Source organism: Thiomonas sp. FB-Cd (genome assembly GCF_000733775.1).
GTDB lineage: Bacteria > Pseudomonadota > Gammaproteobacteria > Burkholderiales > Burkholderiaceae_C > Thiomonas_A.
On the sequence record NZ_JPOE01000005.1, the window covers coordinates 914,248 to 971,918 of the forward strand.

The 57,671-nt window shown below is 64.1% G+C and carries 43 protein-coding genes (2 of these 43 only partly in view); 10 read left to right on the top strand and 33 right to left on the bottom strand.

The features are described 5' to 3' along the window. A protein-coding gene (locus CD04_RS0118045) for a non-ribosomal peptide synthetase (RefSeq protein ID WP_197033159.1) crosses the window boundary here: on the top strand, positions 1 to 6,349 show its 3' portion. Its footprint begins 185 nt before the window's first position; only the last 6,349 of its 6,534 coding nucleotides appear in the window; the start codon falls outside the window, past its left edge; it ends in the stop codon at positions 6,347 to 6,349. A 323-nt stretch (positions 6,350 to 6,672) separates the two neighbouring features. Continuing rightward, positions 6,673 to 8,847, top strand: a complete 2,175-nt coding sequence (katG, locus tag CD04_RS0118055) for a catalase/peroxidase HPI (protein ID WP_031409317.1) — start codon at positions 6,673 to 6,675, stop codon at positions 8,845 to 8,847. A gap of 143 nt (positions 8,848 to 8,990) precedes the next feature. On the opposite strand, the gene CD04_RS0118060 is transcribed toward katG, so the two are convergent. The 13 genes from CD04_RS0118060 to CD04_RS0118120 all read right to left on the bottom strand — a co-directional run bounded on the left by CD04_RS0118060 (position 8,991) and on the right by CD04_RS0118120 (position 25,298). Further along, complete coding sequence (locus CD04_RS0118060; RefSeq protein WP_031409319.1) at positions 8,991 to 10,562, bottom strand: sensor domain-containing diguanylate cyclase; 1,572 nt, start codon at positions 10,560 to 10,562, stop codon at positions 8,991 to 8,993. A 61-nt stretch (positions 10,563 to 10,623) separates the two neighbouring features. Further along, complete coding sequence (locus tag CD04_RS0118065; protein ID WP_051849402.1) at positions 10,624 to 12,186, bottom strand: sensor domain-containing diguanylate cyclase; 1,563 nt, start codon at positions 12,184 to 12,186, stop codon at positions 10,624 to 10,626. 202 nt (positions 12,187 to 12,388) lie between these two features. After that, a complete protein-coding gene (gabT, locus tag CD04_RS0118070) occupies positions 12,389 to 13,672 on the bottom strand; it encodes a 4-aminobutyrate--2-oxoglutarate transaminase (protein ID WP_031409323.1) in 1,284 nt (427 codons plus the stop codon). Positions 13,673 to 13,768: 96 nt separating this feature from the next. Next, on the bottom strand, positions 13,769 to 15,283 hold the full coding sequence (locus CD04_RS0118075) for an aldehyde dehydrogenase (RefSeq protein ID WP_031409326.1): 1,515 nt from the start codon (positions 15,281 to 15,283) through the stop codon (positions 13,769 to 13,771). Between the two features lie 79 nt (positions 15,284 to 15,362). Continuing rightward, positions 15,363 to 15,734, bottom strand: coding sequence for a cupin domain-containing protein (locus tag CD04_RS0118080; RefSeq protein ID WP_031409328.1), 372 nt, complete (start codon positions 15,732 to 15,734; stop codon positions 15,363 to 15,365). 65 nt (positions 15,735 to 15,799) lie between these two features. Continuing rightward, a complete protein-coding gene (locus CD04_RS0118085) occupies positions 15,800 to 17,185 on the bottom strand; it encodes a DUF3138 family protein (RefSeq protein WP_031409329.1) in 1,386 nt (461 codons plus the stop codon). 32 nt (positions 17,186 to 17,217) lie between these two features. After that, positions 17,218 to 18,102, bottom strand: coding sequence for an ABC transporter permease (locus CD04_RS0118090; RefSeq protein ID WP_051849403.1), 885 nt, complete (start codon positions 18,100 to 18,102; stop codon positions 17,218 to 17,220). Continuing rightward, positions 18,099 to 19,025, bottom strand: a complete 927-nt coding sequence (locus CD04_RS0118095) for an ABC transporter permease subunit (protein WP_031409334.1) — start codon at positions 19,023 to 19,025, stop codon at positions 18,099 to 18,101. Before CD04_RS0118095 ends, CD04_RS0118090 begins: the two co-directional genes overlap by 4 nt. Positions 19,026 to 19,038: 13 nt before the next feature. Further along, positions 19,039 to 20,160 carry an ABC transporter ATP-binding protein gene (locus CD04_RS0118100; protein WP_031409336.1) on the bottom strand — a complete coding sequence of 374 codons (1,122 nt, stop codon included), beginning with the start codon at positions 20,158 to 20,160 and terminating at the stop codon, positions 19,039 to 19,041. Positions 20,161 to 20,227: 67 nt separating this feature from the next. Continuing rightward, entirely contained in the window at positions 20,228 to 21,397 is a 1,170-nt protein-coding gene (locus tag CD04_RS0118105) for a polyamine ABC transporter substrate-binding protein (protein ID WP_038168550.1), read from the bottom strand. A 128-nt stretch (positions 21,398 to 21,525) separates the two neighbouring features. After that, positions 21,526 to 22,926 carry an aspartate aminotransferase family protein gene (locus CD04_RS0118110; RefSeq protein ID WP_031409340.1) on the bottom strand — a complete coding sequence of 467 codons (1,401 nt, stop codon included), beginning with the start codon at positions 22,924 to 22,926 and terminating at the stop codon, positions 21,526 to 21,528. A gap of 109 nt (positions 22,927 to 23,035) precedes the next feature. Beyond that, positions 23,036 to 24,409: a glutamine synthetase family protein gene (locus CD04_RS0118115; RefSeq protein WP_369792867.1), complete on the bottom strand. Its 1,374-nt coding sequence runs from the start codon at positions 24,407 to 24,409 to the stop codon at positions 23,036 to 23,038. A gap of 97 nt (positions 24,410 to 24,506) precedes the next feature. Continuing rightward, on the bottom strand, positions 24,507 to 25,298 hold the full coding sequence (locus CD04_RS0118120; protein WP_031409344.1) for a gamma-glutamyl-gamma-aminobutyrate hydrolase family protein: 792 nt from the start codon (positions 25,296 to 25,298) through the stop codon (positions 24,507 to 24,509). Positions 25,299 to 25,620: 322 nt separating this feature from the next. Here CD04_RS0118120 and CD04_RS0118125 point away from each other — a divergent pair, with 322 nt between their 5' ends. Further along, positions 25,621 to 27,129, top strand: a complete 1,509-nt coding sequence (locus tag CD04_RS0118125) for a PLP-dependent aminotransferase family protein (protein ID WP_031409346.1) — start codon at positions 25,621 to 25,623, stop codon at positions 27,127 to 27,129. 94 nt (positions 27,130 to 27,223) lie between these two features. Here the strand turns inward: CD04_RS0118125 and CD04_RS0118130 are convergent, their stop codons facing one another. From CD04_RS0118130 to speB, 7 genes are all read right to left on the bottom strand, one after another. Next, positions 27,224 to 27,934 (bottom strand): ABC transporter ATP-binding protein, encoded by a 711-nt coding sequence (locus tag CD04_RS0118130; RefSeq protein WP_031409348.1) that lies wholly within the window; start codon positions 27,932 to 27,934, stop codon positions 27,224 to 27,226. 76 nt (positions 27,935 to 28,010) lie between these two features. Next, positions 28,011 to 28,760 carry an ABC transporter ATP-binding protein gene (locus tag CD04_RS0118135; RefSeq protein ID WP_031409350.1) on the bottom strand — a complete coding sequence of 250 codons (750 nt, stop codon included), beginning with the start codon at positions 28,758 to 28,760 and terminating at the stop codon, positions 28,011 to 28,013. Beyond that, the gene (locus CD04_RS0118140) at positions 28,757 to 29,734 is read right to left on the bottom strand and encodes a branched-chain amino acid ABC transporter permease (protein WP_051849518.1); all 978 of its coding nucleotides are present in this window, start codon (positions 29,732 to 29,734) and stop codon (positions 28,757 to 28,759) included. Before CD04_RS0118140 ends, CD04_RS0118135 begins: the two co-directional genes overlap by 4 nt. Positions 29,735 to 29,754: 20 nt before the next feature. Beyond that, positions 29,755 to 30,624 (bottom strand): branched-chain amino acid ABC transporter permease, encoded by an 870-nt coding sequence (locus CD04_RS0118145; RefSeq protein WP_031409355.1) that lies wholly within the window; start codon positions 30,622 to 30,624, stop codon positions 29,755 to 29,757. Positions 30,625 to 30,710: 86 nt separating this feature from the next. Further along, positions 30,711 to 31,970, bottom strand: coding sequence for an ABC transporter substrate-binding protein (locus tag CD04_RS0118150; protein ID WP_031409357.1), 1,260 nt, complete (start codon positions 31,968 to 31,970; stop codon positions 30,711 to 30,713). Between the two features lie 272 nt (positions 31,971 to 32,242). Further along, a complete protein-coding gene (locus CD04_RS0118155) occupies positions 32,243 to 33,553 on the bottom strand; it encodes an FAD-binding oxidoreductase (protein WP_031409359.1) in 1,311 nt (436 codons plus the stop codon). Further along, the gene (speB, locus tag CD04_RS0118160; protein WP_031409361.1) at positions 33,550 to 34,503 is read right to left on the bottom strand and encodes an agmatinase; all 954 of its coding nucleotides are present in this window, start codon (positions 34,501 to 34,503) and stop codon (positions 33,550 to 33,552) included. The genes CD04_RS0118155 and speB overlap by 4 nt, the downstream gene beginning before the upstream one ends. 202 nt (positions 34,504 to 34,705) lie before the next feature. On the opposite strand from speB, the gene CD04_RS0118165 reads away from it, so the two are divergent. Next, positions 34,706 to 36,073, top strand: coding sequence for an aspartate aminotransferase family protein (locus CD04_RS0118165; protein ID WP_038168853.1), 1,368 nt, complete (start codon positions 34,706 to 34,708; stop codon positions 36,071 to 36,073). Positions 36,074 to 36,138: 65 nt separating this feature from the next. On the opposite strand, the gene CD04_RS0118170 is transcribed toward CD04_RS0118165, so the two are convergent. The 8 genes from CD04_RS0118170 to CD04_RS0118205 form a co-directional block, all read right to left on the bottom strand. Continuing rightward, positions 36,139 to 36,645 carry a DsrE family protein gene (locus tag CD04_RS0118170; protein ID WP_197033160.1) on the bottom strand — a complete coding sequence of 169 codons (507 nt, stop codon included), beginning with the start codon at positions 36,643 to 36,645 and terminating at the stop codon, positions 36,139 to 36,141. Positions 36,646 to 36,789: 144 nt separating this feature from the next. Beyond that, on the bottom strand, positions 36,790 to 37,773 hold the full coding sequence (locus CD04_RS0118175) for a sulfurtransferase (RefSeq protein ID WP_031409367.1): 984 nt from the start codon (positions 37,771 to 37,773) through the stop codon (positions 36,790 to 36,792). Positions 37,774 to 37,986: 213 nt separating this feature from the next. Then, the gene (locus tag CD04_RS0118180) at positions 37,987 to 38,925 is read right to left on the bottom strand and encodes an oxygenase MpaB family protein (RefSeq protein WP_051849404.1); all 939 of its coding nucleotides are present in this window, start codon (positions 38,923 to 38,925) and stop codon (positions 37,987 to 37,989) included. Between the two features lie 13 nt (positions 38,926 to 38,938). Beyond that, positions 38,939 to 40,054 (bottom strand): rod shape-determining protein RodA, encoded by a 1,116-nt coding sequence (gene rodA / locus CD04_RS0118185; RefSeq protein WP_031409371.1) that lies wholly within the window; start codon positions 40,052 to 40,054, stop codon positions 38,939 to 38,941. A 79-nt stretch (positions 40,055 to 40,133) separates the two neighbouring features. Next, positions 40,134 to 42,416 (bottom strand): penicillin-binding protein 2, encoded by a 2,283-nt coding sequence (gene mrdA, locus CD04_RS0118190; protein ID WP_031409373.1) that lies wholly within the window; start codon positions 42,414 to 42,416, stop codon positions 40,134 to 40,136. 87 nt (positions 42,417 to 42,503) lie between these two features. Then, the gene (gene mreD, locus CD04_RS0118195) at positions 42,504 to 43,070 is read right to left on the bottom strand and encodes a rod shape-determining protein MreD (protein ID WP_051849405.1); all 567 of its coding nucleotides are present in this window, start codon (positions 43,068 to 43,070) and stop codon (positions 42,504 to 42,506) included. A gap of 13 nt (positions 43,071 to 43,083) precedes the next feature. Then, entirely contained in the window at positions 43,084 to 44,016 is a 933-nt protein-coding gene (gene mreC / locus CD04_RS0118200; RefSeq protein WP_038168551.1) for a rod shape-determining protein MreC, read from the bottom strand. 73 nt (positions 44,017 to 44,089) lie between these two features. After that, on the bottom strand, positions 44,090 to 45,133 hold the full coding sequence (locus CD04_RS0118205; RefSeq protein WP_031409379.1) for a rod shape-determining protein: 1,044 nt from the start codon (positions 45,131 to 45,133) through the stop codon (positions 44,090 to 44,092). 199 nt (positions 45,134 to 45,332) lie between these two features. Between CD04_RS0118205 and gatC the strand changes: the two genes are divergently transcribed. From gatC to gatB, 3 genes are read left to right on the top strand one after another with little or no spacing between them, the layout of a single operon-like run. Beyond that, positions 45,333 to 45,632 (top strand): Asp-tRNA(Asn)/Glu-tRNA(Gln) amidotransferase subunit GatC, encoded by a 300-nt coding sequence (gene gatC, locus CD04_RS0118210; RefSeq protein ID WP_031409382.1) that lies wholly within the window; start codon positions 45,333 to 45,335, stop codon positions 45,630 to 45,632. Then, the gene (gene gatA, locus CD04_RS0118215) at positions 45,629 to 47,140 is read left to right on the top strand and encodes an Asp-tRNA(Asn)/Glu-tRNA(Gln) amidotransferase subunit GatA (RefSeq protein WP_031409383.1); all 1,512 of its coding nucleotides are present in this window, start codon (positions 45,629 to 45,631) and stop codon (positions 47,138 to 47,140) included. The genes gatC and gatA overlap by 4 nt, the downstream gene beginning before the upstream one ends. Positions 47,141 to 47,156: 16 nt before the next feature. Beyond that, a complete protein-coding gene (gene gatB, locus CD04_RS0118220) occupies positions 47,157 to 48,599 on the top strand; it encodes an Asp-tRNA(Asn)/Glu-tRNA(Gln) amidotransferase subunit GatB (RefSeq protein ID WP_031409385.1) in 1,443 nt (480 codons plus the stop codon). Positions 48,600 to 48,605: 6 nt separating this feature from the next. Here the strand turns inward: gatB and CD04_RS0118225 are convergent, their stop codons facing one another. Beyond that, complete coding sequence (locus tag CD04_RS0118225) at positions 48,606 to 49,235, bottom strand: hypothetical protein (protein WP_156030331.1); 630 nt, start codon at positions 49,233 to 49,235, stop codon at positions 48,606 to 48,608. A gap of 154 nt (positions 49,236 to 49,389) precedes the next feature. On the opposite strand from CD04_RS0118225, the gene CD04_RS0118230 reads away from it, so the two are divergent. From CD04_RS0118230 to CD04_RS0118245, 3 genes are all read left to right on the top strand, one after another. Then, on the top strand, positions 49,390 to 50,199 hold the full coding sequence (locus CD04_RS0118230) for an exodeoxyribonuclease III (protein ID WP_031409389.1): 810 nt from the start codon (positions 49,390 to 49,392) through the stop codon (positions 50,197 to 50,199). A gap of 279 nt (positions 50,200 to 50,478) precedes the next feature. Then, the gene (locus CD04_RS0118240; protein ID WP_051849406.1) at positions 50,479 to 51,402 is read left to right on the top strand and encodes a tetratricopeptide repeat protein; all 924 of its coding nucleotides are present in this window, start codon (positions 50,479 to 50,481) and stop codon (positions 51,400 to 51,402) included. Beyond that, positions 51,399 to 53,297 carry a FimV family protein gene (locus CD04_RS0118245; RefSeq protein ID WP_031409395.1) on the top strand — a complete coding sequence of 633 codons (1,899 nt, stop codon included), beginning with the start codon at positions 51,399 to 51,401 and terminating at the stop codon, positions 53,295 to 53,297. Before CD04_RS0118240 ends, CD04_RS0118245 begins: the two co-directional genes overlap by 4 nt. Positions 53,298 to 53,351: 54 nt before the next feature. Here the strand turns inward: CD04_RS0118245 and CD04_RS0118250 are convergent, their stop codons facing one another. From CD04_RS0118250 to CD04_RS0118265, 4 genes are all read right to left on the bottom strand, one after another. Beyond that, positions 53,352 to 53,984, bottom strand: a complete 633-nt coding sequence (locus CD04_RS0118250; RefSeq protein WP_031409397.1) for a glutathione S-transferase family protein — start codon at positions 53,982 to 53,984, stop codon at positions 53,352 to 53,354. Positions 53,985 to 54,013: 29 nt separating this feature from the next. Beyond that, a complete protein-coding gene (gene yghU / locus CD04_RS0118255; RefSeq protein ID WP_031409399.1) occupies positions 54,014 to 54,889 on the bottom strand; it encodes a glutathione-dependent disulfide-bond oxidoreductase in 876 nt (291 codons plus the stop codon). Positions 54,890 to 55,130: 241 nt separating this feature from the next. Further along, positions 55,131 to 56,453: an MFS transporter gene (locus tag CD04_RS0118260; RefSeq protein ID WP_031409401.1), complete on the bottom strand. Its 1,323-nt coding sequence runs from the start codon at positions 56,451 to 56,453 to the stop codon at positions 55,131 to 55,133. A 37-nt stretch (positions 56,454 to 56,490) separates the two neighbouring features. Then, positions 56,491 to 57,671, bottom strand: partial view of an IS200/IS605 family accessory protein TnpB-related protein gene (locus CD04_RS0118265; protein ID WP_051849407.1) — the 3' portion only. The gene runs 283 nt beyond the window's last position; only the last 1,181 of its 1,464 coding nucleotides appear in the window; its start codon lies off the right edge, out of view — the gene reads right to left on this strand; its stop codon occupies positions 56,491 to 56,493.

Here is a 57,671-nt window from a genome sequence, read left to right on the forward strand (position 1 = left end):
GGTGCTTCGTCAATTTGACGGAGGCGAATCGCTCTACAACGTCGGCGCGGTCACGAGGCTTCTCGGACCCCTGAACGTCGAGCGACTGGAGCGCAGTTTTCGGGCGCTCATCAGCCGCCATGCGGCGCTGCGCACGTGCATCGAATCTTCCGCAACCGGGCCCATGCGACGGGTGATGCCAGCGCCGAGCGTTGTCCCGCTCTTTCAACTTCAACGCTGGGTCGTATCGCCAGACGACGCACAAGGCACGGCGCTGGATCAGCGCATCGACGAGCTTCTGGCGCAACCCTTTGACCTCGCGCACGCCCCGCTGCTGCGTGCAGCGCTGCTGCAGATCTCGCCAGACCATCACCTTTTGATTCTGGCCATCCACCACATCGTGTCCGATGGATGGTCGATGAGCATTATCAACCGTGAATTGGGTGCGCTGTACAGGCAAGACGGCGAACCAGCGGCACGCCCCGATATACCCCTGAGCTTCGCCGCCTACGCCGCGCACCAACGCCAGCGCTACGAAGGTGCAACGGGTCATCCCGACGCGGATTATTGGCGACTCCAGCTCCGTGATCTGCCCAACCTCGATCTGCCCACGGACAAGCCACGGAGGCCGCAGACGGGTTTTGCCGGTCGGACTTTGGCCTTTCACATTGACGGCTCCATCAGGGCTGGCATGCGTGCACTTGCCCAGCAGCACGGCACGACGATGTTTACGGCGCTGCTTGCTGCATTCCAGGTTCTGTTGATGCGTTACAGCGGACAAAGCGACATTCCCGTGGGGGTCCCGGTCGCCGGACGCGACGATGACCGCCTGGCCAATGTCATTGGCTATTTCGTCAACACTGTTGTCATGCGCGGCAGGCTGGATGGATCGCCGGACTTCATCGAACTGCTGCAACGCACACGCACGACGGTCATCGACGCACTGGCGCACGCCGGCCTGCCCTTTGATCGCCTCGTGGCGGATCTTCGCCCGCAGCGCGAAGGCAGTCGCAACCCGCTTTATCAGATCGCCTTTGCGCTGGAACGCTTTTCCGACCGCACGCTCGAGCTCGCGGGCGTGAAAACGGAGCGCTTGGCGCTGCATGCCAAAACGGCCAAATTCGACCTTTCGCTGGGCTTGACCGATGTGGAGGATGGACTCGGCGCCCGATTCGAGTTTCGCACCGACCTATTTGAGTGGGCAACGATCGAGCGTATGGCAAGGCACTTCCGCCAGCTGCTCTGCGCGATTCTCGCCGACCCTCACACACCCGTTGACCGTTTGTCGCTTCTTGACCACGCCGAGCGCGCGCAGTTACTGACGCAGTGGGGTGCCGGTGTGCCTGCCGCCCACGATGCTCAACCGGTACACACGCTGTTTCGCGCACAAGCTCGCAGCACACCGCATGCAGTCGCTCTGCGCCTGGCGCAGGCCCAGATGACGTACGGTCAACTTGATGCGTTGTCCGACTATTGGGCCCATCAACTCATCATGAGAGGCGTGGGTCCGGAGATCATCGTTGGTCTCTTCATGCACCGAAGCTTCGCGCTGGCTGTCGCGATGCTGGCCATACTCAAGGCAGGTGGCGCTTTCATGCCGCTGGATCCTGAGTACCCGCCCGAGCGCGTGAAGGTCATGGTGCGCGATGCGAAGCCGCGCGTAATCCTCACACAGCCACATCTCGTGGCCACACTGGGCTCGATCGCCAGCGATGTGGACCTGGTGGTCATGCCCGACGATGGGGGGCGCGTTCCGAGCGGCTTTGGTTTGGCAGTTGAGACGGACACAAGACCGGAGCATCTTGCCTATGTCATTTACACATCCGGCTCAACCGGGAAGCCCAAGGGCGCCCAGGTTCTGCACGGCGGCCTGGCCAATCACTTGTTGTGGCTCAACGATGCGTTGAACCTGACTGCAGCCGACCGGATTCTGCAGAAAACGACCATCAGCTTTGACGCTTCGATCTGGGAATTTCTGTCTCCGCTCATTTGCGGGGCACAAATCGTGTTTGCCGAACCCGGTGCACAACGCGATGTATCCCGCCTCCTGCTGATCGTGCAGCAGCAAAACGTCTCGATCATGCAATTCGTCCCATCCGCGTTGCGCACCATGCTTGCCGAGCCGCATGCCCGGCAGTGCAACAGCCTGCGCTATGTGCTCAGCGGCGGCGAAGCGCTTGATTGCGCGTTGGCTCAGCAATTTCTTGAGGTACTTCCCGGCGTGAGGTTCGGGAACTTCTACGGCCCAAGCGAAGCGACCGACATCAGCGCCTGGCTGGAAATCCACGCCCCCTTGCCGGACCGCTTGAGCATTCCCATCGGCCGTCCAGCGGCGAATGTGGCGCTCTTCGTGCTGGACGCGTACCAGGAGTTGCAGCCGATTGGCGTAGCCGGTGAGCTCTACATTGGAGGCGCTGGAGTCGGGCGTGGCTACTTGAACCAGCCAGACCGCACCGCCGAGCGCTTTCTCCCCAACCCCTTCCGTTCGGGCGAGCGCATGTACCGTACCGGGGACTTTGTGCGCTGGCTTGGCGATGGACTGATGGAATTCATCGGCCGCGCCGATCACCAGGTGAAACTGCGCGGATTTCGCATTGAACTTGGTGAAATCGAGGCTGTTCTCAACGCCCTTCCATGTGTGCGCATGAGTGCGGTGACCTTGCAGGGCGCTAGCCCAGAGAGCAAAAAACTCACGGCCTATATCGCGGCGGATCAGCCTGACATCCAGGCACTGCGCAAGGCGCTCAAGGAGCAGCTTCCCGAGCATATGGTTCCGCAGGCGTACGTGGTGCTCGAAGCGCTACCGGTCTTGCCCAATGGCAAGGTCGACCGCAACAATCTTCCGGCTGCGCACGACACTTTCACAGGGGACTTTGTTGCGCCACGTTCGGGTCTGGAATCGGGTCTGCTCGAAATCTGGCAGGCGGTGCTGCTTCGGCAGCGCATCGGCGTGCGGGAAAATTTTTTTGATTTAGGCGGCGATTCGCTGAGCGCCACGCGAGTCATGTCGCAGATCCGGGCCGTCTTTGGCGTGGACATGCCTTTGCGGGTCTTGTTCGACCAACCGACCTTGGCCGAGCTGGCGCAGACCCTGCAGTCCATGCTGAACAGCGCCGAGCAGGTCGGACCCCTCGACCCAATCATGCCGGTGCCTCGGTCGGGGCCTTTGCAGGTGTCGTTCTCTCAGCGCCGCATGTGGACGTTGCACCAAATGGATCCGGAAGGTGCGGCCTACAACATGCGCGTGGCATTGCGACTGCGCGGCACCCTGGATCGATCCGCACTGCACGCAGCGCTCAATGCACTGGTGGCGCGTCACGAAGCTTTCCGCACGGGCTTTGTCTTTGGAGAGAGCGAGCCGGTTGCCGTGGTCAACCCGTCTGCGTCCGTCCCATTGCTTGAACTGGACATGCAAACAATCGCAGCGCACGAGCGCAACACGGTGTTTGAACACGATGTCATCCAGCTCGCCGCAGCACCTTTTGACTTGAGCCACAGCCCACTTTGTCGGTTCATCCTGGCACGACTTGAACCCCAGCATCATGCCTTGATCATGGTGATGCACCACATCGTTGGCGACGACTGGTCTTGGGGTATCGTCCTCGACGAGTTGAGCGCCCTGTACCGTGCCCACCACCAAGGCCTCACGGCAGCATTGCCGCCCAAGCCCATTGACTTTTACGACTACGCAGCCTGGCAACGCCAGCGCATTGATCGCGCCCGCCTGGCCCGGCACGCGGGCTACTGGATGCAGCAGCTCGATGGGATGAGCCCCCTGAATCTGCCCACGGATACCCCAGTCGTCCAACGCCAAAGCAGTCGTGGCGCGCGACTGCGGCAGCACTTTGACGACCACTGGCTTCGCAGCGTCCAGCAATTCAGCGCCGCACAGGGTGTCACACCGTTCATGACACTCCTCGCCGCCTTTCAATGCCTGCTTTCGCGTTGGTGCGGGCAGAACGACATTACGATCGGCGTGCCAGTGGCCAATCGCACGCAGGTCGACGCAGAAACTGTCGTGGGCTCCTTGGTCAATACCCTGGCAATGCGCAGCGACGTTCGCCCTGACATGCGCTTTCGCGATCTGCTGCAACAGGTCCGCGGCATGACACTCGGCGCCTTCGCCAATCAGGATCTGCCTTATGACTACCTTGTCGAGCGGCTGCGTGAGCGAGGCGCGGGAGCCAACGCGGCTGAGCTGCGGGTTCTATTCAATGTGCTCAACACGCCCCGCAAGACCGTTCAGTTGGAAGGCCTGCAGGTTGACTATCTGCCGCTTTCGCTTGGAGCAGCGCAGTTCGATCTTTCCTTGCATGTCGCTCTTACGGGCGAACATGCGCTGATTCTCAGCTACTCGACCGAATTATTCGTTGAGAAGGCGATGCGAGGATTGCTCGAAAGCTTCCTCCTTCTTGTGGGCGAGGCCATGCAGGACCCTGACCGCGCGCTCAAGGATCTGCGCCTGACGACGCCGGTCGATCGCGCAAGCCTCGATACCTGGAATCGCACTGCACTGCCCTACCCCTCCGACTTGACCGTGACGGGCCTTCTGGCTGCACAGCGCAAGCGTGCGACACCCGCAATCCTGGCTGCAGATGGCGCGGGCTTGAGCCATGCGGAGTTATGGCGGGAGGTGGATTGGCTCACCGAAACCCTTCGCCAGCGTGGCATCCACCGCGGCCGTCTTGTCGGCCTGAGCGTTGATCGCGGCGCAGGCATGGTGGTGGCGCAATTGGCGGTGCTCCAGGCGGGTGCGGCCTACGTGCCACTCGATCCGACCTACCCTGCTCAGCGATTGCATGAGATGGCTGAAGACGCCCGCCTTTGCCTGCTGATCACAGAGCCGTCTCGGCTCGCGGTTTGGGAGGGCCTGGGGGTGCCGTGTCTCTTGCTCGATGCCGAGCACAGGGCAGTCGCGCAACCGGCTGCAATGCCAGCGCCTCCGGATCCAGAACGCGACGCGCATGCGGAAGATCCGGCCTATGTCATCTACACCTCCGGCTCCACAGGAAAACCCAAAGGCGTCGCTGTACCGCATCGCGCAGTGGTCAACTTCCTGTCTTCCATGCAGCGCGAGCCAGGACTGTCGGCCAATGACCGGCTTGTGGCTGTCACCACGATCAGCTTCGACATTTCAGTGCTTGAACTCCTCTTGCCCCTGGCCGTGGGAGGCACCATCATCCTGGCGACGCGGGAACAGGCGGCTGACGGTAATGCGTTGCGCGCATTGCTTGAGGGCTCGGGCGGCACGGTCATGCAGGCCACCCCATCGACTTGGAACCTGCTGATCGAGGCAGGATGGGAAGGCAGCCCCGACTTCAAGGCACTTGTCGGCGGCGAGACACTAAGCGCCGATTTGGCGCAGGCGCTGCTGGCGCGGACCGGTGAGCTGTGGAATATGTATGGGCCGACCGAGACCACGGTCTGGTCCACCTGCTCCAAGGTTCAACCGCAACCTTCGCCGATTTCGATCGGCAGACCCATTGCCAACACGCAAGTCCATGTCCTCGATGCACAGGGCCAACCCTGCCCGGTCGGGTTTGGCGGCGAAATTCACATTGGTGGCGATGGGCTGGCCATCGGCTATTTGCATCAGCCGGAACTCACAGCCGAGCGCTTCATCCCTGATCCCTTTTGCACCTCCGCTGGTGCTCGCCTGTACAAGACCGGCGATCGCGGTCGCTGGCGCCATGACGGCGTGCTTGAGCATCAGGGCCGACTGGACTTTCAGGTCAAGGTGCGAGGCTATCGAATTGAACTCGGCGAGATCGAGTCCCGGTTGAAGGCTCATCCGGAGGTCAAGCAGGCCGTGGTGCTTGTGCGGGAAGACACACCGGGGGATCGCCGTCTGGTGGCGTACACAGTGCCCAAAGGTACCGCGCTCGACCTGCATGCATTGCGGGAACATCTGCGGGCCGCGCTGCCGACGTATATGCTGCCTCAACACTTCGTGGTTTTGGAGCACCTGCCCCTGCTCCCCAATGGCAAGATCAACCGGCACGCTTTGCCGATGCCACGGGAGCAGGGCGCTGTTTTGGCGCGTGATGACCGGGCGGGGATGACACCTGCTGAACATGCGTTGGCGCACATCTGGCGTGAGCTGATTGGCTGCGACGTGGTCGGCCGAAGCGATAATTTTTTTGATCTTGGTGGCCACTCACTGCTGGCCAATCGAGCCGCAATCGCTTTTGAGAAGATCAGCGGCCACCGCCTCGAACTGCGACGCATGGTCTTGGAAACCCTGGGCCAACTTGTGGGCGGCGTCGACTTGCCGCAGGCGCCTCACGATCGCGTACCCCCACAAGCTGCATCAGGCCCAATCCGGCGCTGGATCGCCGATCTGAGCGCACGGCTCCGACACGCCCGTTAACGATCATGCTGGTCAGTGCGCGCCTCATCTGTATCGTGCGCACATGGTGAATGACGGCCCGCGTCAGCTTGTGGCGTTCACACGCGATCGATCGATGGCGACGCACGCATCTCCAAAAGGGACAGCATCGCAAGCCGCGGCGAGACCGCGCAAACAGCTGGAGGTGTTGAGCATCGGTGGGCCGCCCTGAAAGATTTGCTCAATCGGACGCATGAAAACATTCAATTTTCAATTTCCAGCGCCGGCGCCTAAAGTCCCTCTTGTCCCTTCCAGACGTCTTCCCATTCCTCCGTATCCCGCGTCGCAAGGAGCTCCACATGGACATGCCATCCCAATCCCAATGCCCGTTCGCCCACACGGCAGCCAGCGGCCCGTCGACGCGCGACTGGTGGCCCGAGCAGCTCAATCTCGACATCCTGCGCCAGAACTCGGCCAAGTCCGACCCGATGGGCGACGGCTTCGACTATGCCAAGGCATTCAAAACCCTCGATCTGGCCAGGGTCAAGGCCGATCTGCGCGCCCTGATGACCGATTCCCAGGACTGGTGGCCGGCCGACTTCGGCCATTACGGACCCTTGTTCATCCGTATGGCCTGGCATGGCGCCGGCACCTACCGCATCGGTGACGGCCGTGGCGGCGCGGGCAGCGGCCAGCAGCGCTTTGCCCCGCTCAACAGCTGGCCCGACAATGTCAATCTGGACAAGGCGCGGCGCCTGCTTTGGCCGGTCAAGCAGAAATACGGCGGCAAGATTTCATGGGCCGATCTCATGATTCTGGCCGGCAACGTCGCGCTGGAGTCGATGGGCTTCAAGACCTTCGGCTTCGGCGGCGGTCGCGCCGACGTGTGGGAGCCCGACCACGCCGTGTACTGGGGCGAGGAAAAGACCTGGCTGGGCGACGACAAGCGTTACACCGGCGAGCGCGATCTGGAGAACCCCCTGGCTGCGGTGCAGATGGGTCTGATCTACGTCAACCCCGAAGGCCCCGGCGGCAATCCCGACCCGCTGGCTGCCGCCCGCGACATCCGCGAAACCTTTGCCCGCATGGCGATGAACGACGAAGAGACCGTGGCACTGATCGCCGGCGGCCACACCTTCGGCAAGACACATGGAGCCGGCCCCGCCACGCACGTGGGCCCTGCTCCGGAAGCGGCACCGATCGAGCAGCAGGGCCTGGGATGGCTCAGCAGCTTCCGCAGTGGCAAAGGAGCCGACCAGATCGGCAGCGGGCTGGAAGTGACCTGGACGCCCAAGCCCACCCAGTGGAGCACGGGCTATTTCGACATGCTGTTCGGCTACGAGTGGGAGCTGACCAGGAGCCCGGCTGGCGCACACCAGTGGGTGGCCAAGGACGCGCCCGAGATCATCCCCGACGCAGCTGACCCGGGTAAAAAGCACAAGCCGACGATGCTGACCACGGATCTTTCATTGCGCTTCGATCCGATCTACGCCCCGATTTCCAAGCGCTTCCACGCGCACCCCGACGCGTTCGCCGATGCCTTCGCCCGCGCCTGGTTCAAGCTCACACACCGCGACATGGGTCCCAAGGCGCGCTACCTCGGCCCCGAAGTGCCCAAGGAAGACCTGATCTGGCAAGACCCCATCCCGGCGGTCAACCATCCGCTCATCGACGCCGGCGACATTGCCGCGCTCAAGATGGAGCTGGTGGCAAGTGGCCTGTCCACGCGCGAGCTGGTCTACACCGCCTGGTCGTCCGCGGCCAGCTTCCGGGGCAGTGACAAGCGAGGTGGAGCCAACGGCGCACGCATTCGCCTGAGTCCGCAGAAGGAGTGGGACGTCAACGAGCCCGAGCAACTGGCCGCCGTGCTGCCGGTCCTCGAAGGCATTCAACGCAGCTTCAATGCCCGGGCAGGCGGGGGCAAGAAGGTGTCGCTGGCCGACTTGATCGTGCTGGGAGGGTGCACTGCGGTTGAGTTGGCGGCCAAGCAGGCGGGCTTCGACGTTACCGTACCCTTCCATCCAGGCCGCATGGACGCCGCGCAGGAGCAGACCGACGTGGAGTCGTTCGCTGTGCTCGAGCCGCGCGCTGACGGCTTCCGCAACTACGCGCGCACGGGGCTTGAAGAGGCTGCGGCCGAGCTGTTGGTGGACAAGGCGCAGCTGCTCGACCTCACCCCGCCGGAGCTGACCGTGCTGGTGGGTGGCCTCCGTGTGCTCGCAGCCAACTTCGCCCAGAGCCAACACGGCGTGTTCACCCAGCGCCCGGGCGTCTTGAGCCAGGATTTTTTCGTCAACCTGCTCGACATGGGCACGCTGTGGCAGCGCAGCAGCACGGCCGGAGTGTTCGAAGGCCGCGACCGCAAGACAGGCGCGCTGAAATGGACCGCGACCCAGGCCGACCTGGTGTTTGGCTCCAACGCCGAGTTGCGCGCGTTGGCCGAGGTCTACGCCAGCAGCGATGCCGGTCTCAAATTCGCACAGGACTTCGCCTGCGCCTGGGGCAGGGTGATGCACCTGGACCGCTTTGACCTGGCGTGAGCCGGGAGTGTGGAGATGGACAGGGCCATTTGCGCACCTCGCGCCTGACCGCACTCCCCGTCGCCCGTGCCGGCGCGATGGGGGCGGCCAGCCCAAGCTCGACCGCGCCGTGAGGGACATCGGCGCCTCCTTTTGGCTGCCGCTTACGACGACAGCAGCTTGAGCTCCACGCGGTTGCGCCCCGCGTGCTTGGCACGATACAGCGCTTCGTCGGCGGCCTCCAGCAGCGCCGACAGCTCGCCGGCGCCCCCCGCGCTTTCGCGCAGCGCCAGGCCGATGCTCACGCTCAGCCGCAACACACCAGCGCTGGTGGCGAAGGGGTGGAGTTCGACGTAGCTGCGCAGGCGCTCGGCGGCTTCGAGCGCCGCCTCCGCGTTGTCGATGGCCAACAAGGCCACGAACTCCTCCCCGCCGAAGCGCGCGACCACGTCGGCCTGGCGCATGTGGGCTCCCAGCAGAGCGCCGATCTGTGCCAGCATTTCGTCGCCGACGCGGTGGCCGTAGGTGTCGTTGACGCGCTTGAAATGGTCCAGGTCCGCCATCAGCAGCGCCAGCGCCTGTCCCTCATTTTCGAGCAAGGCACGCGCACGCGCATTGAAACCACGACGATTGGGCAGCCGCGTGAGGACGTCCTGCTCGGATTGGTCCTGCAACTGCCGCTGCAGCGCCTTGAGATCGGATACATCGGTCAGCCCGACCAGCACGCATTCCTGACCCTCATATGCAATGGGCTGTGCCGAAACGAGCGTGTCGCGCAACGCTCCCTGGCTGGTGCGCAACTGCAGCTCGATCGGCGACAGCGCCTGACCGTCCACCACACGGGAGAAAAGCGCGTCGCGGCGCCGTGAAACGCCATTCCCATCCAGCCAAACGGGCGACAGTCGGGTCGGGTCTGCCGCGTCGAGAAACGCCTGCGCGGCCTGATTGGATCGCACAATCGCGCCGTCACGCAGTCGCAACACCAGCATGGGCACCGGCGCGTCCTCGAACAGGAGGCGGGCATGCAATTCGCTTTGCTCCAGTGCTCTTTCAACCGAGCGCCGCTCGGCCACTTCCTTCTGCAACGCGTCCCGGTCAACCCACGCCAGGCGCAGGTGCCGGGCATGGGCCACGGCAATCTGCCAGCCTATCCGATTCGCAAACCCCAGCAAAACCATGGCCGTTGCGATCAAGCGCAGATGGTTCGGATGTCCCGCAACGACCATCCCCATGAACGGCAGGCTCAGCAGCGGTCCCAACCATAGCGACGAACCGCTCAGCAGGGGAGCAAAGGCGTAAAGCGCAAACACGAGGAGCAGGACGCTCATCGTGTAAAACGCGGCCGAGCCCGGCACCGTCCAGACCTCCAGCAAGACGATGGGCAGCGCGAGGAGCTCGAACACGAACAACTGCCCGCGCACTCCGGGTATGCGCTCGACCGGGATGGATGTGCGCAGGCTGCTGCGCACCAGGAGCCACGCCACACCAGCAAGCGCCAGGCGGCTGGCCATGATGACCCACAGGATGGGTACGACTCCAATCGCTGCGATGTCCACCAACCCGGTGAGCACGAAGGCCGCACCCCCGCAAAGCCCGACAGCGCGCAAGCGAGCGCGGATGGCTTGCCAGTTGGCGCGCACGTAGCCATTCTCCACCTGCGCGTCGGCAAACACCCCAGCAGCCGTGAATGCCTCGGGGCGTGTCGACGAGCTGACGCTATTGGCTGAACTGGGCATTCGAATCGCTCTCCCAACACCCCTTGATGTCGCCTCGGCACGTTGCCGACGCGAGGCGCGCTTAAACCATGATATCCACGCGGTTACGGCCCGCGCGCTTGGCGACGTACATCGCACGGTCGGCGCGGTTGAGCGCCTCATCGATGCGCTGTTCGTGATCCGCCACCACGCTCACCCCAATGCTCAGGCTGACTTCCACGCGCACGTCCGCGCAGTGCATGCTTTGCATCCCGACCGCGGTGCGAATGCGCTCGGCAACCTCCATCGCCTGTTGCTGCGACGTGCCTGGAAGCAGACAGGCAAACTCCTCTCCGCCCACACGGGCAAGCGCATCGGCATCGCGCAACTGGGTCTGGATCACCGCGCCGATTTGCCTCAGAGCCTCGTCCCCGACGGCATGCCCGTGGGCATCATTGACCCGTTTGAAATGGTCCGCATCCATCAGCAACACGGCGATCGGCGCACCCGACGTCTGCAAGGCCTCGATCAATTTGCTGGCCTGGGCGAAAAAGCCGCGCCGGTTGAGCAACCCCGTCAGCGGGTCCGTTTGTGTCAGGCGACGCAATTCGTGCTCGTAGCGCTTGCGTGCGGTGATCTCCACGAGACTGGCGATTGTGGCTGGCTCCCCGTGGAACTGCATGACTGCCGATGACAACATCACATCCACCACCCGTCCGTCGGTGGTCTTGAGATGCACATCCAGCGGCCCGACACGACCCTCGCGCAAAAGCTGCTCCCGCTGCTGCGCAAACTCCGCGGGGTCGGCGAAGAAATCGGCGCTAAAGAGGACGGCCCCTGCGCGGACTTTGCCGGCGGGATCGAGCAGGTTCTCCGCCGCCTGGTTGTAGCGCAACACCTGCCCGCTCGGCTGCTGGCTGAGCACCATGGGCACGGGCGTGGTGTCGAACAGGCGGCGCAGGTTGTCCTCGCCCGCGAGGGCGCGCTTTTCCGCCGCAAGACGCTCGGCAACCTCGCGGCGCAATCGGTTGCGGTCCATCCAGTTCATGCGCTGGATCCGGTTGAGTTGGGTGGCCACCTGCCAGCCGGCAAAGTTGGCAAACACAAGCAGGATGCCCACGATGCTGGTGACCTGGGGTGCCGCGCGCAGCACGAACACCGCTTCCCAAAGGAAGATCACCGTGAAAATCGGCCCCACCAAGAGGGAGCCTGCGCTCAATGCCGGTGCGTAGGCATACAGCGCGATCGTCAGGAGCAACGCCGTAATCGCGTGGTAATCAACGGCGCCGCCGTAGGCAGGGACCAGAACGAGAAAAACGCCCAGGACAGAGATCTCGAACGCCAGCAATGCGCGAGCCATGCGCCCGTGCTCCGCGGCCTCAGCCCTGCGCCCCAGAAGGATGAGTCGGATGCCCAAGGCCAGCACGATCAGGCGCAAGCCCAAAATGCCGAACAGCACCGGCTTGGAGCCCAGGACGGTGAAGTCCGTGTAGGCCGCGAGCATGAATGCGACACTGCCCCACAAACCCAGGATGCGCAGGCGCGCGCCGATGTACTCCCATTCCCCGCGCAAGAACGCCTGTTCATCCTCGGCGTGCAGGAATAGCCCGTTTCGACCCAACGGGGTGCGGGCTTGCTCTTGGGCGATGAGCGAATCGGGACTCATGGGCAGGGGCCGCGATGCGAAAGCTGCATCCTAGCGCCGGATCGAGACCCGGCACCAGCCTTCCCTGCTCCGAACGCTGGAGATTCGTCAAGCCTCGGGCACGACCCCAACCCAAGCCCTAAGCAGCCCGTTCGCCCGGCGTCACCGCTCCCGGCGCCGACGCCGGGCGGATCGGGCACGCCCAGCGGCCGGCATGGCGTTTTCAGGCCGCGCGCAGCGCCGCCTCCAGCAGATCCAGGCCCTCGGCGAACACGGCGTCGGGGATGGTCAGCGGAAACAAAAAACGCAGCACGTTCGCGTCCACCCCACAACTCAGCAAGATGAGTCCTCGCTCCAGTGCCAGTGCCTGCACCCGCTTGGTGAAATCGGCATCGGGCTCACCGGTGGCCGGGTCCCTGAACTCCGCGGCGACCATCGCGCCCAGGCCGCGCACATCGTCGATCTGGGGCACGACGCTGCGCAACGCCTGCAGCCGGCTCTTGAGCCTGTCGCCAAGCATCTGGCCGCGCTCGGGCAGCTTCTCTTCGCGCATCACGTCAATCACGGCGTGCGCGGCGGCTACCGCCAGCGGGTTGCCAGCATACGTGCCGCCCAGCCCGCCGGGCGCCGGCCCATCCATGATCTCCGCACGGCCTGTCACCGCTGACAACGGCATGCCCGAGGCCAGCGATTTGGCAATCGTCATCAGGTCCGGCAGCACCCCGGTCTGCTCATGGAAGTGCTCCATAGCGAACATCCGCCCGGTGCGCCCAAAGCCGCTTTGCACCTCGTCGGCGATCAGCACGATGCCGTGCTCGTCGCACAACGCGCGCAGCCACTTCAAGGCCTCGGGCTGGATCACGTTGAAACCGCCCTCGCCCTGAATGGGCTCGACGATGATGGCCGCCACCCGCGAGGGCTCAATGTCGGCCTTGAAAAGCTGCTGCATCGCCTTCCTGGTCTCGTCGAGCGCGGCGCCATGGCAAGGGAAGGGGACGTGGTAGATCTCGGGCGGAAAGGGGCCGAATCCCGCCTTGTACGGCTGCACCTTGCCTGTCAGCGACACGGCAAAGAGGCTGCGACCGTGAAAGCCGCCGCCAAACGCGATGACTCCCGCGCGCTTCGTGTAGGCGCGAGCGATCTTGATGGCATTTTCCACGGCTTCGGCGCCGGTGGAGAACAGGGCGGTCTTCTTCGGGAAGTCGCCTGGCGTGAGCGCGTTGAGCTTTTCCGCGAGACTGACATAGCTCTCATATGGCACGACTTGATAACAGGTGTGCGTGAAGTGCTCCAGCTGCTCCTCAAGGGCGGCGACGATCTTCGGATGCCGGTGACCGACGTTGAGGACAGCAATACCGCCTGCGAAATCAATGAAGCGGCGACCTTCGACGTCCCACAGTTCGGCGCCCTCGGCGTGATCGGCAAAAAAGCTCGCCATGACGCCCACGCCACGCGGTGTGGCCGCCGCCTTGCGGGCCATGAGTTGTTCGTTACGAGAATGGTTCATGTTGAAAAATCCGTGAGTCCGATGGTGGCATCCCCGGCTCTGACCCAGGGGTCGCGCCGGAGACTGGCCCATGCAAAGGTGCGCTCGATCGGCGCATCAGGCCGATTCGATACGCATCCAGGTGGTCTTGAGTTCGGTGTACTTGTCGAAGGCATGCAGCGACTTGTCGCGCCCGTTCCCGGACTGCTTCACGCCGCCGAAAGGCACGGTGATGTCATCTTCGTCGTACTGATTCACATGCACGGTGCCCACATGCAGCGCACGCGACACGCGCATGGCGCGATCGATATTGCGCGTCCACAGCCCGGCGTGCAGGCCGTAGCTGCTGTCGTTGGCCATCGCAATGGCGTCAGCTTCCGTCTTGAAGCGAATGACGGCAAGCACCGGCCCGAAGATCTCCTCGCGGGCGATTTTCATCGTGTTGCTCACGTGGTCGAACACCGTGGGCGCCACGAACTGACCGCCGGTTTCTTCAAGGGCGCGGCAACCCCCGGTGACGCACCGCGCGCCTTCGGCCAAGCCGCTCTGGATGTAGCCCATCACTGTCTGCGTCTGCCCCTCGTCCACCAGGGCGCCAAGCACCGTTCCCGGGTCGAGCGGGTCGGCTGGGGCGTACTGCGGGGTCAAGGCTCGGAGTTTTTCGACGAAGGCGTCGGCAATGTCCTCCTGCACGAGCAGGCGTGAGGGCGCGTTGCACGACTCGCCCTGGTTGTAGAACATGCTGCCTGCGGCGGTGGCTGCGGCGCGGTCCAGATCATCGAAGTCGGCGAATACGATATTCGCCGACTTACCGCCGAGCTCGTTGTAGATGCGCTTGAGATTGCTGCGGCTGGCGTAGTCCAGCATCTTGCGCCCCACGCGGGTGGAGCCGGTGAAGCCCACGGCATCCACACCCATGTGCAGCGCCAGCGCCTCGCCGGCCTCATGGCCGTAGCCCGGCACCACATTGAACACGCCTTCGGGCATCCCCGCTTCCAGCGCAAGCTCTGCCAGGCGCAGTGCCGTGAGCGGCGACTTTTCGCTCGGTTTGAGCACGACGCTGTTGCCCGCGGCAAGCGCTGGCCCGAGCTTCCAAGATGCCATCAGCATGGGGTAGTTCCAGGGCACGATGGCGCCCACCACCCCCACCGGCTCGCGCGTGATGAGTGCCAGGGCATCGCGCCCCGTCGGGGCAATCTCGTCATAGATCTTGTCCACGGCCTCGCCGTACCACTGGATACAGCGCGCTGCAGCGGGCACATCGGCGGAAAGGCTGTTGCGAATGGGCTTGCCCATGTCCAGCGTCTCCAGCAGGGCGAGTTCCTCGCGGGCAGCACGCATCTGTTCGGCGAAAGCCAGCATCACTTTCTTGCGTGCGGCAGGCGATTTTCCCGCCCAACGGCGGTCGTCGAACGCCGCGCGAGCGGCAGCCACGGCGCGGTCGACATCGGCGGCCTGGCCGCGCGCCACACGCGTGATGACCTTGCCGTCCAGCGGCGAGATGCAGTCGAACCACTGTCCATCGGTGGCGTTGTAGCGCTGGCCATTGATGAGCATGCGCCCGTCGATGCCTGCGGCGATGCGGTCGGCGGCACGGGCGTGCCAAAGGTCACGCGGGGATGGTGCGTTCATGCGAATCTCCAGAGGTTTATGGTGTGATGTGTTGATGGCCTGGCGGCATCCAGTCCTCGCCTGCGACTGCAGGATGACGTCAAGACGCTTCGGATTTCAGCGCCATGATGGCGTAATGCTTGCGCACCCGGGTCCGGTTTTCCCAGATGCCTTCAAAGCCGCCGGGCACGACAAAAGCGTCCCCGGCGCGAAAACTCTGCACCTGGCCGTCGGCTGCGGTGAGCGTCATCTCGCCTTCGAGGAGGACGCAGAATTCTTCTTCGTGCGGGTCATAGCGTACGCGCCACGCGCCGGGCTCACCTTGCCAGGTGCCGGCATTGAACTGAGCCGTGGGGTCAGCGTAGTGGTTCCACACCTGCTGGCGAGGGTCCCCGCGCAGCACGCGGTCCGCAGCGGGGATCAATGGCTCCTGCACCACGTGGCTGGAGCCGAATGCGACGATGGACTTCATGGAATAAGGATGTGAACAAGGCAGTGCCCCGGCGGCAGTGCTGAGAGCCGCCGGGGCACACCCGATCAGAAGCTCACCACCACCGAGGCCGCGAGCAGGTTGTTGTTATTGGTATAGCTGCCATCGGACACGTTGAGGAAGGTTGCCATGTTGGCGCGGTCGTAACGGTACTCGAGCTTGAGTGTCGTCGACTTCGAGTACAGGTAATTCGCCCCCAACGTCAGCGCGTAGCGGTTGGCGCCATCACAGTTTGTCGCCCCCGAATTGACGCACACGGGATCCGGCCCAAAACCGTTGAGCGAGTCCGTACCGTTGTAACCGCCGACCAGGCCACCGCCGTTCTTCGAGTCGTTCAGGTAGTCGGCGCGGACGTAGCCCAGCACACGCGGCGTGTAGTTGTAGGTGAGCATGCCGGACAGCCCCCACCATTGCGCATCACCCCCGTTGAATGCGGCACCAACCTGCTTGCCTGCCCCGAACTGGCCGTAATAGCCCCAGTTGCCCTTGTTCAGGTAGCCATCGGCCTCGAACATGGTCGTGCTTGACGTTCCGTTGGCCACACCGATGCCGGTCGAGCTCACATTGGGCGTCTTGCCGACCAGGGCCCAGAACCCGACCCCTGCGCTGTCGTAACCGGGAAGGCTGTAGTCGGCGCGGAAGATTGCAGCCGGCGCACGGCCCCCGGTGCCGTTGTTGTAGTAATAGCGCGGGGAGTTGACGTTGCCAACCAAGGCCTTCCATTCGAGATTGCCGTTGGTGACATCGACGCCGGCACCCGTGTATGCAAAGAGTTCGGTGAAGTCAAACAGAAGGTTGTGGGTGATCGACTTCGTCTGGTTGTCGAACACGTATTCATAACCTTCCCAATCCGGGATCTGACCTGCGATCAGGCGCGTATTCTGGTCGCCATTCAGGGGCATCGACACGGACGCCTCGTTGACAATGGAATTGCCATTCATGTTGGCGCCGGTGCCGCGGTCAGGCGCCAGGTTCAGGGTCCACTTGGTGCCACCTTCAGTGACCTTCTGGAACTGAATATAGGCTTGGCCGAAACTGGAGTTGTCGTAGTTGTAAATCGTGCTGCCGGCCGGGTCGCCATTCGAGCGATTCAGGAAGACGAATGAGCTGTTCTGTTGGTCCTTGTTGTACACATAGGCGGGCGCAATCATGCCGGTGATGCTCAAGCCCTTCAAGCCCGACGTCTCGGCCGCGCTTTTGACGCCGGTCACCTGCACGGCTGCGTGGTTGGCCACCTGAGAAGCCTCTTCGGTGGCTTTCTGGTTGTCCTGAATCTGCGCCTGCTGCGTTTTCACCTGGGCTTCGAGTTGCTGGACCTTGGCCTTCAAGGCCTCGAGCTCCTTAAGGATGTCGGCGTTCGTGTCAGCCATGGCGATGGCCGGCACGAGACCGAGGCTAAGCGTCAAAATCGACAACCTGAACTTCTTCTGCATGGTCTTCTCCCTGAGCGACGGTTATGAATGAACTACGACAATACGGTCCCGGTATCTCCCGCATGGATGCCGGGGTGGAACTCCATTTCCTGCCGATACGCGGCAGCGCTTTCCTTGGCCCGCTGCCGCTCGCGGCGCGCCATCAGCACGCTGCTGATGGCCACGGCAACGATGACCAGATAAACGGTGACGGCACCCACCACGTTGATCGTGGGATTCAGGCCGAGTCGGGCACGCGAGAAGATGACCACGGGCAGGGTGGTACTGCCTGGCCCCGAGAGGAACGCGGAAATGACCACCTCGTCGAGCGAGAGCGAGAATGCCAGCAACCAGGCTGACACGAGCGCCTGCGAGATCGAGGGCAGGGTCACCAGCATGAAGACCTGAAAGGGTCGCGCTCCGAGATCCATCGCCGCCTCTTCAATGGATTGGTCCATTTCCTTCAAGCGCGACTGCACCACCACGGTGGCGTAGGAAATCGCCATGACGGTGTGGCCAATGAAGATCGTGAAGAACCCCTTCTGGGGAAAGCCGATCGCCTTTTGCACCGTGACGAAGAACAGCAGCAGCGCCAGCGCAATCACCACCGTGGGCATGACCAAGGGTATGTTGATCATGAAATTGAGCAGGCTCTTGCCCCGAAAGCGCCGGTAGCGCGTCAGTGCAAAGGCTGCCAGCGTGCCGAGCACGACCGACGTGGTTGCGGTGGCCAGGGCAACCTTGAGCGAAAGCATGAGCCCACTGATGACCTCCTGATCGTGCACCACGGCGCCATACCACTTCAGGGTCCAGCCACCCCAGACGGTGACCATGCGCGAGTCGTTGAACGAATACACGACCAGCACGACGATGGGAAGGTAGAGAAACACGTAGACCAGAATCATCCAGGCCATGGGCAACGCGGCAGAACGCTTCATCGCGCGGCCTCCATGGTCTTGGTCTGGTATTTGTTGAAGATGGCGATTGGCACCAGGATGAGGAGGATCATCACGATGGCCACTGCCGAGGCGCGTTGCCAGTCAAGATTGGCGAAGAACTCGTTCCACATCACACGCCCGATGTTGAGCGTGGACGGGCCTGCCAGCAGCTCGGGAATGACGTACTCGCCCACGGCCGGAATGAAGACCAGCAAGGAGCCAGCGATGATCCCGGAGCGTGACAGCGGAATCGTCACCAGCCAGAAGGTCTTGAGCGGCGTGGATCCGAGGTCGGCTGCAGCCTCGATCAGCCGCGTGTCCATTTTGACGAGTGTGGCGTACAGGGGCAGGATCATGAACGGGATGTACCCATAGACCATCCCGATCATGAACGAGAACTCGGTGAACATCATGCGCAGCGGCGTGTGGATGATGCCTGCCCACATGAGAAACTGGTTGAACAGCCCGTTGACGTCGAGCAGGTTTTTCCAGGAATAGATGCGAATCAGGAAGGATGTCCAGAACGGCAGCATCACCAGCATGAGCAGCGCCGGGCGCAGCGAAGCATTGGCCCGCGCCATGAAATAGGAGAAGGGGTAGCCGATCACCAGGCAGAGAACCGTGGTGAGAAAGGCATACCAGAGCGACGACAGGTAGGTGAGGATGTACAGGTTGTCGCGCACCAGCGCCAGATAGGCACCGAATCGGATCTTGAACTGCAGGCTGTCGTTGACGAACGAAATGATGGGATCGAATCCGATGCCCAGGGCGTTGCTCTCGGACAGGCTGATCTTGAGCAGGATGAAAAACGGCGCCAGCAAGAATGCGATGAGCCAGAGCTGGGGGGATCCGATCACGGCCAGACGCCCCCAGTTCAGGGGCCTCTTGACGCGCTTGCCGTCGGACGGGCTGAGGTCGGCCATGGTCGGGCGCTCTTCAGTCGACAATGACCACGGGCGACGTCGCCGCCCAGCTCGCGGTGATCGGCACACCGACCTCGAATGGATCGGCATGGCGATCGGCGTTGGACACCGTCACGCGCATGCGGCGTTGCGTGGGCAACTGGATCTCATAGACCGTGTAGCTGCCCATGTAGGAGCGACCCGAGATCACCCCATGCATGGCGTTGTGCGCATGGGGTTGATGGCCTGCGTCCAGGGCGATCTTTTCCGGGCGCAACGCCACGTTCAGCTCCATGCCCAACGTGCCCACGATGCCGTGGCCGATGTGAAACAGGCCTTCATCGGTACGAATCTCGCAATGGTCGGGCTCGTCGGTAACCAGCCGGCCTTCGAACAGGTTGACATTGCCGATGAAGTCGGCGACGAAGCGCGTCTGGGGGTGCTCGTAAATCTCGCTGGGTGTACCCAGCTGCAGGAAGCGGCCTTCGCGCATCACCGCAATGCGGTCGGCCATGGTCATGGCCTCTTCCTGGTCGTGCGTGACCATCACGCAGGTGACACCGACCTTGCGCAGGATGCTCACGAGTTCAAGCTGCGTGCGCTCACGCAGTTTCTTGTCCAGCGCGGCCAGCGGCTCGTCGAGAAGCAGAAGTTTCGGCCGTTTGGCCAGGCTGCGTGCAAGGGCCACGCGCTGCTGCTGGCCGCCCGAGAGCTGGTGGGGCTTGCGCTTGGCGTAGGGTTTGAGCTGCACCAGCTCGAGCATCTGCTCCACGCGCTGGGTCACGGCGGCTTTGTCCATCTTGTCGCGACGCAGACCAAAGGCGATGTTGTCGAACACGGTGAGATGCGGAAAGAGCGCGTAGGACTGGAACATCATGTTGATGGGGCGCTCATAGGGCGGCAGATCCGTGATGTCCTCGCCCGCCAGAAAAACCCGCCCGCCGGTCGGTGTCTCAAAACCGGCCAGCATGCGCAGCAAGGTGGACTTTCCGCAGCCTGAGGATCCCAGCAAGGCAAAAATCTCACCTTGCTCAATATCGAGCTCGATGCTGTCGACCGCCACAACATCGCCAAAGCTCTTGGTCACTCCATTGATCTTCAGAAAGGCTCCTGCCGCAGTGGGAAGCGTTGGGGCCTTGATGCTCGTCTCCGCCATGTTGTCGTTCTCTTGGCTTGCGCTGTGAGGCGCCACCCGCGGATCTGCGCCGCGGGTGGCGTCGGGTTTACAGACCGGTCTTGAACTTCGTGTACAGCCGGGTGACCATGCGACGCTCGTCGCTGGAATAGACCTTCGGCGGAATGAGCTTGTTCATCATGGCCTGGTCCAGGAACACGTAGTCGTTGTCCTTCACGCGTGGCAGCACCAGCGGCAGCGACGCGGGAACCGGGTTGGCGTAGTACACCGTGTTGGTATCGGCCGCACAAACCTTGGGTTGCAGACGGTAGTTGATGAACTTGTAGGCGTTGTCAATGTGCTTGGCATCGGCCGGGATGGCCATGGTGTCGATGAAGATCACGGCCCCGTGCGTGGGGGCAAAGACCTTGATGTCCTGCCCGTTCTTGGCTTCCTGGGCGCGATGCGCGGCAATGCCCATGTCACCCGACCAGCCAAGCGCTGCGCAGATCGAGCCGCCGGCTAGGTCGTTGATGTACCCGGATGAGGAGAATTCGCTGACGTCGTTGCGAACCTTCTGCACCATCGCATAGGCCTTCTCGAAATCGGCCGGATTGCTCGTGTTTTGCGGGATGCCGAGATAGTTGAACGCGGCTTCCATGATGTCGCCGCCGGAATCCAGGAAGGAAACGCCGCAGGACTTCAGCTTGTTGGCATAGGTCGGGTTGAACAACAGGTCCCAGGGATTCGCCGGCATCGGCGTGTCACCCAGGGCCTTTTTCACTTTGCCCACGTTGATGCCCACCGTGGTGTAGCCCCACATCCAGGGAATCAGGTATTTGTTGCCCGGATCGACCTGGGCCAGAAGCTTCATCAACTCAGGATTGAGGTTCTTGTAATTCGGGATCTTGGCCTTGTCCAGGGGATGCAGCAGGCCGCCCTTGATGTCGATGGCCGCCCAGTTGGACGACGGCACGACGATGTCGTAGCCGGTGTCGCCCGCCACCATTTTCGCGAACAGCGTTTCATTCGAGTCGAACGTGTCGTAGCGCATCTTGATGCCCGACTCCTTCTCGAAACCAGGCACCGTGGTCGGGGCGATGTAGTCCGACCAGTTATACATGTTGAGCACGTTGTCGGCGGCCGACGCCGGCTGGGCTGTACCCAGGGTCAAGGCAGCGGCACCGATGGCAAAGGCCGAAAGCAGTTTGCCAGCGACGGACGATTTGGGCTTCGCCGTCTTCGAAAGCGGCGGCTGCGAGCAAGGTTTGGTATGCATCAAAACTCCCCTGAGAAGTAGTCAGACTGGTAGAAATGAACCCTTGAAACTATGCAATATTGATGCCAATGTCCGCCATTTTGGAAATGCCCGCAAGGGCCGTAGCAGCGCACTGTCACAGCACGCGTTTATAGCAGCCCGTCCTCGCGCAAACTAGCCAGTGTGTCATCCAGGCTACGACGGATGCGCGCGATCATGAGATCGATCTCCGCATGGGTGATCACCAGTGGTGGCGCGATGATCATCCGCTCTTCCACGGCACGCATGACTACACCGTTTTTGAAGCAGTGGTCACGGCAGCGATACCCCACACCAAGCTCGGCGTCGAAAAGGGTGCGTGTCGTCTTGTCCTTGTAGAGCACCAGGCCTGCGACCATGCCCAATGATTGGGCGTCGCCGACGAGCGGATGGTCGGCAAGCGTGGCGAACTGCTGCTCCAGATACGGCGCCGTATCCGTGGCGACGCGCTCGATCACGCCCTCGCCGCGCAGGGCCTGCACGTTGGCAATGGCGACTGCGCAGCAGGTGGGATGGCCCGAATAGGTGAATCCGTGCGTGAACTCACCGCCCTGCTCGATGAGAACCTTGGCGATACGCTCGCCCACGAGCACGCCGCCAAGCGGAAGGTAGCCCGATGTCACGCCCTTGGCGAAGGTGATCAGGTCAGGCCGCGTGTTGATGTGCGGGTGTTGGCACCCGAACCATTGACCAAGCCGGCCAAAGCCGCAGATGACCTCGTCGGACACCAGCAGGATGCCGTATTGATCACAGATGCGCTGAATTTCGGGCCAGTAACTGGCCGGCGGGATGATCACGCCACCGGCGCCCTGCACGGGCTCGCCGATGAAGGCCGCCACGTTTTCGGGACCCAGTTCGAGGATCTTGGTTTCGAGCCAGCTTGCTGCGCGCACGCCGAAATGCCGTTCGCTCTCGCCCGCATGCCCGTGCTGAAGCTGATAGGGTTGATCGATGTGCGTGATGCCGGGAATGGGCAAGTCGCCTTGCTCGTGCATGCCGCTCATGCCCCCAAGCGAGGCGCCGCCCAGCGTGCTGCCGTGGTAGGCGTTGTGGCGGCTGATGATCGTCTTGCGCTGGGGCTGCCCCATCACATCCCAGTAGCGGCGCACCAGGCGAATGACGGTGTCATTGCCCTCGGAGCCGGAATTGGTGAAAAACACGTGCTCGAACCCCGGGGGCGCCACCTCAGCCAGAAGTGTGGCCAGTTCGGCGGCTGGCGCCGTGGTTGTTTTGAAGAACGCGTTGTAGAACGGCAGCAGCTGCATCTGGTGCGTGGCCGCGTCGACCAAATCCTGCCGACCATACCCGAGGTTGACGCACCAGAGCCCGGACATGCCGTCGATGATCTCGTGGCCCTCGGAGTCCCAGATGCGCACTCCGTCGCCGCGCACGATGACGCGGGCGCCGGCGGCATTGAGGCCCTTGGTGTCCGTAAAGGGGTGCAGATGATGCGCCGCATCTTTTGCGCGCAGCGCGGCCGTGTCAAACGTGGGGATGTCGTTGAGCTTCATGCAAGTCTCCGTGCGGAGGTCTGTCTCGATGTTTTGGTGGTGACGATGGGAACGGGCTTGGACGCGCGCATGCTTGGACGATGCCGACGTCCGCGCGGGGGTTCGCCCCTCACACGTGCAGCAGCAGGTGCTCACGCTCCCAGGGGCTGATGACCTTCATGAACTCGGCGTACTCGCTCATCTTCACGGCCTTGTAGATGCCGCAAAAGCGCTTGCCCAGCACCTGTTCGATTTCCGGCACTTCGTCGAGCATGCGCACCGACTCGGACAGGCTCTGCGGCAGCGGAATGGCATTGGGGCGGTTGTAGGCGTTGCCCTTCATCTCGGCCAGCGGCTCGATCTTGTTGACCAGTCCCAGGTAGCCGCAGGCCAGGCTCGCCGCCAGGGCCACATAAGGGTTGGCATCAGCGCCAATGACGCGGTTTTCCATGCGCCGGTTTTCGGGGTTGGAATTGGGCACGCGAATCCCCACGGTGCGGTTGTCACCACCCCATTCCACGTTGGTCGGCGCGGCCGTATTGGCCACCAGCCGCCGGTACGAGTTGACATAGGGGGCAAAGAGCGCCATCACATGGGGAATGTATTTCTGCAGCCCGCCGATGTAGTGCATGAACGCCTGGGACTCGGTCCCGTCGGGGCTGCTGAAAATGTTCTGGCCTGTCTTGCGGTCCACGATGCTCTGGTGCACATGCATGGCGCTGCCGGGCTCTCCCGCCATCGGCTTGGCCATGAAGGTGGCGAACATGTTGTGGCGCAGCGCGGCCTCGCGCAGGGTGCGCTTGAAGAAGAACACCTTGTCGGCCAAGTCCAGCGGGTTGCCGTGCAGAAAATTGATTTCCATCTGTCCGGCACCGACCTCGTGGATCAGCGTGTCCACGTCGAGGTCCATCGCGTCGCAGTAGTCGTAGATGTCTTCGAACAGCGGATCGAACTCGTTGACCGCGTCGATGCTGTAATGCTGGCGCGACGTTTCAGCCCGTCCCGATCGGCCGATCGGCGGGCGCAAAGGCTGGTCGGGATCCGTATTCTTGTCGACCAGGTAAAACTCCAGCTCAGGCGCCACCACAGGCTCCCAGCCTTTGTCCGTGTACAGCTTGATGACGTTCTTCAGCACCGTGCGCGGCGCGTAATCGACGGGCTCACCGTCCTTGAAATAGCAGTCGTGAATGACCTGCGCGGTGGGGTCGGTCGCCCAGGGCACGAGCCGCACGGTGCTGGGGTCCGGCACCAGATTCATGTCGCGGTCGGTGTCCGCGATCAGCGTGTCGAGCTTCTCGTCCTCCGGCCAGTTGCCGGTCACCGTCAGCCCGATGATGCTTTCGGGAAGACGCATGCCGCGGTCTTCGGTGAACTTGCTCCGCGGCAGGATCTTGCCTCGGGCCACACCGGTGAGGTCGGGCACCAGGCATTCGATCTCGGTGATGCGGCGTTCGTTCAGCCATCGCTCGAGGTCATTGAAGGTCCACTGTTTTCGATTTTCGATATTCATGTTTTGGGGGTCCAGATCGCGTTTCATGGCTGCACCTTGAAGTCTTGGGGCGCACAGTCCGCAGCCGGCGCCTTGGGCTGGCTGCGGGCCTTCAGGCGGCTTTCGGTGCAGGCCCGCGCAAACGCTCCCGGTTTCGGTTGGCATGTTCGCGGCATGCATCGCCAAAGGCGGCGAACAAGGCGCGCGAGACGGGATTGGTGGCAGCCTGCCATTCCGGATGCCACTGCACTCCAAGCAGGAATCCCGGTGCGCTGCGGTGCGTGTAGGCCTCGATCAGTCCGTCGGGCGCATGCGCCTGAGCCAGCAGATCGGGCGCCAGGGTCTTGATCCCCTGGCCGTGCAGGCTGTTGACCTGCCAGGTTGGCGCGCCCACCACGCCTTCGAGCCATCCGCCAGGCACGGCCGCAAGTGCGTGGGCCGGACCATACTGGCCCTCGACCGACAGGGCTTGATCCTCGCGATGATCGGCAAACCCTTGCGTGTGATGCACCTCCTGCAACAAGCTGCCACCGAGGGCCACGTTGATTTCCTGGAAGCCCCGGCAGATGCCGAACACCGGCACGCCGCGCGCGATGGCGGCGCGAATCAGCGGCAGCGTGGTGGCATCGCGCGCCGGATCGGCAGGCGACTGCGGGTTGGCGAGCGCCTCGCCATAGTGGCGCGGCTCCACATTGGACGGCGAACCCGTGAACACCAGGCCATGCACCGTGTCGAGCAACGCGTCGATCGGCAGCTTGTCACCCAGGGCCGGCAGCAGAAGGGGCAGGCAGCCGGACAGGTCGAACACGGGGTCGACGTACTTCTGCGCCACCGCGTAGGTGGCGTGACCGGAGAGGGTTTTCAGATCGGTGGACACAGCCACCACAGGGAGAAGGGCGTTCATGGCGAAGAGTGATCAAAGCGGGATACGGGAACCCATCAGCAGTTGCGCAAAACGGTACCCACCAAGGAAACCGCCACGATGCTTGCCGCAGCCTCAGGGCCGGACGACGAAGCTGGACGCGATGGCGGCAAAACCCTGACGATGCCTAAAAACCTAGGGTTTTCCATGAGTTACAACATATCCACGAGCTAAAGATACGTCATCAATGGTACCTTCGATAGTGCCACTCTAGGCTTTTCTTACAGGGCCAATTAAGCTTGGCTCCCGTTGCACTCCGAAAGGGTTCCCGGCACGACCGCCGTCTCCACCCGACCCATCCATCATGCGCTCCTACGATCTCGCCGAACTGCTGCTGACTGAACTGCACCGCGTGGATAGCCCCCATGCCAATGCGCCGCTCAACCGCCGCCTCTATCACACCATGCGCAGCACCATTTTGGCGGGACATCTCACCGCTGGCGCGCAACTGCCGTCAACCCGCGATCTGGCCCGCGACCTCGACCTGTCGCGCAACACGGTCATGTCAGCCGTGGGGCAACTCGCTGCCGAGGGCTATCTCACGGCCCAGCAGGGCAGCGGCACCTATGTTTCCGACACGCTCCCTGACCAGCGCCCGCTGACGCCAGCGAGCCATGCGCGCAGCCGGCAGGCGGGGGCCGAGAGCACCAACTCACGCGACCTGTCACAACGCGGCAGTCTGCTCACGCAGAGCTCGGGCTCGCAGCAGTTCGAGGTCCAGCCTTTTGCACCCGGCGCCATTGAGTTCACCGATTTTCCGATCCAGCTCTGGCAGAAGCTGCAGGCCAAATACTGGCGAAGCCTCGACCGCGATCTGCTCGACTATGGCCAGGAGGGCGGCTACATGCCGTTGCGCGAGGCCATTGCCCAATACCTCACGCTGTCACGCTCGGTGCGCGTGAAGCCCGAGCAGGTGCTCATCACCTCAGGCACGCAGCAGGCGATCGACCTCACCGCGCGGTTGCTCACCGACCACGGCGACGAGGCGTGGGTGGAAAACCCCTGCTACTGGGGCGCCCGGCGCGCGCTGCAGTCGGCCGGGCTGACGCTGCGCCCGGTGGACGTGGACGCCGAGGGCATTGCACCATCGGCCGCAGACTGGCAACGCAACCCTCGCCTGATCTACGTCACGCCCTCACACCAATATCCGCTGGGCCACGTCATGAGCCTGCAGCGCCGCCGCGCCCTGCTCACGTTTGCCGCCAGCCGCCGCTGCTGGATCTTCGAAGATGATTACGACAGCGAATTCCGTTATACCGGTCGACCGTTCGCCAGCTTGCAGGGGCTGGACGAGCATGCGCAGGTGCTGTACTCCGGCACCTTCTCCAAGATCATGTATCCCGGCATTCGCCTGGGCTATCTGGTGGTCCCGCCTGACCTGCTGGAGGCCTTCAATACCGGCCTGTACGACCTGTACCGGCCGGGGCAACTCATGCTTCAGGCCGCGCTCACCGACTTCATCACCGAGGGACACCTCAACACACTGATCCGCCGCCTGCGCGTGGCCTACCAGGCGCGGCGCGATGAGCTGGCACGCCGCATCCAGCAGTGCCTTGGCGAGCGCGTGAGCATCTCGGGCCAGGATTCCGGACTGCACCTGTGCCTGGTCTTTGACCCTGCGCAACATGTCGACGACGAGGCCATCGCCGAAGCCGCGCAGCAACAGGGCATGACCGTGCGCCCGCTCTCACGCTACTACATCGGCGAGCCGCAGCAGCGCGGGCTCATCATCGGCTACGCCTACGTGCCCACGGAGCGCGTCGTGCCCTGGGCGCGCAAGCTGTGTGAACTGATCCGACAGCGACTGGCCTAAAGCGCTGCGCGCTTCAGGCCCAGAGCGTGCCCGGAGGCGCGCGCCGGCCTGGCGAACCAGGTCTCGCGCAACCGCCCCCCGGCCGGCACAGGCCTCAAGCCGCGTGCGCGACGCCGGCAAGCTGCTCCATGCGCTCCGTGTCCGCGCTGAGCTCGGCTGCCGATCCGTCGTAGACGATCTCCCCCTCGCCCAGGACGTAGGCGCGATCCGCAAGTTGCAGTGCGAGAAAGGCGTTTTGCTCCACAAGCAGGACCGAGATGCCCTCATCCTTCATCCGGCCCACCGTGCGCATGACCTCCTGCACGATGATGGGCGCCAGCCCCTGAGAGGGCTCATCGAGGATCAGCAGCTTGGGGTTGAGCAGCAGGGCGCGCGCAATGGCAAGCATTTCCTGCTCCCCGCCCGACAACCGCCCGCCCTTGCTGGTGCGGCGCTCGTGCAGGCGCGGGAACAGCTTGTACACGGCGTCGATCGTCCAGGGCCCCTTGGTCTCGCGCGCCACGAGCAAATTCTCGTGCACGCTGAGGTGCCCGAAGATCTTGCGCCCTTCGGGCACGTAACCCACGCCCATGCTGGCAACGCGGTAGGGCGATGCGCCCGTCATGTCCTGGCCGAACAGCCGGATACGGCCCTGGCGTGGCGGAGTCAGGCCCATGATCGAGCGCATGGTGGTGGTCTTGCCCGCGCCGTTGCGCCCGAGCAGCGCAACGAGCTCGCCCTCGCCCACCTTGAGTGAAACGCCGTCGAGGATGTGACTCTTGCCGTAATACGTGTGGATCGCGTCCACTTCGAGAACCATGTTCATGGGGAGACCCTTGTGCGGGGCGCAGCACGCCTGTGCGGCGTGGCGCCTTGTTCAGGAGCGGACATGCAGCGTACCCTCACGCCGCCTGTCCCAGATAAGCGGCCTGCACGGCCGCATTGTTGGCGATCTCGTGGGCGTTGCCCTCGGCCAACATGGTGCCGTTGTCCAGCACGGTGATGCGGTCGGCAATGCCGAAGACAATCTCCATGTCGTGTTCGACGAACAGGGTCGTGATCCCCTGCTCCTTGTTCAGGCGCCGGATCAATGCCGTCATGTTCTGAGTCTCCTCGTCGCCCATGCCCGCGGTCGGCTCGTCGAGCAGCAGCAGCTTGGGCTTGCGCGACAGGGCGATGCCCACCTCAACGACGCGCTGATCCCCGTGCGAGAGTTCGCCCGCGATGCGATCGGCCTTGGCTGCGATGCCCACGACCTGCATGAGCTCCTGCACACGCTCGTCGATTCGGGCGCGCAAGGCACGCGACATCCACGGCCGGCTGCTCACGCCCATCGCCACTTCGGCGGCGATGCGCAGGTTTTCGTAAACCGACAGCGACAGGAAGATCTCCGTGATCTGGAACGTGCGGATGATGCCCTGCTGGACCAGCGCGGAGGGGCTGACCCGCATGATGGGCTCGCCATCGAACAGGATGTCGCCACTGCTGGGCGGGAAAAAGCCGCTGATCAGGTTGAACAGCGTCGTCTTGCCGGCGCCGTTGGGACCGATCACCGCGCGCAACTCGCCCGGGGCGACCGTCAGCGAGATATCACTGAGTGCCTGCAGCGCCCCGAAGCGCCGGGAAACCGATTGAAGTTGAAGCAGGCTCATTGTTTGCCCTTGCGTTGCAGAAAACCCATGATGCCGAGCGGGAAGAACAGCACCGACAGGATGAAGATCAACCCGATCACCGACATCCAGTTGTCGGTCACGGTGCTGGCATAGTCACGCACGAGGACGAAGATCGCAGCGCCAACAAAGGGCCCCCAGAAGTTGCGCATGCCGCCGAGCACGGCAATGACCACCAGATCCCCCGAGAGCGTGTAGTTGAGGCTATTGGGGGAGGTGAAGTTGTCGAGAAGCGCATTGAGGCCACCCGCGAGCGCCACGATGAAGCCCGAGATCGCGAAGGACACGGCCGCGTAGCGCTGCACCCGCACGCCCAGGAAGGTCAGCCTTTTCTGGTTCTCCCGAATGGCGACGAACGTATGGCCGATGGGCGAATTCAGCACCATCCACAACACGGCCGCACCCAGACCGAAGCACAGCAGCACCAGGTAGTACAGGCCCAGGGACCCCAGCGTCCAGCTCACGCCGGGCAGAACGGAAATCGCATGGCGCGAGAAGCCCGTCAGCCCGTCGTAACCGCCAGTGACCGCCTGCCAGCGAATGGCCACGAAGTAGAACAACTGACCGATGGCGATCGTGATCATCGCGAAATAGATGCCCCTGCGTCGAACCGCGATCGGCGCCAGCACCGTGGCCACCACCCCGCCAAGCAGCGTGCCGCAAAGCAGCGCCAGCGGCACGCTGTGCGTGGCGTACTTGAGCATCAGCCCGACGCCGTACGACCCCAGCCCGAAATAGGCCGCATGGCCGAAGGACAGACCTCCGGTGAAACCAAGCAGCAGGTTCAGGCCCATGGCCGCCAGCGCATAGATGAGAACGCGCGACGCGATATCGTTGTACCCGCCCACGTAGGGCAGCCACGCCGGGGCGCTCAGCAAAAGCACGGCGAGCACCACGGTGCCCAGGCGGGATTTGCCCCATCCGCCCGCCGAGACGACCGGCACGGCCGGCGGCATCGTTGAAACCATTTCATCCTTCATTCGAGCAAGCCCTCCTGGCCCATCAGGCCGCGCGGTCGCACGACCAGCATCACGCCCATGATCAGATAAATCACCGCCTCGCTGGCGGCGGGGAAATACGCCGTGGTCACGCCCGACGCCACGCCGATCAGAAGACCGCCGAGCAGGGACCCAAGCAACGAGCCGACCCCACCGACCACGATGGCCACGAATGCGGGCATCAGCAGCCCGTCACCCATGGTCGGGTCCAGCCCGAGCTGCCCGGCCGCCAGGATGCCCGCCACGCCCGCGAACACGATGCCGATCACGAAATTGGCCGTGCGCAGCAGGTAGATGTTCACGCCGAGGGCCGACACCGTCTCCAGATCGGCATTGCCGGCGCGGATGCGGATGCCCAGGCGCGTGAAGCGCAGCACGCCGAACAGCACCGCCGTGCCAACCAGCGCCACGGCCACGACAAACAGGCGGTAACCGGTGAGGAAGAAGTAGGTCTGGCTCAGCGGGTGTCCGAGTGCCGAGGGAATGGCCAGCGGCACCCCCGTGGCACCCCAGATGGTGCGAATCGCGTCCTGCATGATCATGGCCAGGCCGAAGGTCAGCAGCAGGGAATACAGCGGATCGCGCTTGTACAGGCGGCGGATCAGCACCATTTCCACGGCCAGCCCGAGCACCCCCGCAAGCACGGGTGCCACGAACAGCGCACCCCAGAATCCCAGGTAGGGCGCCAGCGTATAGGCGAAATATGCAGCAAGAGCCATGAAGGCTCCCTGCGCGAAGTTGATCGTATTGTTCAGGCCCAGGATGAGGGCCAGGCCGAGCGCCAGGAGTGCGTAGAACGCACCCGTGATGAGCCCGTTGAACAGGTTGAAAACGAGGACGAGATTCAAGGCCGAGCCTCCGGTCCGTCAAAGAGATGGCCCGGGATGCGCAACACAAAGGGTGCGCCTCCCGGGCCGGTGGATGAAACCCGCGCTCAGGTGCGCGGCAGCTTGCAGCCCATTTCCTGGGGTGACAGCGCGATGCTCGCTCCGGGCACGATCGCCGACACGTCGAACAGGTTCGGGTAGGTTCCAGTCTGGATCACATGACCGGGGAACATGCTGATCATCAGCTGGTGATCCTCGGCGCGATAGACCGGCGCAGTCGGCTGCAGGGCGACCTCAGGCGGCAGCACCAGACCTTCCATGGCTTTCACCACCTTGGCCGTGTCGGTCGACTTGGCCCTTTCCACGGCCAGCTTGATGGCATAGGTCGAGGCATAGCCGAACCAGACGCGCGCCGTTGGATATTCACCCTTGTGCGCAGCGGAGAAGCGCTTGACGAAATCGGCCACGTGCGGCGTCTTGGGCTGGTTCCAGTACCACTCCATGGTCCACCAGCCGTAGCGCGCGGCCTCCGGCAGGGCCTGCGCCTGCTCCAGCTCGAACAGGGCGCCACCCACGGCGATGTCCTTGTTGATGCCAAACTGCGCGATCTGCTTCATGCAGTTGACCTGGTCGTTGCCGGCCAGCAGCAGGCAGAGCACTTGCGGCGACTTGGCCTTCACATCGATCAGGTACGAGGAAAAGTCCGTCGTGCCCACGGGCACCAAGGCCCCGCCGACGACCGTGCCCCCCACCTTCTTGAGCTGGGTCGTGTAGTCCGTCTGCTCCGATTTGCCGAAGGCATAGTCGGTGGTGAGGAAGTACCACTTCTTGCCGAACTTCTTGTAGAGGGTTTCGAAATCCCCGGCCGTCAGCATCCAGGTGGTGGAGCAGGTGCGGAACGTGGTGCTCTTGCACTCCGAGCCGGTCAGGCTGTCGACGTGGCCCCCTGTGCACAGGAACAACTTGTTGTGCTGGTTGGCAAACTGCGAAACGGCCAGCGAAGCGGCCGAATTCACCGTGCCCATCAGGAAGTCCACTTTGTCCTGGCTCACCAGTCGCGACGACTTGTCGACTGCGGTGCCGGGGTTGCCCGCACTGTCCTCCACCAAAACCTGCAGCGGCCTGCCGAGGATGCCGCCAGCCTTGTTGATTTCGGCCTCGGCGAATTGGGCGCCCTTGATTTCGCTGTGCCCGAGTGCGGCAAAGGTGCTGGTGATCGGGTCGACCAGGCCGATCTTGATCGGCGTTTCGCTCGCGGCCCAGGTGGGTTTGGCTGTCGCGAACATCGTGGCCAACCCCATCGCTCCGGCGGTCTTCAGAAAGTCGCGTCGATCGAAACCCTCTTCGGGCTTGTCCTGTTCATGCATGCGTGTCTCCTTGTCGTCGTTTGAACGCGTTGTTGCCATTCGGCGGGCCGATCCTAGGCTCATTGGGCCCGTGCGAAAATCCGGGAAAGTCGCCAGACATGTAACTCTACGTTACATCCGCATGATTCGCATGCGGGAAATCGCGGAGATTTCACTCTCAAAACCCACCTGTAAGGGTGCGTTTCATATATTTCCCCTGCCGCCTGCAAAACACCTTCGCCCAAACCGCAGGGAATGCGCCGCTTGCGCCTTGCCGGGCCTCCACCGCAGGCCTAGACGAGCTCACGCAGCCGGTACCAAAGCATGCCCAGGACCAGGGCGGGCGTGCGCAACAGGTCCCCACCGGGAAACGCGCGGTGGCGCAAGCGGGCGAACAGATCGAAGCGCTCGGCCTGGCCGCTGATGGCCTGCGCCGCAAGCTGCCCGGCAAGGCCCGTGAGGGCCAGGCCATGGCCGGAAAAGCCCTGCAGGTACAGCACGTCAGGGCTCAATCGGCCGAAATCCGGCGCGCGGTTCATGCTGATGTCCACAAACCCGCCCCACGCGTGCGTCACGGCCACATCCTGCAGCTGCGGAAAGACCCGCATCATGCCCCGGCGCATGGTGGCAGCCAGGTCGCGTGGCGAGACGGTGGAATAGCTCACCCTGCCACCGAACAGCAAGCGGTCATCGCCCGACAGCCGGTAGTAGTCGAGCACGAACTGGTTGTCGCTGACTGCGGCGCGATTGCGGATCAGCGCATCCGCCCGCTCACGCCCGAGCGGCTCGGTGGCGATGATGTAGGTGCCCACGGGCATGATGCGTCGCGCAAGCATCGGCGCCACCGCGCCCAGATGGGTATTGCCCGCGAGCAGCACGTGGTTGCAACGCACCTCGCCCTGCGCCGTGCGCACCTGAGCCTGCCCTGCAGCGCGGGCCGCAGGCTGCACCTGCACCACCTCGCTGTGCTCGTGAATCACGGCACCCGCCTGGCTTGCCGCGCGCGCCAGACCCAGCGTGTAATTCAGCGGGTGCAGGTGGCCACTGAGGGGGTCCATCACGCCGCCCACGTAACGCGCGCTTGCAATCGCGGCGTGGGTGGCAGCCGCATCCAGCCACTGCAGGTGGCTGGCGCCGTAACGTGTGTGCATGTGCTCGGCCCAGTGCCGCAGCTCACGCGCCTTCTTGGGCGTGACGGCCACCGTCAGCGCCCCGGGTGTCCAGTCGCAGGCGATCGCGTGGCGCTCGATGCGCCGCTGCATGAGTTGCAGCGCCTCGAGCGACATGTCCCAGGCCGCCTGCGCCGCAGGATGGCCGAGCTGCTGCTCGAAGGGCGCCATCTCGCTTGCGTAGCCGCCAAGCGCCTGCCCGCCATTGCGCCCCGAAGCACCCCAGCCCACGCGCATGGCTTCGAGCACGACCACGCGCATGCCGCGCTGCGCAAGCTCGAGCGCGGCTGACAATCCGGCCAGGCCGGCGCCCACCACGCAGACGTCGGCTTGCGCGCTGCCGCGAAGCGGCGCATGGCTGGGCGCGGCGTGCGCGGTGGCCTGGTAGTAGGAATGCTCCACCAGTGCCTGGGCCTGCTGCTGCAGGCGCATCATGGTGCCACCCCGCGCGCGCCTGCGGCAATGCGGGCGCAAAGATAGGTCCACACGAAGACCGCTGCAGCGTTGGCCGTGAGTTCGGCATGGTCATACGCGGGCGCCACCTCGACGCAATCCATGCCGACAAAGGGCAGCGATTGAGCGCACAGGTCCTCGAGCAGACTCAGCACCTGGTTCGTCGACAGCCCCCCGGGCTCGGGTGTGCCCGTGCCCGGCGCGTACGCCGGATCAAGGCAGTCGATGTCCAGCGTCAGGTAGACCGGCGCACCGCTGGCACGCAATCGCTCCGTGACGTCCGAGACGACGCCCGCCAGTTGGAGCGGACTTTCCAGACCGCGAAGCGCACGCGCGGTGTAAATGCACCCGCCAATATCCTCCACATACTCTCGCGCCTCACGCACCGCAGCCGACCGTATGCCCAGCTGCACCATGCCCTGCGGCACGATGAGCCCCTCCCGATGCGCCTCGTAGACCCAGGTGCCGTGCCCCGATGGCTCGCCGAAGTGATCGCTCCACGTGTCGCAATGGGCGTCGAAGTGCAGCACCGCAAGCGCGCGGCCATGCACCTTGCGCGCAGCGCGCAGGAGCGACAAGGTGATGGAATGGTCGCCGCCCAGCCACAGCATGTGCCGTGAGCGCATCAGCGCCTCGGCCTGCGGCTCCAGCGCGGCTCGCATCTCCAGCAGACTGGTATTGGGCAGATGCAGGTCGCCATGATCGGCCAGCTGCGCCGTGGGCGCCACGTCAAACACCGGGTGCGTGGCATCACACAGCATGGCACTGGCCTGCCGGATGGCCGCCGGGCCGAAGCGCGCCCCCGGACGGTTCGTCACGGCACCGTCCCAGGCCACGCCGGCCAGACCGAAAGGTGCCTCATCATGCGATTCGCCCGACGCGGCGCGAAGGAATCGTTGTTGCGACAAGAAAGCAAAACCGTGCTGGGCCATGGGTGTTGTGAAATGCGGATGGAACGAGGTCGATTCGGGTCAGTGCTGTTGACTGCCCCCAAAGCGGTCTGGAGAATAGGTCAGAATTTGCATCACTGATGGAACCACTTTGCAGCTCATGCGCGGGACCACTTCACGGCATCCGCCCCGGGAACCCCATGCCGGGGCCGCAATGGATCGGCCTGCCCACGACGTCAAACCCATGCCCTTCGCCACTGACTTCTCCCCCGAGCGCATCGCCCGCTTCCTGGCCGCAGAAACGCAGCGTTTTCGCCAGGCGCATCCGAAGTCGGCCGCGCTGTATGCGCAGGCCCAGCGTCATCTCCTGTTCGGCGTGCCCATGCACTGGATGGCCGATGTGCCCGCACCGGTGCCGCTTTTCGTCGACCGCGCCCAGGGCGCGCAGCTTTGGGATGTCGATGGGCATGCGCTCGTTGACTTCTGCCTCGGCGACACCGGCGCGATGTTCGGCCACAGCCCCGAGGCGGTCACGCGCGCCCTTGCCGAGTTCGCAGGCCAGGGCGCGACCACCATGCTGCCGTCGACCGTGGCGCTGGAAGTTGGCGCCCTGCTTGAGCAGCGTTTTGGCCTGCCGATGTGGCAGTTCACGGCCACCGCAAGCGACGCGAACCGTTTCGTGCTGCGCTGGGCGCGCGCCATCACCGGGCGCCCGAAGGTGGTGGCGTTCAACGGGTCCTACCACGGCACGGTCGACGATGTGTTCGTGGATCTGGCGCCTGATGGCAGTGCCATCACCCGCCCCAGCCTTCTCGGCCAGGTTCACGATTTGGCCGCATTCACGCGCGTGGTCGAATTCAACGACCTGCCCGCACTTGAAGCCGCGCTAGCCCCGGGCGACGTCGCCTGCGTGATCACCGAGCCGGTGCTGACCAACATCGGCATGGTCCTGCCTGACCCGGGCTTCCTGCAGAGCCTTCGCGCGATGACACGCAAACACGGGACGTTGCTCGTCATCGACGAAACCCACACCATTTCCTGCGGTCCCGGCGGCTACACCCGTGCGTTCGGCCTGGATCCGGACATCCTGGTTCTGGGCAAACCCATTGCGGGGGGCACGCCAGGTGCGGTGTACGGCTTCACCACCGAAGTGGGCACGCGCATGCAAAAGGCCAAGCAGGCCGCCGCTCCAGGCCACTCGGGCATTGGCACGACGCTATCGGCCGGATTGCTCACGCTGCGCCTGATGCGCGCAATGCTCAGCGAGGTCATGACCGACGCCGCCTACACCCGCATGTTTGCCATATCCCGCCGCGTGGCCGACGGGCTGCAAGCGGCCATCACAAGCCGCGGCTTGGCGTGGACGGTGACGCGCATCGGCGCGCGCTGCGAATACCAGTTTGCGCCCGAGCGGCCGCGCAACGGCAGCCAGGCGCGCGCAGCCATGCACGACGACTTGGAGGCTGCGCTGCAGCTCGCACTGCTCAACCGGGGCGTGCTGCTGACGCCCTTTCACAACATGGTTCTTGCCAGCCCCGCCCATACCGAGGCGGATGCCCAGGCGCTGCTGGGCGCCTTCGCCGATGCGCTGGACGCCCTGAGCGCGGCCTGAAGGCAGACCCGGGCTTCGTTCATGTTGCGCCCGAGCCGCCCGTGTCGAAACGGTGGGATGCGCGCCTAGGGCTTGATGTAGGCGAAGCCTGCTTTTTCAAGCTGCATGATGCGCACGACGCCTGCGGGCACGATCACGGCCTGTGGCACCAGCTCGGGCATGTGGCCGAGCTTCTTCGCCAAGGCCTCCATGGTGTTGTGGCACGCATCGAACTCAACACCCTGGGTGTCCTGCGCCTCGATCAGCTTGGCCACGGGGCTGTTCTTGAGCAACATCTTCAGGCCTGGCCCGTACGCCACGATCACGACCTGCACCTTGTCCTGGCCAAAATGCGTGAGGACGTTTTGCGCGACACTGAGCACGAAGTGCCACCGTGCAGGCTCATCCGAGGTGATTTGCAGCACCAGCTTTTGCTGCGCAAACGGCACATTGTGAATGAAGGCTGGCTTGTCGAAGTTGAAATCCTGCAGCATCGACGGGTTCGCCGCCTGTGCGAGGGACATCGCGCCGCAGGCCAGGGTCAGGGCGAAAAGGGTGCCGCGCGCGGCACGCATCCAGGGGTGGGGGGTCATGTTTGTCTGTCTCCTCTAGGGTTGATGTGAATTGGCCCCTGCCATGGCGTGACGACTCACACGCCAGGGGCCGAAGTGTGCGCCGCCTCAAAACATATCAGCCGGCGGAGGCGACCTGGGTCAGCCCCGCGCTGGCTGCCGACATCAAAGCGCGGCAATCGGCAGTCCGCGCTGCACCCATTCATTCATGCCGCCGGGATATTCGCGCATGCCTTTGATCCCCATGATGCGATCGAGCACAAACCACGCGCCTGCCGCGTACTGCCCGGTGTTGCAGTAGATGATCCCCGGCACCGGACGCGGCACGCCATCGAGCGCGAACACGGCCTTGTACTGGGACGGGGTGAGGAAATGCCACGAGCCGTCCGCGGCCTCGCGATACAGGAGCTCAGCCGGGAGCGCGCGCGACCCCGCGAGGCGGCCTTCAACCGGGATCACCGGTGTGCGCTCCAGTCCGGCGAACTGCGCCAGCGGCCGCGCGTCGAGCAGGCGCTTGTGCGCGCGTTGGGCAGCCTGAACCTGCGCCGTGTCGGCCAGCATATCGGCGCGCGGCGGCTTGGCGGTCCAGTGACCCGAGGTCATCGGCGCAATCGCGTCATTGTCCACGGGATATCCCGCGGCGATCCACGCATGCGTGCCTCCATCGAGAATGGCGATCTGGTCAGCAGGCTCGCCGAACAGCTGCAATTCCCAAGCCAGGAATGCCGCCTCCTGAAGCGATGTGGCATCGTCTCCGGTTGGCGCAAGCACGATGGGCTTGCCCGGCTCCAGGACCGACGCCTGCATCACGCCCTGGAATTCCTCGGCGGTCGGCAGCAGGAAATCGACCTTCTTGCCATTGATATCCCGCTTCTCCCGCAATGCCCAGAAGTTCGCCGACAGCGCATCGGGGATATAACCCCCCACTTGCTCCAGGACCTTCTTGTCGCCGGTCTTGCTGAATTTGGGGTCGTCCGTGAGGGAGTTGACGTTATCGCGAATGTCAACAATCTGCACCTCCTTGGCATGGTCATGAAGCCATTGCGGCGTCACAAGAGGCCCAGGCAATGCGGCCGCTTGCGCCCAGGCGCAGGCTCCCAAACCCAATGCTGCGATCCAAACCCGCAACTGTCTTGTGTCAGTCTTCATCGTCTCCATCCTCCTCACATGATGTTCGCGCATTTTCCTCAAAATTTGCAACAAGTCCAACAATTTGTTTGCGTGAGCGTTAACGGCTTTTTGGGTTGATTGCACGTGGGCTCGCGCATGCCCCACTGGAACCCGCAGGTGCAACATGCCTCACCCGGAAGTCGGGCGGCGAACTCCAGCGAAGGCGTCGGTCAAGCCGCGCGACGCGCGTGCTCACCCGTGCGGACCTTCGGCCCCGACACGTCGGCGCGCTTGCGCGGCCACCCCATCTTGCAGGGCCCAGCGCATCACCGGGACGGCAGCACGCAGCACCGCACGCACGCTGCCCAGCTCAAGCCGGTTTGGCGCTGGCAAGGCGTAAAGGCGGCGCGCGCGCTCGGGGATCAGCGAACACGCCGCCTGCACCATCAGGGCCGCGGGCAGCTCGTGCAGGCGCCCGCTGGGCGTACGTTGCCCGTGCGAGGCCATGCTGCGCAGCAGCCGCAGGATGGTCTGCGCGCGCTCGCCACCCTGCAGTTCGGGCTCGTAAGCGGCAAGCGTCGCAATCAGCCCGGCCCAATCGCGGGGGACGTCCACGGCCCCAAGCGCAAGCGGCACGCGAGCCATCTCGGCGACATAGGCATCGCGCTCGGCAGCGGCCAGCGGCCGCACCAGCCAGTCGAAGGCTGCGGCAAAGCAATAGATTTCGGCGGTATGGACGAAGGTAAGCAGATGCGGATCGTTGGCCGCGTAAGGGCGTCCGTCGGGGGCAATGCCATGCACGTGGGCGTGAATGGCGCGCACCCGGTCCACGGCCCGCTGAGCGGCCTCGGCAGGGCCATAGGTCGTGGTGGCAATGAACAACGCTGTGCGATGCAGGCGACCACGCAGGTCAGCACGGAAATCCGACCAGTCCCACACCGCCGCCAACGCCAGCGGGTGAAGCGCCTGCAGCAGCAGCGCCGCCACGCCGCCCGTCATCATCGCGACGATGTCAGCGTGCACGCTCCAGCTCACCGATTGCGGGCCGAACCAGCCGGGATCACCCGGCGGTTGGGTGAAGTCAAGCGCGGCGCGACTGTCTCCGGCCAGGCTGCGCACCTGGCCTGCCAGGGCTTGGCGCAAAGGCAAAGCAAGGGCATCGAGGAGTCGCAGTGGTCGCTCCTTGCGCATGGCGCGTCACGCCTCAGCTTTGCACCAAACGCTTGGCCTTGGCGATGGACAGCAGGATGCCGGTACCCAGCATCAGCGTGACCAGCGCCGTGCCTCCATAGCTGATGAACGGCAGCGGCACGCCCACCACGGGAAGGATCCCCGACACCATGCCCATATTGACGAACGCGTAGGTGAAGAAAATCATGCTGATGGAGCCCGCCAGCAGGCGCGAAAACAGCGTGGGCGCCCCAGCAGCAATCATCATGCCGCGCCCAATGAAGAACAGATAGGCAAGCACCAGCACGACGTTGCCCGCCAGGCCCCATTCTTCAGCCAGGACAGCGAACACGAAATCGGTGTGCGACTCGGGCACAAAATTCAGGTGCGCCTGCGTGCCGTGCAGGTAGCCCTGGCCCCACACGCCACCGGAGCCGATGGCGATCATGGATTGAATGATGTTGAAGCCTGTGCCCAGCGGGTCCGTCTGCGGATCCAGAAGCATCAGCACACGCTGGCGCTGGTAGTCGTGCATGAAGTGCCACAGCACGGGTGCAGCACTGGCCGCGCCCAACGTCAAAAGCGCCAGCACGCGCCACGACAGCCCGGCGAAGAAGATCACGAAAAACCCCGTGGACAGCACCAGCATGGCCGTACCCAGGTCGGGCTGTTTCATGATCAGGCCCACCGGCACCGCCAGCAAAAGTCCGGCGACAGCGTAATCACGCAGCCGGATGAAGCCCTCGCGCTTTTGGAAATACCAGGCGAGCATCAAGGGCATGGCGATTTTCATGATCTCCGAGGGCTGAATCACCACGCCCAAGTTGAGCCAGCGCCTCGCGCCCTTGCGCACCAGGCCGAACATGGCGGTGGCCAGGAGCAGCGCCACGCCAAAGGTGTACAGCGGAACGGCAATTTGCATCAGCCGCTGCGGTGGGATCTGCGCCACCACGAACAACACGACGAAGGCCACGCCCAGGTTGCGCAACTGATCGCCAAAGCTGATGTTCTGCCCCTGCAAAGCGGAAAACAGCACCAGGCATCCGATGGCCACCAGAGTCAGCAGGCCCGTGAGCAGGGGGCCGTCGAACCCGCTGACGTAGGGGCGCAGCCGGCGCCAAAGGGGCGGACGGTTGATCACAGCATTCATTGGCCCACCTCCTGATGGGGCGCCGGGGCTTGCGCGCCCCGCGCATGCTGCGCGCTCGGTGTTCGCAGCCTTGGAGTTGTCACAGGCGGACTCCCTCGTCCGGATCGGTATTGTCGGGCCGCGCGCCGAATCGCGTGAAAAGCGGCCCCGGCTGGCAGCGCGCGGGAGCGTAGCGGCCGTCCAGCGCCAGACGTTCGGCATGGGCGGCGGACGCTGTTGCGCTTCGCGGGGTTGACGGGGCTGGCGCGGGCCAGGGCTCGACGGCCGGGCCCGGTGTCGGCGCGCGACCAGCGCCCGCTGGCGCGGTGCCGTCGCGACCCGCGGCGGGCGGCGGCTGGGTCGCGGCGTTTGTCTTCAATCCAGCTGCCGAAGGCCCGGACACGGCGCCCGCAGTCGCAGCTGGCGGCTTGGCTCCAGGCACAGCGGGCACGCCATTCTTGCCCCCTGCATATTGAAACTGCACAGCCTGCGGTTTCACCCCCGAGATCTTCTGAATTTCGGCGTCGCTCGGATACACGCCCAGCAGGTGATAGTCCAGCAGCTTGCGCGCGATGGGCGCGGCTGCCTCAGCCCCCCAGCCAGCGTGCTCGACAATGAGCGCCACGCATACGGTCGGGTTCTCCGCGGGGGCGTAGACAACATACAGGGCATGATCGAGAAGATGCCGCGCCAGGTCGCCCGCGTTGTATTTCTGGTTTTGCGCAACCGTAAACACCTGTGCCGTGCCCGTCTTGCCCGCGCTCGTATAGGGTGCGTCCTTGAACACCGCGTAGGCCGTGCCATCGGGCTCGGTGTTGACGCCAATCATGCCGTCGTGCACCACCTGCCACATGGCGTCTGGCGGTGCGACGCGCTCGGCCACCTCGACTGGCGTGTGCTCGAAGCGGCGGCTCTGCATATTTTCGACGAGCTTGACCACGCGCGGCTTGAGACGGGTGCCGTGGTTGGCCATCGTGGCCAACGCATTGACCATTTGAATGGGCGTAAAGCTGTTGTAGCCCTGACCGATGCCGAGGCTGATGGTTTCGCCCGGAAACCAGCGCTGCTGCGCAGGCAGCTTGTAGGCCTTTCTCTTCCAGGCCTTCGACGGCAGGAGACCCTTGGCCTCGTCCGGCAGATCAATCCCCGTGGGCTGGCCGAACCCGAATTTGCTGGCGTAGTCGTGCATGCCGTCCACGCCCCAGTCGTTGGCCACCATGTAAAAGTAGGTGTCGCATGACACGGCGATGGCCTTGTGCATGTCCACGCGACCATGGCCTCCGGGCACATCATCGCGGAACTTGTGCTTGCCCAGCATGAAATAGCCGGGATCGTTGAGCGTATAGCTGGGCGTACGCAGCCCCAGCGTCAGCGCGCCCAGCGCCAGGTACGGCTTGTAGGTGGAGCCGGGCGGGAATGTCCCCCGCAGCACGCGGTTCAGCAGCGGCTTGCGCGGGTCCGTGTTGAGGGCGTTCCAGTTCTCCGAGTCAATACCCTCCACGAACAGGTTGGGGTCGTAGGTGGGCATGGAGACAAATGCCAAGACCTCGCCGTTGCGGGGATCCATGACAACGCAGGCGCCGGTGCGGCCGCCATACAGGTCCTCGCCAAGCTTCTGGAGGCGCGCGTCGAGCGACAGCACCAGGGTGCTGCCGGGCACGGCCGGGAAATTGCGCAGCTTGCGCACGGGCTTGCCCACCGCGTTGACTTCCACCTCGTCGAAACCCGTCACACCATGCAAGCGGTCTTCGTAGGCCAGCTCCACACCAGTCTTGCCGATGTGGTCCGTGCCCTGGTAGTTGGACGCCTGATCTCCGCCGGCAATCTGGGCTTGCTCGGCAGGACCGATGCGCCCGATGTAGCCGATGGCATGACAACCCAGGGCACCGAGCGGATAGTTGCGAAACAGGCGCGCCTGCACGGCAACCCCCGGAAAGCGGAAGCGCTGTGCGATGAAACGGGCCACCTCCGCGTCCGTCAGCTTGTTGCGGATGGGCGTGGACTCAAAGCTGCGGCTTTGCGCCAACAGGTTTCGAAAACGCCTCTCGTCGAACGCGGAGATCGGCAGGATGGTGCGCAGCGCGGCGATCGTCGCATCCAGCCCACGCGTTTTGCTCGGCGTAATCTCCAGCGTGTATGCGGCGTAGTTGTTGGCAAGAAGAATCCCGTTGCGGTCAAGGATCAACCCCCGCGAGGGTGGCACCGGCACAATGGCGATGCGGTTGTCCTGCGCCTGCAGCGAATAGCGCCGGTGGCGGATCACCTGAAGCCATAACCAGCGACCGACGAGCAGCGCAAAGCTCAGCACCACCACCAGCGCGGCCACCACCAGGCGACGCCGAAAGCGCAGAAGCTCGCGCTCGACGTTCTTCAGCTCAGCCATGCCGCCCTCCAGGGACGTGACGACGAGGAGGCGCGCGGCGCGTGCATCAGCGGAATTGGTTTCGCCATCGTCGCTGCCCTGGCGCGCCTACAGCGGCCTGTTCTCGTCCGCATCGGGCGCGCGCCGCTGAGGCGCCAACAGCAGCCAGCTCACGGCTGGCCACAGCAATGCCTGCAGGATGGGGGCAAGGAAAAAGCTCCACCCTGGAAAGCTTGCGCCGGCCACCATGCGCACGAAAAATTCCAGGAATTGCGCCGCAAAAAACAGCGGCAGCACCTGCAGCGCCTGCATGGGCAGGGAAAACCACAGCAGGCGCCGGTGCAGCGCCACGGCGAAAAACGCCAACAGGGTGTAAGCCAAGGCATGCGCGCCCAGCAGTCCTGTGCGCTGCACGTCGATCACAAGCCCCAGCATGAACCCCACCCCGATGCCCACGCGGCGGGGTTGGTGCACGGCCCAGAACACCAGCGCAACGGCGAGCACATCGGGTAACCATGGCAGCCAGCCCAATGGAAGGAAGTCAAGCAGCAGCGCCACCAGCAGCGTGGTCCAAATAAACCAAGGGCGCGCAGCCAGCAGCAACACCTCGCCGCGCCCGGCGCGCTCCACGGCCAGCGAACCGGGCCGACGTCGAAATGGCGGGTCAATGCGCATCAAGGGGTCGTGTTCAGGGGCGCGCCGCAGCGCCCTGCTTCCGGCGCACGGCCGCTGCACCCCCCGGCACGGTGGGCGCCACGGCCAGCGGCGCCAGGGGCCTGAGCACCAACACATAGCGCCCTCCGCCGTTGACGTGCGCCAGTGGCGCGCACAAAACGCGCGCGAACGCGGCGTCGGGCCGGCGCTCAACGGCCGTCACACGCGCCACGGCAAGTCCCACCGGATAGATCCCGTCCAGACCGCTCGTGACCAGGACGTCTCCCACGCGCAGGTCGGTATCCGCCGCCTGCCAGCGCAACTCCAGCCCGCCTGCGGTCGCATCGGCATCGCCCGCAAGCACGCCGCGTTCGCCGTTGCGGGCCACCTCCACAGGCACCGCAGAGTCGCGGTCGGTCACGAGCGTGACCTGCGCACCAAGGGGATCGACCTGGGTCACCTGGCCCAGCAGCCCGGTCTCGTCCATCACCGGTGAGCCCAGCGCGATGCCTGCAAGCGTCCCCTTGTCGAGCAGCAACTTGCGCGCAAACGGATCGCTGGCCTGCGCCACGATCTGGGCCGCGATGGACTGGATGGGCACGCGGCGCTTGAGCTGCAGCAGCGCGCGCAGGCTGGCATTCTCCGCATGCAGCTGATTGGCCATTTGGACCTTCAGCGCAAGCTGCACATTGGCCTGGCGCAGGGCGCTGGCATCCTGCTGGGCGGTATGAAGCGACTCGAAATGTTCCGCCACGACTGCCAGGGCTGCAATCGGTGCGCGCGCCACTTGCACCACCGGCTCAATGACGGTGGCAATGATCGTGCGCAGCGGCGTCACCATGTGCCAGCGAGCATCCATGGCCATGAGCAGAAGCGACAACGCGCCGTAAAACACCAGGCGTGTAAAGGCCGATGGCCCTTGCCGGAAAAACGGTGGCGGGCTGCGATCGAGGGTGTCAAAGGCCATGGCAGGGACGTTGCCGGCGCGACGCGGCTGAAGGTCGGCGCACCAGGCGCCCGGCCCGCCGCCGTGCGGCCAATTACTCCGAAGTGAAAATGGTTCCGAGACGGTCCATCCGCTCCAGCGCCATGCCGCAGCCCCGCGCCACGCACGTCAGCGGGTCTTCCGCCACGAGCACCGGCAGCCCGGTCTCCTCGGCCAGCAAGCGGTCGAGGTCGCGCAACAGCGCACCCCCGCCCGTGAGCATCATGCCCCGCTCGGCAATGTCCGCGCCGAGTTCGGGCGGGGTCTGCTCCAGCGCGTTCTTCACCGAGGAGACGATTTGGTTGATCGGATCGGTGAGCGCCTCCAGGATCTCATTGCTGGAAATCGTGAAGCTGCGCGGCACGCCTTCGGACAGATTGCGGCCCTTGACCTCCATTTCCTTGACTTCAGAGCCGGGAAACGCGGAGCCGATTTCCTTCTTGATGGCCTCGGCCGTGGGCTCGCCGATGAGCATGCCATAGTTGCGACGGATGTAGTTGAGGATCGCCTCGTCGAACTTGTCGCCACCCACGCGCACACTGCCCTTGTAGACCATCCCTCCGAGCGAAATCACGCCCACCTCGGTGGTGCCTCCGCCGACGTCGACCACCATCGAGCCGCTCGCCTCGCTGACCGGCAGGCCCGCGCCGATCGCTGCGGCCATCGGTTCCTCGATCAGGTATACCTCGCTGGCGCCGGCACCAAGCGCCGATTCGCGAATGGCACGGCGCTCGACCTGGGTGGAGCCGCACGGCACGCAGATGATGATGCGCGGAGACGGCTTGAAGAGCGTTGTCTCGTGCACCATTTTGATGAACTGCTTGAGCATCTGCTCGGTCACCGTGAAGTCGGCGATCACACCGTCCTTCATGGGGCGGATGGCCTCGATGTTGCCGGGCACGCGACCCAGCATGGCCTTGGCCTCGCGACCGACAGCCTGAATGGTCTTCTTGCCGTTGGGGCCACCTTCGTGACGGATGGCCACCACCGATGGCTCGTCGAGCACGATGCCCTTGCCGCGCACATAGATGAGAGTATTGGCCGTACCGAGATCGATGGCCAGGTCGGTGGAAAAATACCGTCGAAAAAGTCCGAACATGGCGTGATTGGGATTTTGGATGTATGAGAAAAGCAACAAAAACCGTCGAAAGCACAGCAATGGTGCTGGATTCTTGCCGCGGACAATCGTGCCATGTTACTGGATAGCGCCCCGTAGAATGTGCGTTTTTGCATGTATCGGCGCACCTCGCGCCACGATGGGGTTCGTTCCCCGCTCCCAATTCCGCACCAATTCCGCCATGCCCCTGCAACCGAGCGATATCGACCGCATCGCGCACCTCGCCCGCCTGCGCCTGAGCAGTGCCGAGCAGACGTCGATGCTGGCTCAGATCAATGAGTTTTTCACCATTGTCGAGCGCATGCGCGCGGTGGACACCGCAAGCGTGGCGCCCATGGCTCACCCGCTGTCCGCGGCCATGGATTTGCCCCTGCGACTTCGTGACGACGCACCCCAGATGCCGGATATCCGCGACGCCGCGCTGGCCAATGCGCCGGCAGCCCAGGATGGCCTGTTCATCGTGCCCAGGGTGGTCGAATGAGCAGCAGGGTCGACATCGCCACAGCCAGCCTGCGCGAGCAAGCTGCTGCGCTGCAGTCGCGCAGCATTTCAAGCTTGGAGCTTGTGCAGGAGCAATTGGCCCGCATCGCAGCGCACGCCGAACTCGGCGCCTTTCTCCACGTGGCCGAGGACCGCGCACGGCACCAGGCGCAAGCTGCCGACGCGGCGCGCGCTCAGGGCGGCGCGCACGCAACGGTGGGCCCGCTGCTTGGGCTGCCCATTGCCCATAAAGACGTGTTTGTCACGCGCGGCATGCCGTCGACGGCAGGCAGCAAGATGCTCGCTGGCTACATGAGCCCGTTCGACGCCACCGTCGTGCAGCGGCTTGAGGCTGCCGGCACGGTGGCGCTGGGCAAGACGAACATGGATGAGTTCGCCATGGGTTCGTCCAACGAGAATTCCGCCTTCGGTCCTGTGCGCAACCCCTGGGATGGACAGGCCATACCCGGCGGTTCCTCGGGCGGCTCGGCCGCATCGGTGGCTGCCCGCCTCGTTGCCGCCGCCACCGGCACCGACACGGGCGGCTCGATCCGGCAGCCCGCGGCCATGTGCGGCGTCACCGGCATCAAGCCCACTTACGGCTTGTGCTCGCGCTTTGGCATGATCGCGTTTGCCTCCAGCCTCGACCAGGCCGGCCCCATCGCACAGACCGCATGGGACTGCGCTGCGCTGCTGGAAGTCATGGCCGGTTTCGACCCCCAGGATTCCACAAGCGTGCAGCGGGACATCCCTCGCTACACGCAGGCGCTCGAGGCGCCAACGCCTGGTGCCGATTCGCGGCGGCCGCTGGCGGGCCTTCGCATTGGTCTGCCGCGCGAGTGGTTCTCCGAAGGCCTGGCCGACGAGGTGGTTCAGGCCGTGCGCGGGGCCCTGGCCGAGCTGGAAAAGCTCGGCGCCGTGCTGCTGGACATCGCGCTGCCGCGCACCGAACTGGCCATCCCCGCGTACTACATCGTTGCCCCAGCCGAGGCCTCGAGCAACCTCTCACGCTTTGACGGCGTGCGCTATGGCCACCGCGCCCGCGACTACCGCGATCTGACCGAGCTTTACGCAGCCAGCCGTGCCGAGGGGTTCGGCCCGGAGGTCAAGCGGCGCATCCTCATGGGCACGTACGTGCTCTCCCACGGCTATTACGACGCCTACTACCTGCAGGCACAAAAGATCCGCCAGCTCATCGCCGAGGACTTTCTCGCTGCGTTCGCGCGTTGCGACATCATCGCCGGGCCCGTGTCGCCCACGGTGGCGTGGAACCTGGGCGAAAAGGCCGACCCGCTTGCCAATTATCTTGCCGACATCTACACGCTTCCGGCGAGCCTGGCTGGCCTTCCTGCCATGGCGGTCCCAGCCGGCTTCGGCCTTGGCGCGCACGCCCGCCGACCGGTGGGCCTGCAGCTTGTCGGCCCGCATTTTGCCGAGCAGCGCCTTTTGCATGCCGCGCACCAGTTCCAGCAAGCCACGGACTGGCATGCCCGCGCGCCCCACCTCTGAGCTCCACGCAAGCACCATGTCCAACACCTGGGAAATCGTCATCGGCCTGGAAACGCACGTGCAGCTGTCCACGGCGTCCAAGATGTTCTCCAATGCGCCCACGGCATTTGGCGCTGCGCCCAACACCCAGGCAAGCGTCGTGGACCTGGCCCTGCCCGGGGCACTGCCCGTGGCCAACCGCGCCGCCGTGGAGCGCGCGATTCGCCTGGGACTGGCCGTCGACGCCAGCATCGCGCCCATGTCGATTTTCGCGCGTAAAAACTACTTCTATCCGGATCTTCCCAAGGGCTACCAGATCAGCCAGTTCGAGATTCCCGTAGTGCAAGGCGGCATGGTGTCGTTCTTGTTCGACGGGCAGCTGCGTCGCGTGCAACTCACTCGTGCACATCTGGAAGAGGATGCGGGCAAGTCCGTGCACGGCATCAACTACGAAGGCCGTGACGCCACCGGCATCGACCTGAATCGCGCCGGCACGCCGCTGCTGGAGGTGGTCACCGAGCCGGTCATGCGCTCGGCGGCCGAAGCGGCCGCTTACGCCCGCGCGTTGCACGCGCTCGTGGTCTGGCTGGACATCTGCGACGGCAATCTGCAAGAGGGATCATTCCGCTGCGACGCCAATGTCTCCGTTCGTCGCCCCGGCGAGTCGCTGGGCACGCGCTGCGAGATCAAGAATCTCAACAGCTTTCGCTTCCTCGAGCGTGCCATCACCGTCGAGGCGCACCGCCAGATCGATCTCATCGAAGACGGCGGCACCGTCGTGCAGGAGACACGCCTGTTCGATCCCGATCGCGATGAGACGCGCACCATGCGCACCAAGGAAGACTCACACGATTACCGCTACTTTCCCGACCCCGACCTGCCACCACTGGTGATCGCGCCGCACTGGATTGACGAGGTGCGGCGTGGCCTGCCCGAGTTGCCCCGGCAGATGGCCGAGCGCTTCATGCGTGACTACGCGCTTGCCGCGGTGGATGCAGCCTATCTCACGCAATCGCGGATGCACGCCGCCTACTTCGAATCCTGCGCCGCGACGTGTGGCCAGCCCAAGCTGGCCGCCAACTGGATCATGGGCGAGCTGGCGGCGCAGCTCAACCGGGCCGAACTCGAGCTCGATGCCTCGCCCGTGAGCGCGCAGCAACTCGGCCGCCTCGTGGCTCGCGTGCATGACGGCACGCTGTCAGGCAAAACGGCGCGCGAGGTTTTTGCCGCGTTATGGGCGGGTGAACCCGATGTGGACCGCGTCATCGAATCGCGCGGGTTGCGCCAGATCAGCGACGCCGGCGCGATCGCCGAGGCGGTGGCGGCAGTCCTCGCAGCCAATCCGAAGAACGTCGAAGAATACAAGAGCGGCAAGGCCAAGGCGCTCAACGCCCTGGTGGGCCAGGTGATGAAAGCCACCGGCGGACTTGCCAATCCCCAACAGGTGGGTGAGGCGCTGCGCGCGGCGATCGATGGCTGAAGCCGCTCAGGGCCTGGCCGTGCCCCGGTCACTGAGCTGACGGCCCCACAACGACTCAAGGCGGGGCAGCAACCCTGCGTACTGGGCGCGAATGTGCTGCATTTCCGCGTCCTGCCCGGCAATCAGCTCCTGCTCCTGCTTCGTCAGGAGCCTGTTTTCCTCGAACTTGTTACGCAGCTCCAACGGGTAGTTGCCGTCCGGGTAGAACTGCGCCTCCTGCTGCAGGGCCTTGCGTCGAGATGCAAGTCGCGCCATGCGCTTGCGCGCCGAGGCAACGAGCCATTGGGGCGTCTGCAGGTCGTTGCGCTCGGCCTGATCAAACGCCGCGCGGTCCGGGTAGCGGGTGAGCAATGCCCGCTGCTCACGCTGCTTGTTGCGCAGTTGCTCCTGATCCTGGCGCTGCTGCGCCAGCGCTGCGCTTTGTTCGGCCTGCTGCTGCGGCGTCAAGATGAGGCGGCGGACGGTGCCATCCGCATTGAGTTCCTTGCCGCCGAATCGCAGACAGTCGGCACTGAGGTGATCGGTGGTCACGGTCTGGCCGCTTGCGGTGTGGCAGACGAAAATATCGGCCTGCGCCACAGCTGGCCACGCTGCAGCCAGCGCCATGAAGCAGTGGACCATCCGCAATTGCATCACGCTATCGCCTTCCATCCCCAATGAACCCGATTTCAAACATGCACTGACAGTCGGGCCGGCCCCGAAGCACCTTCGCGCAGGGCACCTCAATACCCCGGCTCCATCCCCGTGCGTTGCGATAGTCTATCCTCGCGTGCCCCTTGCAGCCCCCACCATGAACCCAACTCCACTGCGTGTCACATCCCTGAACGTGAATGGCATCCGCTCCGCATTGAGCAAAGGGGTCGATGTCTGGCTGCGCGAACAGGCGCGCCCGGACTGGCTTTGCGTGCAGGAGCTCAAGGCGCTGGAATCCGACATGCATGACGGCTTGCGGGCCCTGGGCGGGCTGCGCGGCGCTTTTCACCACGCACAAAAGCCTGGCTACAGCGGCGTGGGCCTGTACTTCCGGCACGAACCCGATGACCTGCGCATCGGCTTTGGCAACGCCGAGTTCGACGCGGAAGGCCGCTATGTCGAGGCGCGCTACCGCTTGGCTGACGGCATGCGCCTGGCCATGGTCTCGGTGTATTTCCCCTCCGGGTCGAGCTCGGACGCGCGCCAGCAAGCCAAATTCCGTTTCCTCGCCGTATTTGAAGAGCACATGCGGGCGCTGCAAAGCCAAGGCGAAGTGATTCTGTGCGGCGATGTGAACATTGCGCACAAGGAAATTGACCTGAAAAACTGGAAAGGCAATCTCAAGCACAGCGGCTTCCTGCCCGAGGAGCGCGCCTGGATGACCCATGTGCTTGACGACCTGGGTTGGGTGGACGTCTTTCGCACGCTCAATCCGCTGCCGGATCAATACACCTGGTGGAGCAACCGCGGCCAGGCTCGGGCCAAGAACGTGGGCTGGCGTATCGACTACCAGCTCGCCACCCCGGGCGTGGCGGCGTTGGCGCAACGCGGCAGCGAGTCGATCTACACTGCTGCGCGCTTTTCCGACCACGCCCCTCTGTCCATCAGCTATGACCTGCGGTTTTGAGCCATGCCCCGGGGCAGGCATCGTCGCCGCATGCGCCCAGCGATCCGCTTGCCCGTTGATGCTGCGCATGGTCCCCGCGCCTTTGCGCCGGTGCATCCCGGAAGTCGCGGCCAGGTCTGGCGCGGCAATCCGGCATCGCGGCCGGGCCCATGCATCGGCATCGCAGCATCCAGAATCGTGATTTCCTTCACGGATCGAAACGAAGACCGTCCTTAAACTGCGAGAACCGCAGCTCAGTTTCGAATGCTCTGTCCCACCATCTCAGCCTTGGCGTGCCCCATGAACCCCGTATCCGTGATGCCCGAAGACGTCAAGCAGCTTGCTGCATCGGGAGACGTTGCTGCGCAGGAGTGGCTCGCCGACTTTCTGCGCAATGCGAACCAGCATTCGGAAGCGGCGCACTGGTACACCAAGGCCGCCGAGCAAGGATCCGCCACGGCGCAATACAACCTGGGCTGGGCGTATTTTCATGGTCGCGGGGTCGCGCTTGATTACGAGCAGGCCCGCGAATGGTGGAGGCGCGCAGCAGAGCAGGGTCTGGCGCGGGCACTGGGGTCCATCGGACTTTTGTTCGAACACGGCCACGGCGTTGCGCAATGCTTCGAGCAAGCCGCGCGCTGGTATCAGGCGGGCTGCGAGCGTGATGACGCGCCCAGCCACTGGTTTCTTGGGCGTCTTTATGCAAGTGGGCTCGGCGTGCCCGCCGATCGCGCCAAGGCCATTGAGCATTTCCGACGCGCCGCCGAGCACTCGCATCGGTCCGCCCAGTACAGCCTCGCCATGGCCCTGCTCGAGATGGGCACGCCGGATGCGGCGCGGGAGGCGGTGGAGTGGCTCCAGAAGGCCGCAGCCCATGAACATGCGCCGTCGCAATACAGCCTCGGCCTGGTCTATCTGGAGGGGGGCGTCGTGGCTCAGGACCCCCAGATGGCGGCGCAATGGATCCAGCGCGCCGCATCTGGCGGGCATGCTGATGCGCAATTTGCCCTTGGCGTGCTGTACTACAAGGGCCAGGGGGTCTTGCAGGATGCCGAGAAAGCAGCTCAGTGGTGGGTGCGCGCCAAGGAGCAAGGCCACGTCCGCGCACGACACAATCTGCATTTGATGAACGTTCAGCCATCGAGTTCGTTGTCGGGCATCACGTTACACGAGGTGGATACGCCGGGTGCCGATGCCCAGTATTGGGAGAAGACTGCGGCATGAATCCAGCCACGCATCCACTTGGGCGCAGCCTGGTCGCCGCGCTGCTGACCCTGTCGTTTGGGTCCGCGCACGCGCTCACTTTAGGACCCATCAGGGTCCTGTCCCATCTTGGCCAGCCCTTGTCGGCGCGCATCCCCGTGCTTTCCCTGAGCGACCCGGAGGGCCAGACCTTGCTGGCCCAGATGGCATCGCCCTACGCCTACCGTCAGGCCGGATTGCAGGCGGACCCAGTTTTGCCTTTCATACGCGTCACCCTCGCAAATGACCGCCAAGGCCATCCGTACATTCATCTTGCAACGCAGCGACCCGTGTGGTCGCCCTATTTGGACTTGATGATCACGCTCGCCTGGCAGGAGACGCTTCCACAAGGCCCAACGCTGCACTTGAGTCGCGATTACACCATCTTGCTCGACCCCCCGACGGAAGGGGTGGCCCCCCTGCAGGAGTCTGGCGCAAGCACTCAGCATGACGCGCCCCCCGACGCCAGCGGGGCAAACCAAGACGCAGCCACATCGTCTGCGAAGCCGCTGCCTGCACAAGCGATGCCCGTTGCCCCGGCCAAAGCGGTCCCTGCGTCGGTCCAACCCCTGACCGTTCGACGCGGCGACACCCTTTGGGGCGTCGCACATCGCCTTGCCGGCTCAAACGAGTCCATGACGACAAAGATGGCTGATGCGATCTGGCGCTCGAACCCTCAGGCCTTTGTCGCCCACGACCCGAACCTGCTGCGCGTGGGCAGTCACCTTCGCATACCGGACGCCGCCCAGGTGCGCGCGGCCACACCGCTGCCCGAGCGTCCGACTCGGCCCTTCGAGGGCCGAGCGCAAATTGCATCGGGTCAGGGTCAGCCCGTGAAAGACGCGCCGGTTCTGCGCATGAGCGACGCCATATTCGACATTCATGCGGCGCCACCAGCACCGGCCTTGACCACTGCCGCGGCTTCAACTGCCGACCTTGCGCATCGCCTCGCCCTTGCTAAGGCACAGGTCCGTCAAGCCGAGATCGCCTATGAGCAAGCGCAAGCCCGGCTCCAGGCGCTCCGGGCACAGGGCGGGGCGTCGAAGCCCATGGCCGCCACGGCCATGACCGCGAGCCCAGTGGCGGTGGCAACGCGCACCCCGAAACAGGCAAACCAACAGCGCGGCGCCGACGTACCCCATCCCCAGCCGCATGCGCCCGCCCAACCGCGCTCCCTGCTCTGGCGATGGTTGGCTGGCGCGGCGCTCCTTGCGACAGCGATCATGCTGCTCTGGCTTGACTGGCGCCGGCGGGCGCGCAAACAACCAGCCTCCTGGGCTCCGATCCCGCCAGGGGCTCACGCCCTCGACGCGGATCCGCGAAAGCTGTTCGGCTCACCCATCTCCCCGGCCCGCATGCTCGAGACCGAGAGAAATCTTGCGCAGCTTCAAACAGCCCCTGGCCCTCAAGTGCAGCCTCCGAGCGACGTTTGGGAGCCCCTGGAGCCAACTACCATCGCAACGGATGACGAGCCGGACCCTTTGACGGAAGCTGAGTTCTATGTCCTGCATGACCGCCCACATCAGGCACTGGAGCTCCTGCGGGACGCTGTCGCGCGCCACCCGGAGCATGTGCCCGCACATCTGAAGATCCTGGAGATCCTGGGCAGCTTGCACGATCACGTCGGATTTGAGGAATACGCCAAAGGCCTGCGGGACCGCTTTGGGCCGGACGTTTCATCCAAAATCCAAATGCTGCAGGACCGCCTCACGGTGCCAGCCTCAGCCAGGAACGGCGCGCCCGATTCAGGCAAGGCGCCCCAATCCATCTCGCAGCCACGGCCCGGAGCCGGTCGCGCAACGGACTCGCTGCCAGCGCTCGATCTGGATCTGTCCTCTGATTTTCTGGGCACAGCGCCGCACCCCGATCCGCAGTGATCAACCCCAGGGTCCGCGGCGTCAAGTCTGCATCGGCGCCGCGGGCCGCTTCGCTTAGATCGACATCGAGGCTCGCTGCGCCATGGCCTGCCGCCAGCGCTGCACGTGCGGGTGCTGCTCGCCGGGTTTGATTTTGATGATGCGCGCGAAGTCAACGGCCACGACCGCCGTGATGTCCGCAATGCTGAATCGATCGGCGGCGATAAAGTCGCGGCTGTCCAGACGCTCATTGAGCGTGATGAGAAACTGCTGCACCCTTGCGATGCCACGCTCGGCAAGTTCCGGGATCTGCGCATAGTCCACCGGCCCGGGCAGCGCCCGATGAGCCATGGCAGGCGAGCTGTTGCGTAACGCTTCGGCGATGGCGAGAAAGCCCTCGAACTCGACGCGCCAGTTCCAGCTCGCGATCTCGGCCTTCTCGGCCGGTGTCTCGCCCAGCAAGGGCGGCTGCGGGAAGCGGGCCTCCAGGTAAGCCGCGATCGCGGCATTGTCCGTGAGCACCAGCCCTTCGTCGGTGCGCAGCACCGGCACGGTGCATTGCGGGTTTACCTGTCGGAAGGCCGCGCCCAGCTGCTCTTGATTCCTGAGGTCGATCTCGACCGTATCGTGTGCAATGCCTTTCTCGGCAAGCAATATGCGTGCGCGGCGCGGGCTCGGGGCCGTGGCGCAGTCGTAGAGCGTCATCATGGCGGAGGTCTTTGTTGTGGTGGAAGCCATCAGCGCGCCGCATCCAGTTTGTCCTGGGTCCGGGTATCAAAGTCGCCGGCGTCATGGCGCTCGTGCAGTTGACTGGATGGTTCACCCCAGGTGCGGTTGACCATGCGCCCGCGCTGCACGGCAGGGCGCTGGGCGATCAGGTCGGTCCAGCGCACCACATTGGTGTAGGTCTGGACCTGCAGAAACTGCCCCGCTTCGTAAAGCAGACCTTTAACCAGTGCGCCATACCAAGGCCAAACGGCAATATCAGCAATGGAGTATTCGTCCCCAGCCAGATACGTGCTTTGGGCCAGACGCCGGTCAAGCACGTCGAGTTGACGTTTGACCTCCATCGCATACCGGTCGATGGCGTATTCGATCTTCGTCGGCGCATAGGCGTAGAAATGCCCAAACCCGCCCCCGAGGAACGGCGCGCTTCCCATCTGCCAGAACAGCCACGACAGGCATTCGGCGCGTGCGGGCTGCTCGACCGGCAGCAGGGCGCCGAATTTTTCCGCCAGGTACAGCAGGATTGCACCGGACTCGAACACGCGGATCGGCTCTGGGCCGCCGCAGTCAAGCAGGGCCGGGATTTTGGAGTTCGGGTTGACTGCGACGAAGCCACTGCCAAATTGTTCGCCCTCGTTGATGCGGATCAGCCATGCGTCGTACTCGGCCCCGCGGTGCCCCAGGGCGAGCAACTCTTCGAGCATCACGGTGACCTTCACACCGTTTGGGGTGGCCAGCGAGTAGAGCTGCATGGGATGATGCCCCTGCGGCAGCTGCTTGTCGTGCGTGGCGCCGGCAATGGGGCGGTTGATGTTTGCAAAGCGGCCGCCGTTCTCTTTGTTCCAGGACCAGATGGGTGGCGGCGTGTAGGGCGACGTGTCGGTCATGCAGGAATCTCCAAGATCTGGTTAAAACGCGCACGATACCTGTGCAACGGCTTGCCTGAAGGGTGTAGGGATTACCGCTCGCGGCGTGAGGCTGGACCCGCGTGTCCAGCCAGCGCTGCAAGCTCGGCTGTGGGCGCGCGGATCGGACACCTGCACCCATGCTGTCCCGAACGCCTTCGAGCGCGTCTTGTGGCGTCGCCACGAACAGCCCGTTGAAGTTTGTGCTTGTGCCGATGTTCGGCTAATGCATGTATTCGCGCGTTTCCGGCGTGAAATGAACGGCGAGAAGGTACATCGAACTGAGGGCTGCGGTGGATATGACCAGACTTAAGGGGAGATCGCTGGCGGCTTTTGACACGAACGACACAACAATGGGCATGGAGCCGCCCAAGGCAAAACCGATGTTCCAGGATATTGCCGTGCCGCTTGAGCGGATTTTCGTGGGGAACCGCTCGTTCAATATGATCAGGAGAGGCGCATAACACAAGGCACCGGTGCCGCTCAAGAGGACCGACAGTAAACCAATATCGATCACTGCTGTTGTGTGAGCCAGCCGCAAATAAAGCGCCGGGATGGCGATGAGGGAGAGCAGCCCAAATAGAACAACGCCCGTTTTTCGTCCAATGATGTCCGTGAGATAACCGGCAATCACGGAAAAAACAATCACGGCAATCGCCGAGATGCTTAATATGATGCCAAGCTTTTGCGGCGGCACATGATTGACCAGGCGCATGAACGTCGGCAAGTAACCCGACGTTAAATACGAGAGACCTCCGCCTGCCATGGTCAAGATGATGCTGATGACCACGGCGCCGAGAAATCCACCCTGGATCAAGGAGCGTAGAGGCGGTTTTTCTTCGGTTGCGGCGCCGAGTTTTCCCTTTTGCAGCTCATCCCACATGGGTGACTCCTCCAGCTTGGTGAAGACCAACAATCCCAGCAATGCGCTCAGCAGCCCGGAGAAGAACATGAATCGCCAGCCCCAGACTTGAAACGCATGTCCCGGGAAAATCCAGGTCACGAGGAGAAAGACGAGGGAGGCCAACAGTTTTCCAAGCCCCGATCCACCACCGGATATGATCCCCGATGCCAATCCCCGCCATTTTGCGGCAATCGATTCCGTACCGATTGTGTGCGTGGAGGCAACCATCCCTCCCATGAAGACCCCCTGGATGAGACGCAAAGCGATGAAGGCCATGGGCGCTGCAATGCCGATCGATTCGACGGTCGGGATGGTCCCCATGAGAGCAGTCGCGACGCCAACCCCTATGGCGGCGATTGCCATGGCCCGTTTGCGACCGTTGCGATCCGCATAGTGCCCGAAGAGATAACCACCAACGGGACGCATCAAAAGTGTTGCCGCGAATGCAGCATAAACGCCCACCAATGAAGACATTTGCTGCGATGAATCAAAGAAGACTTTTCCGAGCGTTGGCGCGACGTAGAGCAAAATAAACAAGTCGAACAGGTCAAATGCCCAACCGAGGCAGGAAAATGCGACGGCAGATGCCATCCGCCGTCGGCTGAGATCCGATGCATTCCCTTTCGGCGAAATTACACTCACCTGGACTCCAAGGGCGTGGATGTGAATGCTCCCGCGACTAAGCGCCTAGAGGCGCTGTATTCGGGGCATCAACGTCAGGACTCATGCCGCGACCTTGATGCCCGTCCGATGAAACTTGGCGGTTAGATGCCCCACGCAACAGACGGGCATGCGCCCAGATGTCGGCGAGAACCAGAGGCATTCTCTCCACGGCGCCGGAGCTTTTGCCGGTTGCCGCGCCTTGCATTTCTTTGGGCTTGAGCCACAGGAGCATCGCCAGCCCTCGGGCCGCGATGTTCAGTGCGCCGTTGAGATCGGCGTTGTACTTCTTGCCCGAGGCGAAGGTCGCCAGTTGGGCATTTCGCTTCGAACGAATGACCTTGCCTGAGCCGTCATACGCCCATCGACTGGTGCCACGGGCGTAGACCTCCAGCACGCGCAGACCCATCTCCTGCGCCTTGAGCGCAAGGGCCTGGATCAGCGCGCGATGCTGGAAGCGATGGAAGCGCTTGCGCTGCTGCTTCGACGGCCCCTTGGGCTTCCAGCCCTTGAGATCTTCGACGGCGAAGGCTTTGGCGCCATGCTGGGCGGCGAATGCTGCCAGGCGCGACGCCAGGGTGCGCGCCGCGTCGAGGCTCAGTCCCTCGATACGGCGGTGAATCGCCGAGCAATGCTTCTGGCCGCGCACGTGGGGGCCGGATTGGCGATGCTTGGCGGCGATGACGGATGCAAGAGCGTCGCGCTGGTCGTTGTGCCTGCCGCACGTCAGGAACGTGCGGGCGATCACCGTGCCAGTGGAGTCGACGATTGCGGCCGTCGCTGCGGTGTTGATGCCCACGTCCACGCTGCAGATGCGGTGCTTGCCGTGGACGAAGTCTGTGTTGGTCACGTAGTTTCTCGGGCGCAGCGCGACCGGGCAGGACAGCACAACCTTGGCGCCGCGCACGATGAGCGAGGGGCTTTGGTCGAGCTTGGCCGCCTTCGGCTGCACGCGCACGAACCGGCCCTTGACGCGCAGCGGTTCGCTGAACCGCCACTGACCGTCTGCGCCCAGCAGCTTGATCTGCACGGTGCGCATGCCCGTGCCATAGAGGATCATGTTGCCGCCGTACAGCGACGGGTAGACGTTGTTCAGTCCGAGCCGTGGGGGCCGGGCGCCTTCTTCGCGGTCGCGCCCGCCGATCTGCCCGTCGAGGAAGTTGTTCCAGTTCGATAGAAACGATGAGACTGCGCCATGGG

Excerpts from the sequence above, each read along its gene's own strand:
- katG (WP_031409317.1), top strand. The coding sequence starts at position 6,673 with ATGCCATCCCAATCCCAATGCCCGTTCGCCCACACGGCAGCCAGCGGC.
- CD04_RS0118060 (WP_031409319.1), bottom strand. The coding sequence starts at position 10,562 with ATGCCCAGTTCAGCCAATAGCGTCAGCTCGTCGACACGCCCCGAGGCA.
- CD04_RS0118065 (WP_051849402.1), bottom strand. The coding sequence starts at position 12,186 with ATGAGTCCCGATTCGCTCATCGCCCAAGAGCAAGCCCGCACCCCGTTG.
- gabT (WP_031409323.1), bottom strand. The coding sequence starts at position 13,672 with ATGAACCATTCTCGTAACGAACAACTCATGGCCCGCAAGGCGGCGGCC.
- CD04_RS0118075 (WP_031409326.1), bottom strand. The coding sequence starts at position 15,283 with ATGAACGCACCATCCCCGCGTGACCTTTGGCACGCCCGTGCCGCCGAC.
- CD04_RS0118080 (WP_031409328.1), bottom strand. The coding sequence starts at position 15,734 with ATGAAGTCCATCGTCGCATTCGGCTCCAGCCACGTGGTGCAGGAGCCA.
- CD04_RS0118085 (WP_031409329.1), bottom strand. The coding sequence starts at position 17,185 with ATGCAGAAGAAGTTCAGGTTGTCGATTTTGACGCTTAGCCTCGGTCTC.
- CD04_RS0118090 (WP_051849403.1), bottom strand. The coding sequence starts at position 18,102 with ATGAAGCGTTCTGCCGCGTTGCCCATGGCCTGGATGATTCTGGTCTAC.
- CD04_RS0118095 (WP_031409334.1), bottom strand. The coding sequence starts at position 19,025 with ATGGCCGACCTCAGCCCGTCCGACGGCAAGCGCGTCAAGAGGCCCCTG.
- CD04_RS0118100 (WP_031409336.1), bottom strand. The coding sequence starts at position 20,160 with ATGGCGGAGACGAGCATCAAGGCCCCAACGCTTCCCACTGCGGCAGGA.
- CD04_RS0118105 (WP_038168550.1), bottom strand. The coding sequence starts at position 21,397 with ATGCATACCAAACCTTGCTCGCAGCCGCCGCTTTCGAAGACGGCGAAG.
- CD04_RS0118110 (WP_031409340.1), bottom strand. The coding sequence starts at position 22,926 with ATGAAGCTCAACGACATCCCCACGTTTGACACGGCCGCGCTGCGCGCA.
- CD04_RS0118120 (WP_031409344.1), bottom strand. The coding sequence starts at position 25,298 with ATGAACGCCCTTCTCCCTGTGGTGGCTGTGTCCACCGATCTGAAAACC.
- CD04_RS0118125 (WP_031409346.1), top strand. The coding sequence starts at position 25,621 with ATGCGCTCCTACGATCTCGCCGAACTGCTGCTGACTGAACTGCACCGC.
- CD04_RS0118130 (WP_031409348.1), bottom strand. The coding sequence starts at position 27,934 with ATGAACATGGTTCTCGAAGTGGACGCGATCCACACGTATTACGGCAAG.
- CD04_RS0118135 (WP_031409350.1), bottom strand. The coding sequence starts at position 28,760 with ATGAGCCTGCTTCAACTTCAATCGGTTTCCCGGCGCTTCGGGGCGCTG.
- CD04_RS0118140 (WP_051849518.1), bottom strand. The coding sequence starts at position 29,734 with ATGCCGCCGGCCGTGCCGGTCGTCTCGGCGGGCGGATGGGGCAAATCC.
- CD04_RS0118150 (WP_031409357.1), bottom strand. The coding sequence starts at position 31,970 with ATGCATGAACAGGACAAGCCCGAAGAGGGTTTCGATCGACGCGACTTT.
- CD04_RS0118155 (WP_031409359.1), bottom strand. The coding sequence starts at position 33,553 with ATGATGCGCCTGCAGCAGCAGGCCCAGGCACTGGTGGAGCATTCCTAC.
- speB (WP_031409361.1), bottom strand. The coding sequence starts at position 34,503 with ATGGCCCAGCACGGTTTTGCTTTCTTGTCGCAACAACGATTCCTTCGC.
- CD04_RS0118165 (WP_038168853.1), top strand. The coding sequence starts at position 34,706 with ATGCCCTTCGCCACTGACTTCTCCCCCGAGCGCATCGCCCGCTTCCTG.
- CD04_RS0118170 (WP_197033160.1), bottom strand. The coding sequence starts at position 36,645 with ATGACCCCCCACCCCTGGATGCGTGCCGCGCGCGGCACCCTTTTCGCC.
- CD04_RS0118175 (WP_031409367.1), bottom strand. The coding sequence starts at position 37,773 with ATGAAGACTGACACAAGACAGTTGCGGGTTTGGATCGCAGCATTGGGT.
- CD04_RS0118180 (WP_051849404.1), bottom strand. The coding sequence starts at position 38,925 with ATGCGCAAGGAGCGACCACTGCGACTCCTCGATGCCCTTGCTTTGCCT.
- rodA (WP_031409371.1), bottom strand. The coding sequence starts at position 40,054 with ATGAATGCTGTGATCAACCGTCCGCCCCTTTGGCGCCGGCTGCGCCCC.
- mrdA (WP_031409373.1), bottom strand. The coding sequence starts at position 42,416 with ATGGCTGAGCTGAAGAACGTCGAGCGCGAGCTTCTGCGCTTTCGGCGT.
- mreD (WP_051849405.1), bottom strand. The coding sequence starts at position 43,070 with ATGCGCATTGACCCGCCATTTCGACGTCGGCCCGGTTCGCTGGCCGTG.
- mreC (WP_038168551.1), bottom strand. The coding sequence starts at position 44,016 with ATGGCCTTTGACACCCTCGATCGCAGCCCGCCACCGTTTTTCCGGCAA.
- CD04_RS0118205 (WP_031409379.1), bottom strand. The coding sequence starts at position 45,133 with ATGTTCGGACTTTTTCGACGGTATTTTTCCACCGACCTGGCCATCGAT.
- gatC (WP_031409382.1), top strand. The coding sequence starts at position 45,333 with ATGCCCCTGCAACCGAGCGATATCGACCGCATCGCGCACCTCGCCCGC.
- gatA (WP_031409383.1), top strand. The coding sequence starts at position 45,629 with ATGAGCAGCAGGGTCGACATCGCCACAGCCAGCCTGCGCGAGCAAGCT.
- gatB (WP_031409385.1), top strand. The coding sequence starts at position 47,157 with ATGTCCAACACCTGGGAAATCGTCATCGGCCTGGAAACGCACGTGCAG.
- CD04_RS0118230 (WP_031409389.1), top strand. The coding sequence starts at position 49,390 with ATGAACCCAACTCCACTGCGTGTCACATCCCTGAACGTGAATGGCATC.
- CD04_RS0118240 (WP_051849406.1), top strand. The coding sequence starts at position 50,479 with ATGAACCCCGTATCCGTGATGCCCGAAGACGTCAAGCAGCTTGCTGCA.
- CD04_RS0118245 (WP_031409395.1), top strand. The coding sequence starts at position 51,399 with ATGAATCCAGCCACGCATCCACTTGGGCGCAGCCTGGTCGCCGCGCTG.
- CD04_RS0118250 (WP_031409397.1), bottom strand. The coding sequence starts at position 53,984 with ATGATGACGCTCTACGACTGCGCCACGGCCCCGAGCCCGCGCCGCGCA.
- yghU (WP_031409399.1), bottom strand. The coding sequence starts at position 54,889 with ATGACCGACACGTCGCCCTACACGCCGCCACCCATCTGGTCCTGGAAC.